General features: G+C 59.7%; 49 protein-coding genes, 2 tRNA genes and 1 pseudogene (1 of these 52 cut by a window edge). 35 read left to right on the forward strand and 17 right to left on the reverse strand.

Annotation, left to right across the window (positions count from 1 at the left end; genetic code table 11):
- Window positions 1-507, reverse strand: a 507-nt coding sequence (locus ACT3TP_RS14490; protein ID WP_444620874.1) for a VOC family protein, incomplete at its 3' end; no start/stop codon positions are given.
- A 220-nt stretch (window positions 508-727) separates the two neighbouring features.
- Here ACT3TP_RS14490 and ACT3TP_RS14495 point away from each other — a divergent pair.
- From ACT3TP_RS14495 to ACT3TP_RS14535, 9 genes are all read left to right on the forward strand, one after another.
- Window positions 728-802 (forward strand) — tRNA-Pro (locus tag ACT3TP_RS14495).
- 155 nt (window positions 803-957) lie between these two features.
- Window positions 958-1032: transfer RNA gene (locus ACT3TP_RS14500), tRNA-Pro, on the forward strand.
- Window positions 1033-1119: 87 nt separating this feature from the next.
- Window positions 1120-2454: a trigger factor gene (gene tig, locus ACT3TP_RS14505; protein ID WP_096285074.1), complete on the forward strand. Its 1335-nt coding sequence runs from the start codon at window positions 1120-1122 to the stop codon at window positions 2452-2454.
- A 246-nt stretch (window positions 2455-2700) separates the two neighbouring features.
- Window positions 2701-3300: an ATP-dependent Clp protease proteolytic subunit gene (locus ACT3TP_RS14510; protein WP_096285303.1), complete on the forward strand. Its 600-nt coding sequence runs from the start codon at window positions 2701-2703 to the stop codon at window positions 3298-3300.
- A 51-nt stretch (window positions 3301-3351) separates the two neighbouring features.
- Window positions 3352-4011, forward strand: coding sequence for an ATP-dependent Clp protease proteolytic subunit (locus ACT3TP_RS14515; RefSeq protein ID WP_096285072.1), 660 nt, complete (start codon window positions 3352-3354; stop codon window positions 4009-4011).
- 167 nt (window positions 4012-4178) lie between these two features.
- The gene (clpX, locus tag ACT3TP_RS14520) at window positions 4179-5471 is read left to right on the forward strand and encodes an ATP-dependent Clp protease ATP-binding subunit ClpX (protein ID WP_096285070.1); all 1293 of its coding nucleotides are present in this window, start codon (window positions 4179-4181) and stop codon (window positions 5469-5471) included.
- 41 nt (window positions 5472-5512) lie between these two features.
- Window positions 5513-6121, forward strand: coding sequence for a mycothiol-dependent nitroreductase Rv2466c family protein (locus ACT3TP_RS14525; RefSeq protein ID WP_096285068.1), 609 nt, complete (start codon window positions 5513-5515; stop codon window positions 6119-6121).
- 590 nt (window positions 6122-6711) lie between these two features.
- Complete coding sequence (locus tag ACT3TP_RS14530) at window positions 6712-7704, forward strand: trypsin-like serine peptidase (RefSeq protein ID WP_096285066.1); 993 nt, start codon at window positions 6712-6714, stop codon at window positions 7702-7704.
- A 64-nt stretch (window positions 7705-7768) separates the two neighbouring features.
- A complete protein-coding gene (locus tag ACT3TP_RS14535; protein WP_096285064.1) occupies window positions 7769-7951 on the forward strand; it encodes a hypothetical protein in 183 nt (60 codons plus the stop codon).
- A gap of 95 nt (window positions 7952-8046) precedes the next feature.
- On the opposite strand, the gene ACT3TP_RS14540 is transcribed toward ACT3TP_RS14535, so the two are convergent.
- Together ACT3TP_RS14540 and valS are read right to left on the reverse strand one after the other, a co-directional pair.
- Entirely contained in the window at window positions 8047-8535 is a 489-nt protein-coding gene (locus tag ACT3TP_RS14540) for a DUF4870 domain-containing protein (RefSeq protein WP_096285062.1), read from the reverse strand.
- 202 nt (window positions 8536-8737) lie between these two features.
- On the reverse strand, window positions 8738-11356 hold the full coding sequence (valS, locus tag ACT3TP_RS14545; RefSeq protein ID WP_096285060.1) for a valine--tRNA ligase: 2619 nt from the start codon (window positions 11354-11356) through the stop codon (window positions 8738-8740).
- Between the two features lie 249 nt (window positions 11357-11605).
- Between valS and ACT3TP_RS14550 the strand changes: the two genes are divergently transcribed.
- From ACT3TP_RS14550 to ACT3TP_RS14600, 11 genes are all read left to right on the forward strand, one after another.
- Window positions 11606-12370: an SDR family oxidoreductase gene (locus tag ACT3TP_RS14550; protein WP_096285058.1), complete on the forward strand. Its 765-nt coding sequence runs from the start codon at window positions 11606-11608 to the stop codon at window positions 12368-12370.
- Between the two features lie 10 nt (window positions 12371-12380).
- The gene (locus tag ACT3TP_RS14555) at window positions 12381-13106 is read left to right on the forward strand and encodes a sirohydrochlorin chelatase (RefSeq protein WP_444620875.1); all 726 of its coding nucleotides are present in this window, start codon (window positions 12381-12383) and stop codon (window positions 13104-13106) included.
- 67 nt (window positions 13107-13173) lie between these two features.
- Window positions 13174-14874 (forward strand): nitrite/sulfite reductase, encoded by a 1701-nt coding sequence (locus ACT3TP_RS14560; protein WP_444620876.1) that lies wholly within the window; start codon window positions 13174-13176, stop codon window positions 14872-14874.
- Window positions 14871-15581, forward strand: a complete 711-nt coding sequence (locus ACT3TP_RS14565; protein ID WP_444620877.1) for a phosphoadenylyl-sulfate reductase — start codon at window positions 14871-14873, stop codon at window positions 15579-15581. Before ACT3TP_RS14560 ends, ACT3TP_RS14565 begins: the two co-directional genes overlap by 4 nt.
- A gap of 16 nt (window positions 15582-15597) precedes the next feature.
- Window positions 15598-16521: a sulfate adenylyltransferase subunit CysD gene (gene cysD / locus ACT3TP_RS14570; protein WP_096285050.1), complete on the forward strand. Its 924-nt coding sequence runs from the start codon at window positions 15598-15600 to the stop codon at window positions 16519-16521.
- Between the two features lies 1 nt (window position 16522).
- The gene (locus ACT3TP_RS14575) at window positions 16523-17818 is read left to right on the forward strand and encodes a sulfate adenylyltransferase subunit 1 (protein ID WP_444620878.1); all 1296 of its coding nucleotides are present in this window, start codon (window positions 16523-16525) and stop codon (window positions 17816-17818) included.
- Window positions 17805-18884, forward strand: coding sequence for an ABC transporter substrate-binding protein (locus ACT3TP_RS14580; protein ID WP_444620879.1), 1080 nt, complete (start codon window positions 17805-17807; stop codon window positions 18882-18884). Before ACT3TP_RS14575 ends, ACT3TP_RS14580 begins: the two co-directional genes overlap by 14 nt.
- Entirely contained in the window at window positions 18884-19624 is a 741-nt protein-coding gene (locus ACT3TP_RS14585; RefSeq protein ID WP_444620880.1) for an ABC transporter ATP-binding protein, read from the forward strand. The genes ACT3TP_RS14580 and ACT3TP_RS14585 overlap by 1 nt, the downstream gene beginning before the upstream one ends.
- Window positions 19599-20456, forward strand: coding sequence for an ABC transporter permease (locus ACT3TP_RS14590; protein ID WP_444620881.1), 858 nt, complete (start codon window positions 19599-19601; stop codon window positions 20454-20456). Before ACT3TP_RS14585 ends, ACT3TP_RS14590 begins: the two co-directional genes overlap by 26 nt.
- Window positions 20449-21228 (forward strand): uroporphyrinogen-III C-methyltransferase, encoded by a 780-nt coding sequence (gene cobA / locus ACT3TP_RS14595; protein ID WP_444620882.1) that lies wholly within the window; start codon window positions 20449-20451, stop codon window positions 21226-21228. Before ACT3TP_RS14590 ends, cobA begins: the two co-directional genes overlap by 8 nt.
- A gap of 18 nt (window positions 21229-21246) precedes the next feature.
- A complete protein-coding gene (locus ACT3TP_RS14600) occupies window positions 21247-22701 on the forward strand; it encodes an FAD-dependent oxidoreductase (protein WP_096285038.1) in 1455 nt (484 codons plus the stop codon).
- A 134-nt stretch (window positions 22702-22835) separates the two neighbouring features.
- Here the strand turns inward: ACT3TP_RS14600 and ACT3TP_RS14605 are convergent, their stop codons facing one another.
- Window positions 22836-23195, reverse strand: coding sequence for a hypothetical protein (locus tag ACT3TP_RS14605; protein WP_176484129.1), 360 nt, complete (start codon window positions 23193-23195; stop codon window positions 22836-22838).
- Window positions 23108-24172: a PHP domain-containing protein gene (locus tag ACT3TP_RS14610; protein WP_176484128.1), complete on the reverse strand. Its 1065-nt coding sequence runs from the start codon at window positions 24170-24172 to the stop codon at window positions 23108-23110. The genes ACT3TP_RS14605 and ACT3TP_RS14610 overlap by 88 nt, the downstream gene beginning before the upstream one ends.
- Window positions 24173-24561: 389 nt before the next feature.
- On the opposite strand from ACT3TP_RS14610, the gene ACT3TP_RS14615 reads away from it, so the two are divergent.
- The 3 genes and pseudogenes from ACT3TP_RS14615 (at window position 24562) to ACT3TP_RS14625 (ending at window position 28354) form a co-directional block, all read left to right on the forward strand.
- Window positions 24562-24795 (forward strand): hypothetical protein, encoded by a 234-nt coding sequence (locus ACT3TP_RS14615; RefSeq protein ID WP_096285032.1) that lies wholly within the window; start codon window positions 24562-24564, stop codon window positions 24793-24795.
- Window positions 24796-25147: 352 nt separating this feature from the next.
- The gene (locus tag ACT3TP_RS14620) at window positions 25148-25822 is read left to right on the forward strand and encodes a hypothetical protein (RefSeq protein ID WP_146113308.1); all 675 of its coding nucleotides are present in this window, start codon (window positions 25148-25150) and stop codon (window positions 25820-25822) included.
- A 974-nt stretch (window positions 25823-26796) separates the two neighbouring features.
- A pseudogene (locus tag ACT3TP_RS14625) lies at window positions 26797-28354 on the forward strand (IS1634 family transposase).
- 70 nt (window positions 28355-28424) lie between these two features.
- On the opposite strand, the gene ACT3TP_RS14630 reads toward ACT3TP_RS14625, so the two are convergent.
- The 4 genes from ACT3TP_RS14630 to ACT3TP_RS14645 all read right to left on the reverse strand — a co-directional run bounded on the left by ACT3TP_RS14630 (window position 28425) and on the right by ACT3TP_RS14645 (window position 32960).
- Complete coding sequence (locus tag ACT3TP_RS14630; protein ID WP_096285022.1) at window positions 28425-28871, reverse strand: DUF2871 domain-containing protein; 447 nt, start codon at window positions 28869-28871, stop codon at window positions 28425-28427.
- Window positions 28864-30969 carry an MMPL family transporter gene (locus tag ACT3TP_RS14635; protein WP_096285020.1) on the reverse strand — a complete coding sequence of 702 codons (2106 nt, stop codon included), beginning with the start codon at window positions 30967-30969 and terminating at the stop codon, window positions 28864-28866. The genes ACT3TP_RS14630 and ACT3TP_RS14635 overlap by 8 nt, the downstream gene beginning before the upstream one ends.
- A 96-nt stretch (window positions 30970-31065) precedes the next feature.
- Window positions 31066-31683 (reverse strand): response regulator, encoded by a 618-nt coding sequence (locus tag ACT3TP_RS14640; RefSeq protein ID WP_255248390.1) that lies wholly within the window; start codon window positions 31681-31683, stop codon window positions 31066-31068.
- A complete protein-coding gene (locus ACT3TP_RS14645; RefSeq protein ID WP_096285016.1) occupies window positions 31680-32960 on the reverse strand; it encodes a sensor histidine kinase in 1281 nt (426 codons plus the stop codon). Before ACT3TP_RS14645 ends, ACT3TP_RS14640 begins: the two co-directional genes overlap by 4 nt.
- A 232-nt stretch (window positions 32961-33192) precedes the next feature.
- Between ACT3TP_RS14645 and ACT3TP_RS14650 the strand changes: the two genes are divergently transcribed.
- Window positions 33193-34395, forward strand: coding sequence for a glycerophosphodiester phosphodiesterase family protein (locus ACT3TP_RS14650; RefSeq protein ID WP_444620883.1), 1203 nt, complete (start codon window positions 33193-33195; stop codon window positions 34393-34395).
- A gap of 63 nt (window positions 34396-34458) precedes the next feature.
- On the opposite strand, the gene ACT3TP_RS14655 is transcribed toward ACT3TP_RS14650, so the two are convergent.
- A complete protein-coding gene (locus ACT3TP_RS14655) occupies window positions 34459-35703 on the reverse strand; it encodes an exonuclease domain-containing protein (protein ID WP_444620884.1) in 1245 nt (414 codons plus the stop codon).
- Between the two features lie 92 nt (window positions 35704-35795).
- On the reverse strand, window positions 35796-37961 hold the full coding sequence (helR, locus tag ACT3TP_RS14660; protein WP_444620885.1) for an RNA polymerase recycling motor ATPase HelR: 2166 nt from the start codon (window positions 37959-37961) through the stop codon (window positions 35796-35798).
- Window positions 37962-38292: 331 nt separating this feature from the next.
- On the opposite strand from helR, the gene ACT3TP_RS14665 reads away from it, so the two are divergent.
- The 5 genes from ACT3TP_RS14665 to ndk all read left to right on the forward strand — a co-directional run bounded on the left by ACT3TP_RS14665 (window position 38293) and on the right by ndk (window position 44429).
- A complete protein-coding gene (locus ACT3TP_RS14665) occupies window positions 38293-38679 on the forward strand; it encodes a hypothetical protein (protein WP_444620886.1) in 387 nt (128 codons plus the stop codon).
- 270 nt (window positions 38680-38949) lie between these two features.
- Window positions 38950-42189 carry an isoleucine--tRNA ligase gene (ileS, locus tag ACT3TP_RS14670; RefSeq protein WP_444620887.1) on the forward strand — a complete coding sequence of 1080 codons (3240 nt, stop codon included), beginning with the start codon at window positions 38950-38952 and terminating at the stop codon, window positions 42187-42189.
- Complete coding sequence (locus tag ACT3TP_RS14675; protein ID WP_096285006.1) at window positions 42186-43541, forward strand: bifunctional folylpolyglutamate synthase/dihydrofolate synthase; 1356 nt, start codon at window positions 42186-42188, stop codon at window positions 43539-43541. Before ileS ends, ACT3TP_RS14675 begins: the two co-directional genes overlap by 4 nt.
- Window positions 43541-43975: a DUF4233 domain-containing protein gene (locus tag ACT3TP_RS14680; protein WP_096285004.1), complete on the forward strand. Its 435-nt coding sequence runs from the start codon at window positions 43541-43543 to the stop codon at window positions 43973-43975. The genes ACT3TP_RS14675 and ACT3TP_RS14680 overlap by 1 nt, the downstream gene beginning before the upstream one ends.
- A 37-nt stretch (window positions 43976-44012) precedes the next feature.
- Window positions 44013-44429, forward strand: a complete 417-nt coding sequence (gene ndk / locus ACT3TP_RS14685; RefSeq protein ID WP_096285002.1) for a nucleoside-diphosphate kinase — start codon at window positions 44013-44015, stop codon at window positions 44427-44429.
- Between the two features lie 246 nt (window positions 44430-44675).
- Here the strand turns inward: ndk and ACT3TP_RS14690 are convergent, their stop codons facing one another.
- The 6 genes from ACT3TP_RS14690 to ACT3TP_RS14715 all read right to left on the reverse strand — a co-directional run bounded on the left by ACT3TP_RS14690 (window position 44676) and on the right by ACT3TP_RS14715 (window position 48980).
- Window positions 44676-44927 (reverse strand): type II toxin-antitoxin system Phd/YefM family antitoxin, encoded by a 252-nt coding sequence (locus ACT3TP_RS14690; RefSeq protein ID WP_096285000.1) that lies wholly within the window; start codon window positions 44925-44927, stop codon window positions 44676-44678.
- 223 nt (window positions 44928-45150) lie between these two features.
- A complete protein-coding gene (locus ACT3TP_RS14695) occupies window positions 45151-45681 on the reverse strand; it encodes a GNAT family N-acetyltransferase (protein WP_217990357.1) in 531 nt (176 codons plus the stop codon).
- A gap of 79 nt (window positions 45682-45760) precedes the next feature.
- Window positions 45761-47056, reverse strand: a complete 1296-nt coding sequence (locus ACT3TP_RS14700) for an AI-2E family transporter (protein WP_444620888.1) — start codon at window positions 47054-47056, stop codon at window positions 45761-45763.
- 186 nt (window positions 47057-47242) lie between these two features.
- Window positions 47243-47827 carry a GNAT family N-acetyltransferase gene (locus tag ACT3TP_RS14705; RefSeq protein WP_096284993.1) on the reverse strand — a complete coding sequence of 195 codons (585 nt, stop codon included), beginning with the start codon at window positions 47825-47827 and terminating at the stop codon, window positions 47243-47245.
- A 159-nt stretch (window positions 47828-47986) separates the two neighbouring features.
- A complete protein-coding gene (locus tag ACT3TP_RS14710) occupies window positions 47987-48367 on the reverse strand; it encodes a ribosomal maturation YjgA family protein (RefSeq protein ID WP_444620889.1) in 381 nt (126 codons plus the stop codon).
- Window positions 48360-48980 (reverse strand): vitamin K epoxide reductase family protein, encoded by a 621-nt coding sequence (locus ACT3TP_RS14715; protein ID WP_096284989.1) that lies wholly within the window; start codon window positions 48978-48980, stop codon window positions 48360-48362. The genes ACT3TP_RS14710 and ACT3TP_RS14715 overlap by 8 nt, the downstream gene beginning before the upstream one ends.
- A 495-nt stretch (window positions 48981-49475) precedes the next feature.
- Here ACT3TP_RS14715 and ACT3TP_RS14720 point away from each other — a divergent pair, with 495 nt between their 5' ends.
- The 6 genes from ACT3TP_RS14720 to ACT3TP_RS14745 all read left to right on the forward strand — a co-directional run.
- On the forward strand, window positions 49476-52517 hold the full coding sequence (locus tag ACT3TP_RS14720) for an Rne/Rng family ribonuclease (RefSeq protein ID WP_444620890.1): 3042 nt from the start codon (window positions 49476-49478) through the stop codon (window positions 52515-52517).
- A 230-nt stretch (window positions 52518-52747) separates the two neighbouring features.
- Window positions 52748-53056: a 50S ribosomal protein L21 gene (rplU, locus tag ACT3TP_RS14725; protein WP_096284983.1), complete on the forward strand. Its 309-nt coding sequence runs from the start codon at window positions 52748-52750 to the stop codon at window positions 53054-53056.
- 49 nt (window positions 53057-53105) lie between these two features.
- Window positions 53106-53360, forward strand: a complete 255-nt coding sequence (rpmA, locus tag ACT3TP_RS14730) for a 50S ribosomal protein L27 (RefSeq protein ID WP_096254657.1) — start codon at window positions 53106-53108, stop codon at window positions 53358-53360.
- A 126-nt stretch (window positions 53361-53486) separates the two neighbouring features.
- Window positions 53487-55070, forward strand: coding sequence for a GTPase ObgE (gene obgE, locus ACT3TP_RS14735; RefSeq protein WP_096284981.1), 1584 nt, complete (start codon window positions 53487-53489; stop codon window positions 55068-55070).
- A 2-nt stretch (window positions 55071-55072) separates the two neighbouring features.
- Complete coding sequence (proB, locus tag ACT3TP_RS14740) at window positions 55073-56218, forward strand: glutamate 5-kinase (protein WP_096284979.1); 1146 nt, start codon at window positions 55073-55075, stop codon at window positions 56216-56218.
- Between the two features lie 22 nt (window positions 56219-56240).
- On the forward strand, window positions 56241-57505 hold the 5' portion of the coding sequence (locus ACT3TP_RS14745) for a glutamate-5-semialdehyde dehydrogenase (RefSeq protein WP_255248389.1). It continues 31 nt past the right edge of the window; the window shows 1265 of its 1296 coding nt (coding positions 1-1265); it begins with the start codon at window positions 56241-56243; its stop codon lies off the right edge, out of view.

Raw genomic sequence — 57505 nt, forward strand, 5'->3', positions numbered from 1 at the left:
CAGTTCACTAGCTCCCAGGCTCAGAAGCAGCCCAACCTTCTCTTCGATCCGTTGCCGGCGCAAGTGCGCGGGTTGCTTCCGCCCTAGGCCAACTTTCAGATCTAGATGAATCCGGTTCTTTGCGGTTTTCCCCTCCGGGACCTTTAGCATCGAAATTTGCGGGCCTTCCCCGGTGGGATCGCAAATCACTGCCCCGTCGTCCCATTCGTCCTCTGGCACATCGCAAGCGATAAGCCAGTCGGTCCAAGAAGTGAAACCTGGTGGCGGGGGAGCGTCCGCATAATCAAGCGCCACTTTCCAGAATTTCGCTTGATCCGCCGGTGCATTGCAGTCAAAGGTCAGTGCCCAAGTAATTGCCATAGGGTGATCGTAGCCCCGATGGATTGACTGCGCGGAGTCCATGGAATGTCCCGTCTGGTGCGGTTCGGCGGCTACAGCCATCGTGGAACTTGCTGGATGAACTGAGTGCAAAAGCGATGAAAAACGTTCAAATTTCCTGTTACTCACCTCACCTTTTTCGCTGATTTGCGCTAAAAAGAGACGTCAAGGCGGTAAATTCCGCGTAAATTCGCTGAAGTTGTTGATAATTGCCAGCAGGATGCCGATTTTGCATTTCGCGCGAACCCGTGTAAATTTATTTCTTGTGATCACGCAGGGATAACAAAAACCCAGCAACGATTCGCAAGATGTTGACTCAGGTGAAAAGGGATTTTCACTAGGTGTTCAACGGGGTATAGCTCAGCTTGGCTAGAGCGCGCGCTTTGGGAGCGTGAGGTCGCAGGTTCGAATCCTGTTACCCCGACTCGTGAAATAAGAACTTCGGTTTATATCTCATGAAATCGAGAACTAAATATAATTTAGCTCTGGTGATCACCGGGAACTGTGAAAAGTTGCTGGTATGCATCACAAACGATTAGTGGATAAAGGATAACTCAGGTTAGACTAATCACTGCTAATCGGGGTGTAGCTCAGCTTGGCTAGAGCGCGCGCTTTGGGAGCGTGAGGTCGCAGGTTCGAATCCTGTCACCCCGACTCTGTCGAATAACCCCGCAACGCCACCATGTTGCGGGGTTTTTTGCAGATCAGACCTAATTCTTAGACACTCAGGAGTACAACGCTGTGAAGAGCGCCGTCGAAAACGTCAACCCGACTCGGGTGAAACTGAACGTTGAGGTTCCTTATGAGGAACTGAAGCCCCGCGTCGATGAGGCGTACAAGACCATCGCTCAGCAGATTCAGGTTCCAGGCTTCCGCAAGGGCAAGGTTCCAACTCGCATGATCGATCAGCGCGTTGGTCGCGGTTACGTCATTGAAACCGCTGTGAACGAGGGGCTGAACGACTTCTATCAGAAGGCCATGGTCGAGCACGAGCTGACCCCGCTGTCTCGCCCAGAGGTTGACATCACCGAGCTTCCTTCCATCGAGAAGGAAGGCGAAGGCCAGCTGGTCTTCACCTTCGAAGTTGATATCCGTCCGAAGGTTGAACTGCCTGACTACAAGGGCATCGAGGTCTCCGTCGAGGCGAAGGAAGTTGCCGACGAAGATATCGAGAAGGCCCTTGACGACCTGCGCGGTCGCTTCGGCACCCTGAAGGATGTTGAAGCACCAGCAGCTGCAGATTCCTTCGTCACTCTCGACCTGACCGCTTCGGTTGAGGGCGAAGAGGTTGACGCTGCACAGGGCCTGTCCTACCAGGTGGGTTCGGGCAACATGCTTGAGGGCATGGACGAGGCTGTTACCGGCCTGTCCGCTGGCGAAGACGCAACCTTCGAGACCACCCTTGCCGGTGGCGAGCACGCAGGCAAGACCGCAACCGTCAACGTTGTCGTCTCCGCCGTGAAGTCGCGCGAACTGCCAGAAGCGAATGACGACTTCGCTCAGCTTGCTTCCGAATACGACACCATCGCTGAATTGCGCGAGTCGCTGTCCAACGATGCTGCTGAGGGCAAGATTGTCGAGCAGGGTGTTGAGGCCCGCGAGCTCGTCTTGGACAAGTTGGTCGAACTGATCGAGGTCCCTGTGCCTGCATCGGTGATCGAAGAGCAGATCGAGCAGCACTTCAACGCACCAGACGCTGAAGCTGACCACGACACCGAGGAGCACCGCGAAGAGGTTCGCGGGAACACCGAGCGTGCATTCAAGAACGAAATCATCCTTGACGCCGTCGCAGACGCCGAGGAAGTTGGCGTTGAGCAGTCCGAGTTGATCGACTACATCGTGCAGACCGCAGGTCAGTACGGCATGGAACCGAACCAGTTCGCACAGATGCTGGACGGCGCCGGTCAGGTCCCAATGCTGATGGGCGAAGTTCGCCGTCGCAAGGCACTTGCCAAGGTGCTGGAATTCGCAACCGTCACCGACTCGAACGGTGCCGCAGTGGATCTGACTTCCTTCGTGAAGCCAGCTGGCGAAGAAGAAGCTGTAGCGGTCGAGGAGACCACCGAGGCCAAGTAGTCCCCGGAATATAGATGGCCGCCTGCCAGCTTGGAAACAAGCTGGCAGGCGGCCATTTTTTGTTCGCTCTCGGTGTACTCATGCGCCGTGAGCGAAAACGGGGCATGAAACGCCCCAAGGCCGGGTTGAAGTCAGTAATCTCAAAGTAACCAGTTGCAGCTTTGAGATTCGAAATAGAGTTTCAAAATCTGATCTACACGTTTGGAAGAGGTAGAGAACATGTCAAATGATTCGCGCACTCCCACCATGGCCACCGTTGACCCGGCCGGCCGTGAGGATTACATCTACAACCGCCTGCTCAAAGAGCGCATCATCTGGCTGGGCTCCGAGGTCCGCGACGACAATGCGAACGCTATTTGCTCGCAGTTGCTGTTGCTTTCGGCGGAAGATCCTGAAAAGGACATCTACCTTTACATCAACTCTCCAGGTGGCTCCATCACCGCGGGCATGGCTATCTACGACACCATGCAGTACATTCCCAACGATGTCGTCACCGTTGCAACCGGCCTGGCCGCTTCGATGGGCCAGTTCCTGTTGTCCTCGGGCACTCCGGGCAAACGCTACGCTACGCCGAACGCCCGCATCCTGATGCACCAGCCTTCCGGCGGCATCGGCGGTACCGCCTCTGATATTAAGATCCAGGCCGAGCTGATCATGCACATGAAGAAGGTCATGAGCGACCTGACTGCCGAGCAGACCGGTCAGAGCGTTGAGCAGATCCTTATCGATAACCAGCGCGATAAGTGGTTCACCGCTGAAGAGGGCCTGAAGTACGGCTTCTACGATCAGATCGCCATGCATGCCGGCACGGTCACCGGTGGCGGCGGCGTCGATACCGCCAAGTAGTCGGTCTTACTCATCCGCCTGAATCCCAAAGATTTGTCCTAGGAGAAAACCATGAACTTCAATCCGGAAGCCATCAGCGGTCAGACGCCGTCGGCCCGCTACATCCTGCCACAGTTCGAAGAGCGCACCCCATACGGGTTCAAGCGCCAGGATCCATACGCCAAGCTGTTCGAAGATCGCATTATCTTCCTCGGCGCCCAGGTCGACGACGCGTCGGCAGATGACGTGATGGCACAGCTACTGGTGCTCGAATCCATGGACCCGGAGCGCGATGTCACCTTGTACATCAACTCACCGGGCGGCTCGTTCACCGCAATGACCGCGATCTATGACACGATCCAGTTCATTCGCCCAGAGGTGCAGACCGTTTGCCTCGGCCAGGCAGCCTCAGCAGCAGCTGTATTGCTGGCCGCCGGCACCCCGGGCAAGCGTCTGGCGCTGCCAAACGCCCGCGTGCTGATCCACCAGCCATCGATGGGCGGGGGCGAACGCGGTACCGCAACGGACCTGCAGATCCAGGCCGAAGAGGTAATGCGCATGCGCGCGTGGCTGGAAGAGACCATTGCCGGGCACTCGGGCCAGTCCGTGGAGAAGGTTCGCGACGACGTGGAGCGCGACCTATTCATGACTGCCGCCGACGCCAAGGAATATGGCATCGTTGACGAAGTACTTACCCCACGCAAGGTAAACCGCGCTCAGCTCGGTAACTAGGCCCTACGCGGAATAATCATTGAGTATTGGCGGTTTACCTTGTTGGTGCGTTCTCCACAAGAGGAGGACACCACACAGGTAGACCGCCATATTCAGCTAATTTTGGGGTTATCTGACCTAGAATTGGGATAGTCCACGGCAACTCAAGCAAACAGGAGATCGGTGCGATGGGACGAATGGGCGAAGGCTCGGATCTGTTGAAGTGTTCTTTCTGCGGAAAGAGCCAAAAGCAGGTTAAGAAGCTAATTGCAGGCCACGGAGTCTACATCTGTACTGAATGCATCGAACTGTGCAATGAAATCATTGCAGAGGAGTTTGCTGAAGAACAGGTCTCCGAAGATTTCTCGCTGCCAAAACCGCTTGAGATCTTCAACTCCCTAGAGGAGTACGTGATCGGCCAGGAGAACGCGAAGCGCGCACTGTCCGTAGCCGTGTACAACCACTACAAACGAATTCATGGCACCCAGGAGCATGCTCCGGTCGCTGCTTTAAACAGTGACAACCCACTGGACGATGTTGAGGTCTCAAAATCCAACATCATGTTGATAGGTCCCACCGGTTGCGGTAAGACCTATTTGGCGCAGTCACTGGCCAAAAAACTCAACGTTCCGTTCGCCGTTGCAGATGCGACCAGCCTGACCGAGGCTGGCTACGTTGGCGAAGACGTTGAAAACATTCTGCTCAAGTTAATCCAAGCCGCAGACTTCGATGTGAAGAAGGCCGAGACAGGCATTATCTACATCGACGAAATCGACAAGATCTCGCGAAAGAGCGAGAATCCGTCGATTACTCGCGATGTCTCGGGTGAAGGCGTCCAGCAGGCATTGCTGAAAATCCTTGAAGGTACCGTTGCCGCAGTCCCGCCACAGGGGGGACGCAAGCATCCGCATCAAGACTTCTTGCAGTTGGACACGACAAACATTTTGTTCATCGTAGCTGGTGCTTTTGCAGGGCTCGAAGAGATCATTTCCTCGCGCGCGGGACGTAAGGGAATCGGCTTCGGTGCGCCCTTGACCGCGCTGAAATCTGAAACCCCGTCGTACTCCGATGTTCGTCCTGAGGATCTGCTGAAATTCGGTTTGATACCCGAGTTTGTCGGGCGACTGCCGGTGATCACCACGGTCGAACACCTTGACCGCGAATCCCTGGTTCGGGTCTTGACTGAGCCCAAGAACGCTTTGGTCAAGCAATACCAAAAAATGTTCCGCATGGACGGTGTGGAGCTGAGCTTCGAACCGCAGGCATTGGATGCGGTCGCTGAGCTGGCCATCGAACGTGAAACTGGTGCTCGCGGGCTTCGTGCCATTTTGGAAGAGAGCCTTGGCGGGATCATGTTTGAACTGCCAAGCCTTGAAGAAATTGCCGAAGTGGTTGTCACCCGTGGCACGGTGATGAACCGTGAAGCACCGCTACTTCTTTCACACGAGGTCGCTGCCAAGCGAAACAAGAAGTCCGCATAGTTTAAAATCCCGCTGAGTTATCGGTAGAAAGTTGAGGGTTCATGCCCAAGCGCACTCAAGTTGATTTCTGGTTTGACCCAATTTGCCCCTTTGCCTGGGCGACTAGCCGCTGGATCAAGGAAGTTGAAAAGGTCCGCGACATCGACGTGAGCTGGAATGTTATGAGCTTATCGGTGCTCAACGAAGGACGGGAACTTCCGGAAGACTACCGCGCTTCCATGGATAAGTCTTGGGGACCGGTCCGCGTCGTGATCAAGGCCGCCCAAGATCATGGCGATCAAGTGATCGACAAGCTCTATACCGCCATGGGTGAACTTTTCCATCACGAGAAGGTTTCAGATCGTGACGAGGTGATCGCCCGGGCACTTGCGAAGGTAGGTCTGCCTGCCGAACTCGCAGATGCGGCGAATACCGATGAAAATGACGTTGCACTTCGCGCAAGCCACGAGGTAGGCATCTCCAAGGTCGGCCAAGATGTAGGAACGCCAATCATCGCTGTGGATGGTGTCGCCTTCTTTGGGCCGGTTATCACCCGTATTCCAACCGGAGAAGACGCAGGCAAGATGTTTGACGCTGCAGCGCAGCTTGCTTCATTCCCATACTTTTTCGAGATGAAGCGTAGTCGGACCGAAAGCCCAATCTTCGAATAATCCGGGTTTGCTTCCAACACCAAAGGGTCCAGCCAAAAATTTCTTGGCTGGACCCTTTTGTCTTTGGCAGGGGCTAAGCGATAGGTCCGGCTTCCCATGGCTCTTGCGCGGTTAGTTCGCGACGGATTATAAGTAACCCTGCGCATCTTGGGGGAGCGCTTTCACTGACTAGTCGTGAGTTAATGTTTCATTTCTTGCTAATTGTCCTGAAAAAATATATGTGAATCTTCTATGTAAATAATGTGAAGTGCGTCGCGGAGCTTTCATAAATTATTGCCGCTCCTCCTCAGAGTAGCTGGTTCAGTCGATCGGCAGTTGGGATTGGCGGTTCCCGGAAATTACTGGTGAGTAGCGAATGCAACCCCAAGGCAAAAGGCGCGCCCTGGTTTTCGGGGCCGTGATTGTCTCCCGCAGAAGTTATTAGTAGGAAAAAATCCGTTTCATATTTTTTGACGGTAGCGACAATGGACTGTCAAATTTCTTGTTGGAAACCCCTAGGTAATGCCTGAAAGATGTGTTTGACTAACTCCCACAGGTGCTTCGGCACATGCTTTCGATGGCGGCCCCCATCCGCCAGATAGGGAGAAATCGTGCAAGATAGATACGAAGATCGTGGTCCAAAGAAGGGCAAAAACAAGGGCAGAGCTTTCGCCGCGCTTTTGCTGGCCGGCGGACTCATCGGTGGAAGTGCATCGATGGCTATGGCTGCCCCCACAGCCCCCACGGACAAGATCGAGTCGACAAGCATTACCTTGTCGCAGGCGGAAAATGCAATGAGTTACTGGACTTCTGAGCGCATGGAAAACGCCAAGTCCGCTGACAGCCTCGCCCACGGTAAAGCAGCCTCAAACGCGCCACTGAAGGCGGGCAAATCAAAGAAGATTGCCGGCCAGGAAGCGCTGAAGCGCAACGAGAACGCCAACAAGCCGAAAAAGGGATCTGCAGTCACTCCGGTGTCCCATATCGGCAAGGTGTTCTTCACCCTCGGCGGATCTGATTACGTTTGCTCGGGCAACTCGGTTGTCTCGGCCAATGAATCGACCGTGTCCACTGCCGGCCACTGCGCCAATGAAGGACCGGGCGCCTTCGCAACTCGATGGGTGTTCGTTCCAGCCTATGAAAACGGCAACGCACCCTATGGCTCCTTCGCGGCTACCGAACTGGTCACCCCAACCCAGTGGAGCAACGGCGGAGACATCAGCTACGACACCGCCTTCGCGGTGGTCACCGACAACAGCGGGGTAAGCCTCGCAGATCAGGTTGGAGCTTCGGGCGTAGCCTTCAACCAGGCGCGCGGATTGAGCTACACAGCTTTCGGATACCCCGCCGCGACCCCGTTCAACGGTGAAACTTTGCAGTCCTGTAGTGGATCTGCCACTGATGATCCCTACGGACAGTCGCAGTCCCAAGGCATTCCCTGCGACATGACGGGCGGATCCTCCGGCGGCCCATGGTTCCTCGGCGGTTCCGATGGATACCAGAACTCCGTCAACAGCTTCGGTTACAGTGGAGTGCGTAACACGATGTTCGGCCCCTACTGGGGATCGGTCGTTGAGCAGGCATATAACGCAGCTCAGAACTAGCAGGACGTGATTTGGGCGGAATGTCAGTGACGACATTCCGCCCAAATCCGTTGAGGAGCAGGGGATGCAAGCAGAGGATGAAGCCGCTGGGGAATGTGCCAGCGAAAAGCGCACTAGGCAAAAGTTGGATCAAACGGTCAGCGAACAGCTTGCATATTTTAACGACATGCGAAAGCAGGATGCCAAGCCGATGCAGGTAGTAATACCAAGCCCAACCGGGCAAAGCAAGGATGAGGACGGCAACTGACCCTGTCGCTGGACATTCTGGTTAACGCGTGCTGCTCTCGATCCGACAGGTTCGAGAGCAGCACGCTAGGTATCGCCCGCAACGCGGCTACTTGGCTAGCTCACGAACGTGAAATTGAAGGGATACCTGTAAGAACGACCTGCCTGATACTCGTTCGGAGCATTAACTGCGGCCACGATGGCCACCACGAAGCAGATGAGGCCACCGAGCAGACCGATGACCCAGCCGACCACGGGCAGGAGCGCCAACAAGCCGATGATCGCGCGGATGATGCTGAAATTCAGGGTATCTCGATGGAAGTCTCGCACTATCGGATTGGTGCGTTCCTTGTCGATGATAAAGAAGATCAGCGCCGGGATAATGCCGAAGAATGCAGATAGCCAGCCGTTGAGCTGAATCCGTTGGAGGTTCTCATCCGGGTTTTGCCCCTGGTAGCCCTGCTGCGGGTCATTCACCTGTCCCGGATATGGTCCAGCCGGTTCTGAACTGGAAGGGGGCGTCGTTGATTCGCCAGGCGAGGGGGTCGAGCGATGGCCCTCGCTGAGCGGATCGGAGTCATTTGGGTCTTCCGGCGTGGTAGTCATGCGAGCCTCCCTGGAGAGCAGCTTGAATACGTAGTATGAGCGTACCCCTTGACTCTAAGGCATGAATAAATAATATCAAGGCGTTGAGAACCAACAAGCGACTTCGGCATCGTCTTCGAAGGTCGATTCGTGGAACGGCTCAGGCATGAAGAAGGCCGTCGAGAGAATCTCGACGGCCTTCTTCACACGCTGTTTTCGAAGACTAGGCTTCTTCTGCGGGAGCCAATTCCACGTTCACTACGCTCAGCTCGCCTTTGGCCTCAACCAAAGTCAGTTCGCGTGCGTTGCCGGCCGACTTGAGGTCGGCGAAGCCGGCCCGCAGCTGTTCAACCTGAACCGCCGGTGCATGGATCTCACCGGAGAGGACCTCGGTGCGCTGCTTGACCTTAGCGTCCGACTTGGCCTTGCGGATGCCAGAAAGTGCCATGCCGACGGTTGGGAGAACCGTTGCGTCGGCGCCTTCGGTAGCGGCCGTCAGGTGCGCGGAACTCGGCCACTGCGACAGGTGCACCGAACCGGTGCGCCACCAGCCCCAAACCTCTTCGGTAGCGAACGGCAGGAACGGTGCGAACAAACGCAGCACCGAATCCAAGGTCGTAGCCAGAGTTGCCAGGACGCTAGCCTGCTCCTCTGCACCATGACCGCCGTAGGCGCGATCCTTGACCAGCTCGACGTAATCGTCGGTGAATGACCAGAAGAAGGACTCGGTGATGTCCAAGGCACGGGCGTAGTCGTAATTCTCAAAGGCACGCTGTGCGTCCCGGATGACCGTGGACAGACGCAGAAGCAGCGAGCGGTCCAGGCCGTTGGCCACCACCGATGCGTCATCGGTGAGCACATTGGCCTCGGTGGCGCCCAGGTTCAAGACGAACTTCGAGGCGTTGAGAATCTTGATCGCCAAGCGGCGACCGATTTTCATCTGGTTGATCTCGTAGGCGGTGTCCGCGCCCAGCTTGGCGCTGGCTGCCCAGTAGCGCACGGCGTCAGAACCGAACTTCTCCAGAACCTCGTTCGGAACCACAACGTTGCCCTTGGACTTGGACATCTTCTTGCGATCTGGATCCAGGATCCAACCGGAGATGGCCGCATGCTTCCATGGGACATCGTTGTGCAGCGCATCTGCGCGCACGGCGGTGGAGAACAGCCAGGTGCGGATGATGTCGTGGCCCTGCGGGCGCAGATCGAAGGGATAGACCTTGGAGAAGAACTGGTCGTCGCGTCCCCAGCGGCCCGCGATCTGTGGAGTCAGCGAGCTGGTAGCCCAGGTATCGAGCACATCTGCGTCACCGATGAAGCCGCCGGCCACGCCGCGCTGATCCTCGGTGAATCCTGCCGGAGCGTCGGCAGCCGGGTCAACCGGAAGCTGCGCTATCTCGGGCAAGATCGGAGCATCGTAATCCGGTTCGCCCTGTTCGTCGACCTTGTACCAAACAGGTACCGGCACGCCGAAGAAGCGCTGGCGGGAAACCAGCCAGTCGCCATTTAGTCCCGAGACCCAGTTCTCGTAGCGCGAGCGCATGAACGAAGGATGGAAATCGATCTGCTCGCCGCGCGCGATCATCTGGGTGCGGCGCTCTTCGTCGCGCCCGCCATTGCGGATGTACCACTGACGCGAGGTGACGATCTCCAGTGGCTTGTCGCCCTTTTCAAAGAAGTTCACCGGACGGGAGACCTTCTTCGGCTCGCCATCGAGCAGATCCGCCTCGGTGAGCATCTTGACGACGCTTTCCTTGGCGGAGAATACGGTCTTGGCCGCGATCTCTGCGTAGGCGGCCTGGCCGGCTTCGGTGCTGATCCACTCCGGGGTGTCGGCCAGGATTCGGCCGTCTCGGCCGATGATGGCACGGGTTGGAAGCTGCAGTTCGCGCCACCAGGTGACGTCGGTCAGGTCGCCGAAGGTGCAGACCATGGCGATACCCGAACCCTTGTCTGGCTGGGCCAGCGGGTGCGGGTAGACGGTCACCGGTACGCCGAAGATTGGCGAGGTGACGGTCTTGCCGAAGAGGTGCTTGTAACGCTCGTCTTCGGGGTGGGCCACAAGACCTGCGCAGGCCGCGAGCAGCTCCGGGCGGGTGGTCTCGATGAAAACCTGCTCGCCGCCTTCGGCATTGAATGCGTAGCGGTAGTAGGCACCGGGCATTTCGCGGTCTTCGAGTTCCGCCTGGGCCACCGCGGTGCGGAAAGTAACATCCCACAGGGTAGGCGCCTCTGCCATGTAGGCATCGCCCTCCGCCAGGTTTTCCAGGAAGGCGCGCTGCGATACGGCGCGGGAATTGTCATCGATGGTGCGGTAGGTCATGCGCCAGTCCACGGACAGGCCCAAGGTGCTGAACAGGTGCTCGAAGACCTTCTCGTCTTCGACCGCCAATTCTTCGCAGAGTTCAATGAAGTTCTTGCGGCTCACCACATCCCAGTCGCGCTGGTTCTTCGCCGGGGACTCCGGCGGGCGGTAGCCCTCGATGTACGGCTTGGTCGGATCGCAGCGAACGCCATAGTAGTTCTGCACGCGACGCTCGGTGGGCAGGCCGTTGTCATCCCAGCCCAACGGGTAGAACACGTTCTTGCCGCTCATGCGCTGGAAGCGAGCCAACACGTCGGTCTGCGTGTAGGAGAACATGTGTCCTACGTGCAGGGAACCCGAAGCGGTCGGTGGGGGAGTGTCGATGGAGTAAACGGCCTCGCGGGTCGTGTCCTCGTTGAAGTGATAGGTGCCCTCGGTGCGCCACCGGGACGAAAGACGTTCCTCCAAGCCTTCCAAAGCGGGCTTGTCAGGAACGGAAACCGTTGCGGGCGTGTCTGTGCCCAAGTTGTCTTCTGCCATGGTTCCATTCTTCCATGCTTTGCCGGGGAGCCGGGCATTGTGATCCATGGTCTCGGCCACTTGACCAGCAACGCTGTGCACGGAGAGCGTCAACGGTCCAGAGCCAATAGTGCACTCGTCCCAGAAGAGTTTGCCTAGGCTTGGCCCAAGCCAGACAGGGCCGCCGGAGAACTAGAAACGCAGAAAGTCTTCGCGTAAGACAAATTCATCGCCGCACGCCCCGAAGCCGCGAAGTTCTAAGGTTGGGGTATGACTACTTCGCAAAATACTGAAATCTCCCGTTCGGCCCTCGTCACCGGCGCGTCCAGCGGCATCGGACAGGCAACGGTGCGCGCACTTCGCGCACAAGGCTGGAAGGTCTTCGCCGTGGCCCGCCGTGCCGAGCGGCTCAACGCCCTGGCCGCGGAGAGCGGTGCGATTGCCTTGGCCGCCGACGTGAGCGTGCAGTCCGAGGTGGACGCACTGGTGCTCAGCGTCGCCGAACAAGGCGGTGCGGACACGCTGGTGAACTGCGCAGGCGGCGCACGCGGCAGCGACTACTGGGCCGAGGCCAAAGACGAAGATTGGGAGTTCATGTGGCAGTCGAACGTCATGGGCACCATGCGGCTGACCCGAGCGCTGCTGCCGTCGCTGCGCACCACCGGTGGCACAATCCTGAATGTCACCTCCACCGCGGCATTGGCCAGCTACGAAGGCGGCAGCGGATATAACGCTGCAAAGTCGGCGCAGCGCGCCATGAGCCAGGCGTTGCGCCTGGAGGAAGTCGAAAACGGGATTCGCGTCATCGAGATCCTTCCGGGTCTGGTGCAGACCGAAGAATTCGCATTACGCCGGCTGGGAAGCAAAGAAGCCGCGGAGAACGTCTACGCCGGGGTCGCCGAACCATTGACCGCCGAAGACGTGGCCGAGGTGATCCGCTACGCGGTCAGCGCGCCGGCCCATGTGAACCTCGACGAAATCGTGATCCGCCCGCAGGCTCAGGCCGCCAATCACAAGCTGATCCGCAAGGGCTAGGACACCTAATATGGGACGAATACACGTACTTGCCGCTTCGCACGGCACCGATAATGAACGCGGCCAGCAGCTGATCCACGAGCTGCGCGCACAGCTCGAAGAGCTGGCACGCGCCGCCGGGCTCACCGAGCTGGTGTGGCATGAAGCCTATGTAGATGTCCAGCAGCCGCGGCTTCCCGAAGTGCTCGGCTCACTGCCCGCAGATGAACCGGCAGTGGTCTTGCCGCTGCTGGTGGCAGACGGAGTGCATACGACCTATGACATCGCCGGCGCGGTAGCGGCCAGAGCCAACACCACCGCGGCCGCCCCGCTTGGCTCCTTGCCGGATCTTGCCAAAGTCTTGGCGCAACGCGCGCAAGCTCATCTTGCAGAGCACCCAAGCGTTGTTCTAGCCGCGGCCGGAACCCGACTAGAAAAAGGCCAGCTACAGGTCCGGAAGCTGGCAGAACGGCTCTCGGTCGAGCTTGGACGCGAAGTGCAGGTCGCTTACTGCGCCGGCGCCAAGCCGCTGATCCAGGATCTGCTCTCCACCGAAATCCAGACACCGGTGCTCGTGCTGAGCGCGCTGCTCGCCGATGGTTTATTCCAAACGCGCCTCGCTAGCACGGGTGCCTCGGTGATCACAAGCCCGCTGTTGCCGGACGTCATGATCGCTAAATGTTTCTTCGTAAGACTCCAAGAGGCGCTCAAAGCGGCCGGTTGGCTTTCCTTAGATGACGAAGTTCATCGTGATTGAGTAAAGCGCGTTCATGTGACTACTCGTGGTTGCCAGCCCCCCGGGGCTGGTTTCTACGCTGGCTTACATGACGCAATCAACCGCACCCGTTCGCCCCAAGCGGGCAGCTAAACCTCAAGGCCAATGGAAGATCGACGGCCACGAGCCGTTGAACCATAACGAGGAACTCAAAGCCGCCGACGACGGACTGAACGTCCGCGAACGTATCGAACAGATCTACGCGCTCAAAGGCTTCGACTCGATAGATCCAGATGACCTGCACGGTCGTTTCCGTTGGTGGGGCCTATACACTCAACGTGCCCAGGGCATTCCCGGCGGGAAGACCGCCACCCTTGAGCCGCACGAACTTGAAGACAAGTACTTCATGCTTCGAGTGCGCATCGACGGCGGGGCGCTGAGCACCGAGCAGCTGCGCGTCATCGCCGGGATCTCCACCGAATTCGCCCGCGACACGGCCGACTTCACCGACCGGCAGAATATTCAGCTGCACTGGGTCGATGTGGTTGATGTGCCCGAAATCTGGCGCCGCCTCGAAGCGGTGGGCCTGAACACCACCGAAGCCTGCGGAGACGTCCCGCGCGTCATCCTGGGCTCGCCGGTGGCCGGCATCGCCAAGAATGAGATCATCGACCCCACCCCGGTGATCCAAGAGATCGCCCGACGCTATGTGGGCAACCCGGAATTCTCTAATCTGCCACGCAAGTACAAGACCGCCATTACCGGTCATCCGAATCAGGATGTCGTCCATGAGATCAACGACTTCGCGCTGATCGGCGTCGTGCACCCGGAACTCGGTGCAGGATATGACCTCTGGGTGGGCGGCGGATTATCTGCCAACCCGCGACTTGGCGAACGCCTCGGCACCTTCGTCAGCGAAGCAAAGGCGGCCGAAGTATGGGAGGGCGTCACCTCCATATTCCGCGACTACGGTTTCCGCCGCCTGCGCAACCGGGCCCGCTTGAAGTTCCTGCTCGCCGATTGGGGAACCGAGAAGTTCCGCCAGGTCCTCCAGGACGAATACCTCGGCTATGAGCTTCCAGATGGCCCGCCGGCGGTCAAACCGGAAGAATCAGGGGACCACTCCGGAGTGCATGAGCAAAAGGACGGCCGGTTCTATATCGGGCTCACCCCACCGGTGGGCCGGGTCTCGGGAAGCATCCTGAACAAGCTCGCAGACCTCGTCGAAGCAGCCGGATCCACCAGGCTGCGCACCACCCCGCACCAAAAGGTGATCGCCCTGGATATTCCCGCAGACCAGGTCGATGCCTTCACCATTGCGGTGCAGGAACTGGGGCTGGACCCCTTTCCCGGGCTGATCAAGCGCTCGGCCATCGCCTGCACCGGCATCGAATTTTGCAAACTGGCCATCGTCGACACCAAAGACACCACCATCGACGCGGTCAAAAAAATCGAGTCAAGGCTAGCGGACCACGAGGGAAAGCTTCCCAAGGCCCTGTCCCTGCATGTCAACGGCTGCCCGAACTCCTGCGCCCGAATCCAGACCGCAGACATCGGGCTGAAAGGACAGCTGATTACCAACGCCGAAGGCGAACAGGTCTCCGGATTCCAGGTGCACCTCGGCGGAACGCTGGCCGGCTTTGAGAACGGCGAGGCAGGACTCGGCCGCACCGTGCGCGGGCTGAAGGTCGCCGCCGACGAGCTGCCCGAATACGTGGAACGCGTCGTCAAAAGCTATTCAACCCACGCCGAGGAGAACGAGTCATTCGCCGCCTGGGCACACCGCGCGGAGGAGGAGAAACTGGTATGAGCACCGTACAGCGCAGCGAAGCTGAGCTCCGGCGGATCGCCGCACTGGGGGCCGAAGAACTTGGCTGGGACGCAACCGCCGAACAGGTCATCAAATTCGCGGCCACGCACTTTGAACTACGCGAGATTGCGGTGGCTTGTTCCATGGCCGACGCGGTACTCCCGCACCTGGTCTCCGAAACGATTCCAGAGGTGGACGTGCTGTTCCTGGAAACCGGGTACCACTTCGCCGAAACCATTGCGACCCGCAACGAGGTCGCCCGGGCCCTGCCGGTACGCATCATCGACGTCCTGCCCGAGCTCACCGTGGCAGAGCAAGACGCCAAATTCGGCAAGGAGCTATTCGCCCGCGATGCAGCGTCCTGCTGCCAGATGCGAAAGATGGATCCCCTGAAGAACGCCCTGAACGGCTACGGGGCTTGGTTCACCGGGGTGCGCCGCGACGAGGCACCCACCAGAGTGAACACCCCGCTGGTGGCCTTCGACGAAGCCCACGGGCTGGTGAAGTTCAACCCGCTGGCCGCCTGGACCTTTGAGGAGCTCATCGGCTACGCCACGGAGCACTCGGTTCCGGTGAATATGCTGCTCGCCCACGGGTATCCATCCATTGGCTGCCAACCATGCACCCGGCCGGTGGCCGAAGGCGAAGACCCCCGCGCAGGTCGCTGGGCGGGGCTGGCGAAAACCGAATGCGGCATACACATCTAGTCGAGGAGAGAAGCAAATGACCATTACAGCCAACGCGCCCACCCAAGCGCGGCGCAGCGTCCTTGACGCCTTAGAAGCCGAATCAATTCACATCATCCGCGAGGTGCTCGCCGAATTCGAAAATCCCGGATTGCTGTTCTCCGGAGGAAAAGACTCGGTAGTCGTACTGCACCTGCTAGCCAAGGCCGTGTTCCCCGCCCGAGTGCCGATCCCGGTTGTGCATATCGACACCGGCCACAACTTCGGCGAGGTACTCAGATTCCGTGACCAGGTGGTGGCCCGCTACGGACTGAACCTGGTTGTCGGCTCGGTGCAGGAATATATTGACCGCGGCGAATTGACCGAGCTGGCCGATGGCACGCGCAACCGGTTGCAGACCCGGGTGCTGCTGGACACCATCGAGGCCAACCGCTTCGACGTCGTCTTCGGCGGGGCCCGCCGCGACGAAGACAAGGCCCGCGCCAAGGAACGCATCTTGTCCCTCCGCGATGAATTCGGGGTGTGGGATCCGCGCAACCAGCGCCCGGAAATCTGGAGCCTGTACAACGGACGGCACGCCCCCGGTGGACATGTGCGCGCCTTCCCGATCTCCAACTGGACCGAACGCGACATCTGGGCCTATATCGAGCAGGAACAGATCGAGCTGCCACCCATCTACTTCGCCCATAAGCGCCAGGTCTTCGAACGCGACGGCATGTGGCGGGCGGTCACCTCCGTCTCGCAGCCGGCCAAGGGAGAGATCGTGAGCATCCGGCAGGTGCGCTACCGCACCGTGGGAGACGCAAGCTGCACCGGCGCGGTGCTCTCCGCGGCGGATACGGTGCCCAAGGTACTGGATGAACTAGCCCTGGCAACCTTGACCGAACGCGGCGCCACCCGTGCAGATGACCGAATTTCCGCTGCGGGAATGGAAGACCGCAAGACCGAAGGGTACTTCTAAAATGACCACCACACTGCTCCGCATCGCCACCGCAGGCTCGGTAGACGACGGAAAATCAACGCTTGTGGGCCGGCTGCTGCATGACGCCAAAGCCATCCTCGCCGACTCGCTGGACGACATCGCCCGGACCAGCGCCGAACGCGGCTTCGGGGGAGAAACTCCGGCCCTGGACCTGGCGCTGGTCACCGACGGACTGCGTGCCGAACGGGAACAGGGCATCACCATCGACGTGGCCTACCGGTACTTCTCCACCCAGAACCGCTCCTTCATCCTGGCCGACTGCCCGGGCCACGTGCAGTACACGCGCAATACCGTCACCGGGGCATCCACCGCGGATGCGGCGATCGTGCTGGTCGACGCGCGGCACGGAGTGCTGGAGCAAACCCGCCGGCACCTCGGGGTGCTTGCCTTGCTGCGGGTGCCGCAGCTGGTGGTGGCCGTGAACAAGATGGATCTGGTCGGCTGGGACGAACAACGCTTCAGCGACATCGAAACCGACATTCTGCAGATCGCCGCCGGCCTTGGCATCACGCAGAGCGCGGTCATCCCGGTCTCGGCACTGAACGGCGATAACATCGTCGACGCTTCGGCGCTCAGCGACTGGTATGCCGGCCCTACCCTGCTCGGGCTCCTCGAAGGTCTCGAACCGGGCAGCGGCCAGGGCGCCGGCCGGCTCGATGTCCAGTACGTCATCCGCCCGCAGGGGGCGCTTGCCGCCGGACTGGACGCCGAAGAATACCGCGACTTCCGCGGTTACGCCGGCACCCTGGTCGACGGGGGACTGTCGGTCGGCGATTCGGTAGCCATCCTGTCCAACGGCCAGCCGGCCAGCAGCCGGATCAAGGCCATCCGAACCCCGGCCGGCATGGTGGACACCGCGCTCGCCGGAGACGCGGTCGTCGTGCAGCTGAGCGAAGAGATCGATATTGCCCGCGGCGACACGATCATCGCCGGGGAGCTCGATGCCGCGGTGCGCGAGATCGAAGCCAATATTTGCGTGCTGGCTCCGGCCAAGCTCACCGCCGGACAGCAGCTGCTCATCAAGCACGGCACGAAGGTAGCCAAGGCGAAGATCCAAAGCCTGGATCACGTGATCAACGTGGCCGACTTCTCGCGCAGCGCGGCCACCGAGCTGAATCTGAACGACCTGGCTCGCGTGACGGTGCGCAGTTCGGCGGCCTTGGCCGTCTCCGAGTACCAAGACTCACGCACCGCCGGTTCATTCCTGCTGATCGATCCGAGCAGCGGGCAGACCTTGGCAGCGGGAATTATCGAGGCCCAGAATGCAGCCGCCTGAGCACCAATCCTCCGAACGCCAACGCTTCACCTCGCTGGTTGAGCAGCCCAATCACCGGGCGCGTTTTGCCGGGGTTGTGCTCGTTGGAGTGCTGGCGGCATTGGCGCTGACCACGACCGTCGTTCCGCCGCCGAGCACGGAACGAAGTTCGGTGGCCGGCCCGAGTCCGGCAGCGGAGTTGCGCCTGGGGTACTTTGCCAATGTCACCCATGCCCCGGCGCTCATCGCCGACCGGCGCGGCATCTTGGAATCGGCGCTGGAGACGGATTCCACGGCGTTGGAGACGCAAATCTTCAATGCCGGTCCGGCGGCCATCGAAGCGCTTAATAGCGGGGCGCTGGACGCAGCCTATCTGGGGCCGGCTCCGGCGCTCAATAGCTATCTGTCCAGTGGTGGATCCTCGTTGCAGGTCGTCGCCGGGGCAACGAATGGGGGAGCGAGCCTGGTGGTTTCCGAAGATATTGCTTCGGTTCAACAGCTGGCCGGTACCGAGCTTGCCACGCCGCAGTTCGGCGGGACCCAGGATGTGGCCTTGCGGAACTACCTGCAAGAACGCGGGATCCAAGACTCGGTGACCGTGACACCAAGCTCGAATGGCACGGTTCCCCAGTTATTCGCTCGCGAGGCCATCGATGGAGCGTGGCTTCCGGAACCGCATGCTTCGCTGCTCGTCGAGCAATACGGCGCCCACCGGCTGGTGGACGAGGCGACGCTGTGGCCCGATGGCAAGTTCCCGACGACCGTATTAGTGGTCAACCAAGACTTCTTGGAAGAACACCCGCAAACGGTCAAGGAACTGGTTGCCGCCAACGCCGAAGCCATCGGCTGGTTGAACTCGGCCGAACCCGCCGAACGTCTGGCCGCGGTGCAGGAAGCCTTGACCGGGATCAACGGGAGCAGCCTGCCGGATACGGTTATCGGTGCGGCGCTTGGCGAGGTCGGATTCGATGAGAATCCGTTGGAAAGCACCTTCCCGACGCTGATGGAGCACCTCGAATCCGTAGGCTTGGGCGATTCTGGAGATCTTTCCAAGATCGTAAACGACCAATGGATCGGGACAGACTGATGGGTGTGGAACTCCACGAAGTTTCGCTGAGCTATGATGGCGCGGATCTGGTGATAGAGAATCTCAGCGCACAGATCGAAGACGGTGAATTCATTGCCATCCTCGGGGCCTCGGGCTGCGGTAAATCCTCGCTGCTGAACCTGATTGCCGGACTGCTCCAGCCCACCTCCGGGTGGCTCGAAGTCCCCAAAGACGGCGCCGCCTTCATGTTCCAAGATGCAAATCTGCTCCCGTGGCTCAGCGCAGCGGAGAACATTTCGCTGGCGTTGAAACTTGGGGGATACCCGGCCGAGCAACGTGAGGTGCGAGTTGCGGAACTGCTCCGACTGGTGCAGTTGGGGCAAGCCGGAAAGAAAAAGCCGCATGAACTCTCCGGCGGCATGCGGCAGCGTGTGGCGCTGGCACGGGCCCTCGCCCAGGACCGCCAGGTGCTGCTGATGGACGAACCGTTCGCCGCGTTGGATGCGATCACCCGAGACATGCTGCATGAAGAATTGCGGAATCTCTGGCAGCAGACGGGCAAGACAATCATCTTCGTCACCCACAATGTGCGCGAAGCGATTCGGCTGTCCGGCCGGATCTTGGTGCTTTCTTCCCATCCGGGGCGAATCCTGGAGACCCGGCGCATCTCCACCCAATTAAGAAACGACCCCGCCCAGTCGGCCGCCCTCGCCGATGAGCTCACAACGATCCTCAGGAAGGAGCAGCGAAAGCATGAGCACTTTGACTCAGCGAGCTAGCCGGCCAGCGGCCAAAGCCGCGCGCCAGGGCAGGGCGAAGAAATCATTGGATGCGGTCATCGCGCCAATCATCACGGTGGTTGTGCTCATTAGCCTGTGGCAGATTGCTTCGTGGGCTGTTCCTATCCGTGAAGACCTCTTCCCAGGCCCCGGAGCCGTTGCCGCGAAACTGCCTGAGATGCTGGCCAACGGATCGCTGGCTGCTGCCGTGGGTACCTCGCTGTTTCGAGCGTTGACGGGATTTCTGCTCGCGGTAGTCATCGCGACTCCGGTTGCCTTGCTGCTGGCCCATCAGCCACTGGCCCGCCAGGGCATTGGGCCGCTGATCTCGGCCATGCAGGTGCTTCCATCCATTGCCTGGGTTCCGGCGGCCATCATTCTGTTCGGGTTGAGCAATGCGACCATCTATACGGTTCTCTTGCTGGGCGCGGTTCCCTCGATTATTAACGGGTTGCTCTCCGGAATCGACCTGATCCCGCGGCAGTACCGGGCGCTGTCCACGGTGCTCGGCGCAAACAAACGCCAGCATATCTGGCATGTTGAACTGCCTGCCGCATTGCCAGGATATGTTGCCGGGCTCCGGCAAGGGTGGGCTTTCGCCTGGCGGTCATTGATGGCCGCGGAACTCATCGCAGTGGGCGGATCGCTGGCACTCGGGGTGGGCTCGTTGCTGCAACGAGGTCGCGACCTGGCAGACCTGCCCTTGGTGATGTTGGTCATATTGGTGATCTTGCTCGTCGGCGTACTCATCGAACTTTTATGCTTTGCCCCCTTGGAGCGCAAGCTCTTGCGCGACCGGGGAATGAATCGAACTGGAGGAAATAATGGCTAAGGGAAAAATAACCCTGATTGGTGGCGGCCCGGGGGATCCCGAGCTGATCACCGTGGCCGGATATAAGGCACTTTTGGCAGCGGATGTGGTGCTCGCCGATCGGCTTGGTCCCACCGCGCTGTTGGCGGACCTTGCCGAGGGCGTCAAAGTTATTGATGTCGGAAAAGCCCCCGGTTGCCACGTCAAAACACAGGATGAAATCAACGAACTACTAGTCAAGTACGCTTCCGAAGGGCTTGATGTGGTTCGCTTGAAGGGCGGCGACCCGTTCGTTCTGGGCCGCGGCGGTGAAGAAATGCTATTCGCCGCGGAGCATGGAATTTCGACTCGTGTCATTCCGGGAATCACCAGTTCCATTTCGGTGCCTGCCGCGGCGGGAATTCCGGTGACGCATCGGGGCGTGGCTGCCGGGTTCACGGTGATCAGCGGCCATGACGATCTCACCGACGTCCCGCTGCGCGCCGATCACACGCTGGTAGTGCTGATGGGGGTGTCTAATCTGCCACAAATCGTTGAGACTTTGCTTACCCGTGGCTTAGCGTCAAGTACGCCAATTGGGATAGTTGAGCGAGGTTACTCACAGACGCAGCGGACAACTATCGGTACGCTAGAAGAGATTGTAGTGCGCGCCCGCAAGGCCGCCGTGGCGAATCCGGCCGTCATCGTGATCGGTGACGTTGTTCGTCTGGCACCTGAAGCTTCAACCCAGTTGGTTGGACTTCAGCCGCTGGACACCGTCGACGCCGCAGCGTCGGCCTCATTCGCTGACTAAGAAAGTAGATGTTGTTTGATGAGTGAAATTCACGTACCTGGACATTTGACCTCCCGCGCCCTGCGCGTTGCCATTGTCGGTGCCGGTCCTGCAGGCATCTACGCAGCAGACCTGCTCAATAAGAGCCAGCCTGTTTCCTCCGGCGAGTTGTCCCTCAAGGTGGACCTCTTCGATGAGCTTCCCACCCCGTTCGGCTTGATTCGCTATGGCGTATCCCCGGACCACCCGCGCATTAAGGGCATCATCACCGCCCTGCACAAGGTGCTGAATAATGACTGGATCAACTTCTACGGAAATGTTGGTCTGGGTCGCGACATCAGCCTGGAAGAACTCCAGGAACGCTATGACGCGGTCATTATTTCAACCGGCGCCCAGAAGGACGCAGACCTGAACATCCCAGGTGTTGAACTTGCTGGATCCCATGGTGGCGCGGACTTCGTTTCCTGGTACGACGCACACCCGGATGCCGATAAGGACTGGGACCTGTCGGCCAAGGAAGTTGCCGTGATCGGCAACGGCAACGTCGCGTTGGACGTGGCCCGTATCCTCTCCAAGCATGCAGACCAGCTGCTGGAAACCGAAATCCCGGCACATATTTTCGAACAGCTCAATGACTCGGCAGTCACCGATGTGCACGTCTTCGGTCGCCGTGGCCCGGCACAGGTGAAGTTCACCCCGTTGGAACTGCGGGAACTGTCGCACTCCAAGGATGTGGATATTGTCCTGTACGAAGAAGACTTCGACTTTGACGAAGGTTCGGAGGAAGCAATCCGAACCAGCAACCAGACCAAGACCATGGTTGCGACCCTGACCAACTGGTTGATCGAACAGGAGGAACGCGAGGAAGCCAGCAGCGCTTCTCGCCGCCTGCACCTGCACTTCTTGCAGTCTCCGGTTGAAATCCTCGGCGAAGATGGCAAGGTCACCGGCCTGAAGCTTGAACGCAATGAACTCGACGGAACCGGTAACGTCAAGGGCACCGGCGAATTCGTCGAGTACCCGGTCCAGTCCGTTTACCGTGCGGTGGGCTACTTCGGCTCTGCCGTGGATGGCATCGAATACGATGGCAAGCGCGGCGTGCTGCCAAACGTCGAAGGCCGTGTGCTGGATGCTAGCGGCACCCACATCGACGGCTTGTACGCGACCGGATGGATCAAGCGCGGTCCAATTGGCTTGATCGGCCACACCAAGGGCGATGCCCTGGAGACCATCAACCACCTGCTTTCGGACCTGGGCAGCCTTCCGGTCCCAACCTCCGAGCAGAGTGCAGCCGAACTCCTGGAATCCCGTGGCGTGGACTACGCAGACTGGGAGGGCTGGATGAACCTGGACGAACAGGAAAAGGCTCTGGGCGCTGCCGCAGGCACCCTCGAAACTCGCTTCGGTGAAATCACCCGCGACCGCATCAAGCTCGTCGAACGCAACGACATGCTGGAGTTTGCTCGAGCAAAAAAATTAGCTAAGAGCCTGTAGTACGCAGACAGGTTCAGGAATAACTGGCACTCGATGATCTTTTGATCATCGAGTGCCATTTTCCTTTAACCAGCAAAAGCAAGAAAGCGATCCGGCGGATCTTGATCGTGCCCGAAGCAAGGCGTCTGCCGGGGCTACCCGGGCCCCAGGCTAAAACGGAAATGGGAGAGGCGGTTGCCCGTTATGTCGTTGACAGCTCCTAAACTCCGAGGAACATAGGAGCTGCCGGCCGAACCACGGCCTGGCCCGACAAGGATTGGTTCTTTGCGTTCGCGGCGTTCCTCATCGACATTCCCGCCAGCCTGCTTGGCAATCCAATCCGCAGACAGGTAATTAGATTCCGCCCACTTGATCATGTCCCAAGTGATCAAGAAGTAAGAGGCGAACCTCATCGAGTTGATGATGTTCAGCCCGATGCGCAGACGATCTCCGACCTCTTTAGCGACGCGCCCGTCACCGCGGTCTTTTGCTCCATTTTTAACCAGCTTATACAAGAATTCTTCCGCAGTGCCTTCACCCTCCGGGATCGGGAAATCGGGGAGGCGCTGCCGGTCGTCAGGAATGGTCCGATCAGCAACCTGATCAGCGACCAGCTGGGTGTTGGCACATGCCTCTCCCCATGCGGAAGCTGCGGCTTCATTTTGGGGTTGCCAAGTACGGCTAGCATCTCGTCCTCGGACTTGATGTAGTAGTCCGGGGTGCCGTTGGAACTGAACCGTTCGGGATCATCTAACGTTTTCTTCACGACGGCTAGGAATGCATCGTACGCGTGGGCGTCCTCTTGGTGTTCGTAGTGGCAGTCGTTGGTAGCGACCAGTGGGATGCCGGTTTCCTCAGACAATGCGCGGATCTCACGGAATGCATGCACCTCGGCGCCAATGCCGTGGTACATGACTTCAAGGAATACATGCTCGCGTCCCACCGCATCGATGAGGATATCGAGGTTCTTGCGAGCTTCAGTCCGAAATAGCTCTGCGGTTTGCGCATCGCCTCGCTTCTCAGTTGCCCCCGCGCGGGACAGCGGCCCGGCGACTGGCCCACCCAAGCAGCCGGTGAGGATGGTCAGTCCTTCCCGGTGCTTTTTGATCAGGTCAAAATCAATTCTCGGCTTATACCGAAAGTAATCTTCGGCTTTGTTGTGCAGGGCGAGCAGGTTCTTCCAGCCAGTTTCATTGCGCGCCACCACGGTAAGGTGCATGTACTTCTTGGATTTTTCTTTGCCGTCATCAGCATCAGTGGCGTTGTCGTCATCGTTGGCTACCGTCTCGGAGTTCTTCTCGGAACGCGAGCCGATCGCCAAATAGAACTCCACACCGATGATTGGCCTGATGCCCTCGTGCAGGCTTGCTTTACGGAACGCGTAGGCGCCAGTGAGATCTGCGTGATCGGTGATCGCCATAGCTTCCTGGCCTAGAGCCGTGGCACGCTTCGGACCGGCTTCATCACGACGCAGGCCATCTAGGGATCTCATCTCCGAGTGGACATGCGGATGGGTGAACGCCATTGTGGCTGCCTTTCGACGATTGGTATTTCGGGGAACGATCCCCGTAATCCTGTCTATGCAAGGGAGAGCTCCACAGGGCTTGGAACCCATTTGTGCGGGAGATTCCGGACAGCTCCCCGGACGCACAAAACCGCACCGAGGTAGCACGGTGCGGTTTTTACCGGCTTCACGCCGTTCTAGGTCACTGCTGCAGCGCTCCGGTGCTCTGAACCTCCCGGCTGAAGTCGGGAGCACGCCGCACTAAAGGTCGGAGTCAGCTGCTTCTCGCTGGCGGTATAAACCTTGCCGGTTTTCGAACGAGAATACGCTTCGAATCCTTCGCCGACTCAGGTAGACGCGGCACAATAGGTGTCTCCATGGGGGAGAAGCCCCGCTTCATCAAGGTGCTCGGAATCGCCGAATTAGTTATCTTCCGCGGTACCCTGGCCGGCTTCCTCCGGGGTGGCCTTGTCCTGGCTCCAGGGGATTGCGCCGAAAGTGGCAGCAAGCACGCCTGTGGTGAGGATGGCGGCAACAGCTACGCCGGTCATGATGCAGGGGAGGTCAAAGGAGCCGGATTGTCGGTGCAGCCGCGCGCGGCAGCACGCTGAAGTTCTTGGAGGTATATGCGTTGGAACATGCACAGAAAGGCGGCAGTCTAAGCTCAGATTGCCCTACTCCTCGATCGCAGGGTCTTCGGTGAACCAACTCGCGCAACGATGAGGTCTTGTTCTACGGTGCACCCCGCGAACAGAAAAGCACCCCGCTTCCGTGGTGGAAGCGGGGTGCTTCTAGGTTATTGTTTCAGCAATCTATCGGGTCGTACGCCAGCGTCAGTCCAATTGATTTTTTGTGCGTGTCGCAGCAGTTCGTCGCCGTAAATGATCAAACGATTGTGTAGATTTATTTTTGCCTCCCCATCTAATGGGTATCTACTAGTAAATCGAAAGTTAAGGTGAAGTAGTGACTAAACTCTTAAAGCGTATTGTGGCTTCAACTGGAGCAGCAGTTTTGGCCACGTCACTATTGGTGACTCCTTCATTCGGCGCACCCATTACTCCGGAGCTCCAGATAGATACAAGTGATCAAACGTTCGAAACTCTTCGGTCCAACATGCCACAGGGTGACCGTGTCAAGTTCGACCGCCTATCCGGGGCGCAACAGCAAGAACTTTTAATAGCAGCTCTCGACCCGGAATCCACGTTCAATGCTGGGACCGGGAAGTGGAAAAATGTAAAGGAAACAGATTCCAGCGGTGCGGTAGCAGCCGTAGCTCAGCCTGCTGATCTAAATTTTGGGCAGATGGCGGCTACTAAGCGTAAAACGGATTCGCACAAAAAATCGTGGAAAATGTTTGGAATCACCTACGCCTCAGTTGAAGCACGAATGACTTACCAGTACAACGGTAAGACTGTTACCAGCATCAACAGCTGCGGAGGTTTCTATACGAACCTGATTCCACTCAGAACCATTCAATCGATACCTTCGCAGTACTTCGAGAGCAAGAAGACAAAAGCAGTTTGCGAAATCACTTGGCATGTGACCAAGAGCGGCGGTATACAAGAAGGTAAAGCTGTTCAAGGATTGCGTGTAAGCGGGAAAGGAGTTCGCATTGGGTATTGGGACTACGATGCTTGAGATAAATCTATTTGAAGCCATATTCCTCTTCGTGTGGCTTGCTGTGATTGTGATGACTGCTTGGAATCTATGGATGGAAAGATCTTTCAAAAACCTTGTTGTCTTACTTGCATCAGCAATAATTCCCGTACTGGGCACAGTTGTTGGAATTGTCGTAGGTGGCCTCGAATGGGCCAGACGCGTAAAGGCTCACCGAGAAAGTAAGGCTTGATCACGCCCGCTCTCTCACTGTCTTGGAGAACAAAAGATCGGCCTCGAACCAAAGTAGGGTTCGAGGCCGATCTTTTGTTAGAAGATTCCTGAATATCGACGTCATTTGGATCGGTGGTGATGGGAGCACGCCGCACTAAAGGACGTGCGACATCCGGCTCGGAAACCGCCGGGACTGCGAGGCCTTCCAAACAATGCCGTTCAAGCAAGTCCTTCGGCTGACCGTATTGCTGGCATGACTCATAGTTCATCAAGCGAAATCGAAAGCCTTATCCGACAAGATGCCCTGGGGAAGCCCGGTCGGGTCTACGATCCCCATTTCCTTCGACTCATCAGCCCTCCGTTTGCAACCTCCGTAGAGAGCTAACCGAGGCGATATCTTTCGCCTAAGGCCAGCAGGGCTGCATGGCCCACTTCTTGCCGTGCATCAGGAGCCGCGGTGAAAACTTCATGAAACTCTTTGACGACATCTTTCCAGAGGGCGGATCTTCTGCCCCGACGAGGGCAGTCGATCATCTGGGTTGTCAGGCCAGTCAACCAGAGACAACCGGTACCGGCCAATGACATTGTGTCCACGTTCGCTGTCCAGAACAGAATCGATGCAAGGTACGCGCGCGGTAACCCCTTGGCGTCCGCATGCTTCGGACGTGTTTCGTGCCATGATTCGGGATCTGAAAATCGAAATAGGTTCTGACTTGAGGATTTAGCATCCAAGTGGTGCTGATGTGGTTACTAAAAATCCGTGTTTCGGTACGCTAAAGAGCATGGAATCACGATTCATTCGCAAAGTTCGCACCGCGTCCGGCGTGGTTGCAGTGCAAACCGTGGTGAAAAATGGCCGGACCATGACCGGCGTTGAACACCTGGGCTCTGCGAACACCGACCAAGACCTTGCGGCCCTACTGGCAACAGCGAAAGATCGGCTGCTTCCCGGCCCGGACACCCTCGATTTCAGCGTAGAGCAAGAGCCCGTGACCATAGGCGATATCCCGAACTGGACCGTGCAATAGCTTCCTGAAGAAACACGCTCCGTAGGCCGACCACGCAGCGCCCCAGCCACTGTCCTCTGGGAGATTTTTGAAGCAGCTTGCGACCGGCTCGGGTTCAGCATCCTAGACGCTCCGGCGTTCAAAGCCATGGTGCTGGCGCGGCTGATCGAGCCGACCTCGAAGGCACAGAGCATTCGTGTCCTCAAGCAGGTTGATGCACCCCATCTTTCCTTGCGCACGTTGTTCCGCAGCTTGGGCACCTGCATCGACAAGGACTACCGCGACCTGCTGGCCAAAGCCCTGGCGCCTGCCGACCGGCAACCGCCGGACTGGCTTCTTTAGTCATGTACGACGTAGCCACACTTCATTTTTGAAGCGAAAGCCGAAGAAAAACTGCGCAAAGGTCGGCATGAGCAAGGAACGCCGCGTCGACCCGCAAATCCAGGTCGGACTGCTCGTCGACCCGGCAGGGTTCCCGCTGGAACTGCTTATGTTCGAAGGGAACAAGGCCGAAACCACCGCGATCATCCTCGTGCTCGAAGCGTTCCAGGAACGCCACGGCATCACCGACCTGGTGGTCGTGGCCGACGCCGGGATGCTCTCGGCCAACAACCTGAACGTGATCGAGGATGCCGGGTTCACGTTCATTGTCGGCTCCCGGCTTACCAAGGCACCTTACGACTTTCAAGAATATTTTGATGCCAAAGGCAACAGGTTCACCAATGGGGAGGTACTCGAATCCACCCGCCTGATGGGTACCGGGAAAAATGCCTGGGAACTCAGGGTGGTGTACCAGCGGTCGGCCAAACGCTTGGCCAGGGACAACCGCAATATTAACCTCATGGAACGCAAGGCTCTAGCGGTGGCCGAGGGGAAGTCCCTGTTGAAGAAGATGCGGTTCCTGAAAGTGACTGGAGCCGAGAAAGAGCTGAACGAGAAGATCATCGAACGAGCCAGGATGCTGGCCGGACTCAAAGGCTACGTCACGAATCTGCCAATCGAAGCTGTGCCTGCCACCAAAGTGATTAGTGCTTATCACGACCTGTGGCAGGTTAAAGCGTCTTTTAGGATGACGAAATCAGACCTGCGTGCCAGGCCGATCTTCCACCGTGAAGTGGATTCCCTTGACGCGCATTTGACCGTGGTATTCGCTGCACTGGCTATCGGTCGGCATCTGCAGAAACTGACCGGATTGCCGTTAAAGCGGCTGATCACCGATCTGAAGGCTGTCCGATCAGCGAAGGTGCTGATCAATGGGCAAGTGGTGACCTTCGTTGCGCAGATTACGGAAGGGGTGGGAGAAGTACTTTCCAGACTTCGTGGTGGTTACTAAGGAATTTGGCACGACTCAGGGAAGGGAAAATTGCCCCTCCCATGAGCTCCAGTCCTTGCACAGACTACCTTTAGGCGGTGATCTTTTCGACCGGCTCAGCCCCGGCGCCTGCCGGAACGCTGCGGCGAAGCATGACGAACAGCAAGATCATTCCTGCGGTCAGGGCCATGTGTCCAAGCCCGGCGATGCCGGAGATCATCTTGGATGATTCAAGGCCCAGCACGGTGAGCATGCCGTGGGTGACCTGCATTCCTGCGGTCAGGATTACTCCGGCGTTGTAGATGCCAAGGAACCAGGCATACAGCTTGCGGTGGGCACTGAGGTTGAAGGCCTTCTCCAGCAGCAGGACCAGCAAGGTGACGATGAATCCAAGGACCAGCAAGTGGGTGTGAACCACCGACAGCTGCGTCCAGCCGCCTTCGGGGAATTCATTGATCTTGGTGAATTCGCGGTAGAAGAGTCCGGAAGCAACGCCTACGAGCATGTAGGCAAAGGCGATGTTGATGAGCTTACGCATGGGTTTCACTTTCAATGAGTTCGGCATTCGAAGAATTTTCGGGGGTAATGCTGGTGCCGCGGTATCCGAAGACCGGCGACTTGGCGCGGCCCAGCAAGATGAACAGCGCCGGCAGGAGCAAGGTTCGCACCACGAAGGTGTCCAACAGAACCCCGAGGCCAACGATGAGGCCAAGCTGGCCAAGAACCATCAGGGGCAGACTGGACAGGGCGGCGAAAACGCCGGCCAAGACCACGCCAGCACTGGTGATCACGGCGCCGGTCCGGCTCGTTGCGTTGACGATCGCTTCATCCAGTGGCAGCCGGGCCGCATCTTGCTTGACGCGTTGGGTCAAGAAGATCGTGTAGTCAACACCCAGCGCGACCAGGAAGACGAAGGCCAGCAGCGGCACCTGGACATCCAAGGCGGCCGTGTCGAAGACCATGGAACCGAGCAAGGAACCCAAGCCAACCGCGGCCGCAGCGCTGAGCAAGTTAGTCAGCGACAACACCAGCGCTGTGCGGAATTTGCCGGTAACTACCCAGAGCATCGCCAGGCACACAAGCACGATCAGCGGAGCGATGACCGCGAAGTCACGAAGGTGGCTTTGGTGCGCGTCATAGGCTTCGGCAATGGATCCGCCGACCAACGCCTCGGCGCCGGAAACCTGATTCAATTCGTTGCGCAGCGACTCGATCAGTTCAAAGCTCTGGGGAGAGCCGGATTCGCTGTTGCCGACAACCATCAAGCGTTCGAGCCCGGAATCCGGTAGCGCGGGCAGCAGGGTGGCGCGCTCCACGCCTGGCAAATTTCCGGCTACCGCGGTGACCGCTTCTCCGGTACCAGGTTCTGCCAGTACCGTGATCGGGGCGGTTTCACCGATCGGGAAGTGCTCGGCGAGCCGTTCGGTGGCGGAAGAGGATTCGGTGGCGCTCCGGAACTGCTCGGTCTGGCGCAATCCCACGTTGGTTGCCCCGAGCGCCGAAGCGAGGACCACCAAGATCAAGACCAGTGCCGACAGGTTCACTACCGGACGCTTGATGACCGCGGCGGCGGCCTTGCCCCATAGGGAGCGCTTTGCCGCAGCCTGATCCGGTCGAGGGATCAACGGCCAGAACACCTTCCGGCCACAGAGCGCCAGCAGCGGGGTGAGTACGAACAGGTTGAACGCGGCGGCCACCAGCAGCCCGGCGGCGCAGGCAATTCCCAATCCGCGCGTGTCATCCATAACCGCCAGTGCCAACGACGCCAGGGCGAAAACCACGGTCAGGTTCGAGGAGGCAATCGCTTCGAAGCTATTGCGCCAGGCGCTCGCAAGCGCCGCACGGTGATCGGCATGCTGATGCAGTTCATCGCGGTAGCGCGAAATCAGCAGCAGGGCATAGTTGGTGCCGGCGCCAAAGACCAAGACGCTCAGTACACCAGAGTCGAAGTGCAGATTCAATGGCTGGCTCAGTGCGTTGGCAATGAGACTCGCGCTGCGGTCGGCCATGGCCACCACGATCAGTGGAATCAGCCAGAGAACCGGGGAGCGGTAGGTCAGGATCAGCAGCACCGCAACGATGCCGATGGTCACCGCAAGTAGCGTGAAGTCGGCTCCGGCGAAGGTGGCCGACAGGTCGAGCCCGAATGCTGGAGCGCCGGAGACCTCGATCAAGAATCCCGAATGATTGTGTGCGCTGATCTGTTCGCGCAGCTCGGCAACGAGCTGCCGATCGGCGTCGGTTCCCGCGCTCTCCCAGGAAGCTGTGAGCAAGGAGAGCCGGCCGTCTTCGCTGGGCAGCGGCTGGGAGATCTCCACGGGAAGCGCGGTGGTCAGTTGGCCCGAGATTGTCTCGAGGCCCTTGAGGTCGTTGCTGCTGAGCTTGTGCTGATCGCCGTGGCCGGCGACGAGCAACGCGGATTCCTTTCCGGAGTCGGGAATCTCTTCCAGAAGCTTTTCTACCTGGGCCGAATCGGAGCCGGTGACCAGCGTGCTGGTGCTGCGTTCGGCTGCCGGCGCGGAGCTGAGCAAACCGAAAACTGCGAGGATGGCTGCGAGCGCTCCGAGCAACCACAGGCGCGCACCGCGCCGTGAGCTGAGCGAGTTCGCTAGCGAACTGAGGACTGGATGTTTCATACTTCTAGTCAATGCCAAATATGGGTCTGGCGAATCGTGGAAGCGTTCGAACTGCTTGTCAACCGTTCGGTTGATACCGCAGGAGGTTGCGGGTTGCTAAATTAGTCCGTGATTGCGTGCGGCCTGCACCGCCGCGGTGCGCGTAGGGGCCTGGAGCTTGTCGAAAATATGCACCAAATGGGTCTTCACCGTCGCTTCGGAAACGAAGAGCGTACGCGCAATTTCGCGGTTGCTCGAACCGGTGGCCAGATGCTTGAGCACTTCTGTTTCCCTGCTGGTCAAGGTAATTTTTGGTTTACGCAGACCGGCAACGACGCGTTGAGCCATCTCGGGAGCCAGTACCGTGTATCCGGCTGCCGCTTGGCGTACCGAGTCGATGATGGTTTGCGCGGCGACGTCCTTGAGCAGATACCCCGCGGCTCCGGCTTCGATGCACTGCAGGATCTCGGCATCTTTGTCGAAGGTGGTCAAGATGATCACCTGTGGCGGATTGGGCAGTGCACGCAAGGCAGCGGTGGTCGCGACGCCGTTCATTCCCTCACCCAGACGGAGGTCGCACAACACGACGTCCACCGGATTTTTGGTGGCCAAGCCGACCGCTTCTTCTCCACTGCCTGCCTCGCAACGTACGGTAATTTCGTCGTAGTTCGCGAATAGCGCGCGCAGCCCGGTGCGCACGATCGGATGGTCGTCAACCAGCATCAGATTAATCAATTGCCCGCCTCCGGGTTCTTCAATGGGACGTAGGCCGACAGTGCCGTGCCTTCGCCCAAGGTGCTTTCAATGTCCAGCCCGCCACCTAGTTCGCGTAGCCGTTGGCGCATGGCGGGCAGTCCGAATCCTCCGGATTCGAGGTTCTTGCCGAGGGTGGATTGCCAGTTGCTCAGGTTGAATCCAATGCCATCATCAACGATATCGAGTCTGATGGCGTCTCCCGTGTCGACTAGCGAAACGACGGTTTTAGCGGCTTTCGCATGCCGGCGTACGTTGGCGAGCGCGGACTGAGCGGTGCGCAGCAGCGCCACCTGTATGCCCGGATCCAGTACGGGGAGTTCGGCATCTACGCGCAGTTCGCTGGATACCGAGCTGTCCTTTTCGAAATCTACCAGCATGCGCCGCAAGGCCCCGGCCAGGGCATGCGCATCGAGTTCGCTGGGCGACATCGCGGTAATGATTCTACGCAGGTCGGTGAGCCCTTGCCCGGAGAGCGCCTCGATCCGGTCCAGGGCCTGGAAAGCCTGCGGGGCTTGTTGGGAATCCAGGGCGGCCTTCGCGTGGAGGCCGATGGAGGAGAGCTGCTGGGCTATGGTGTCGTGGATTTCGCGGGCTACGCGGGTGCGTTCGGCTAGGGCGCCGGCTTCATGCTGGGAGCGGGCCAGCTCTTCTTGGAGGTCCGCCATTTCCTGATGGGCGCGCAGCAGTGAGGAGACCAGTTCGTTGCGCTCGGCGATGTCGTTTTCCAGCTGCAGGTAACCGCGCGAGATGCCCCAGGCGAAGGTTCCGCCGACTAGCGGGCCGACAATTCCAGAAGCCGTGGTTTGCCCCTGATGGAGGAACGGGGCTACGACCGTCACCACGTAAACCGCAGCCGACCACAGCACAGAGAGCCCCAGGGCCAGCTGGTGCCCGATGAGCAGCCAGAGGCTGAACGCCAGCCACATGAATTCCGGTGAGGCCACCATGCCTAAAGCCCAGATGGCCAACAGGACCGCCAACCAGTATCCGGGGAGCCTCGTGCTTCCCTTGGACCGCAATACGACAAACCCGAAAAGATACCACAGGCCGAAGAGCGTGCTCGCTGCGATGGACAGCCAGGTGCCGGAGGTTGGACTGGAGATGGCTCGCAGCAGTGCGACGAGCAGGAGCACCGCGGTGATCAGGTGCTGGCCCCAACGCAGCGCGCGCACCGAGAGGACGCGTTGCTTGGAGATCCTTTCCGAAGATTTCCCCCTGCCCAATGCCGAAGTTGCGGTGCCTTCAGCGGTGTCCATAGTTGGCCCACCGTCTCGACAACATCTGCCTTGCACAAGAATTCATGTCTTTGACTCTATCTAAACGCAGGGCCACGCGGGCTTAAGGCGCGATGTTGATTCCGCGGACGCCAGCGCTCGATTCGGGCTCGATCAGTTCTTTAGTTCCGATTCATACCGCGTTTGGCAGCGCGTGGTTTCCATCAGGGATCGTGGCAGAAGTCCCGTTGAGAAAACTAAGGAGATATCTGAGATGAAACTACGTTCCCTCGCAGTAGGCGCGTTGGCCGCCTGCTTAGCCACAACTGCACTCAGCCCGGCCATGGCAGCGCCCAAGGGTGATCAGGACGAGACTATCTTGATCGGCCACCGTGGCGCCGCCGGGGTGGCCCCGGAAAACACCCTTGCAGCGATCGACGCCGGCAGCCGTTCAGGTGCCCAATTCGTTGAGATCGATATCCAGCTCTCCGCCGACGGGGTTCCGTTCATCTTCCACGACAATACCCCCGCCCGCACCACCAATGTGGCCGAGGTCTTCCCCGGCCGCGAAGCTGACCCAATCACCTCCTTCACCTGGGCTGAGCTGCAGCAGCTGGACGCGGGTTCATACTTCTCCGCGGAGTTCACCGGCGAAGGAATCCCGCACTTCGACGCGGTTGCAGATGCGCTGAACGGCGAAACCGGTGTGTTTATCGAGATCAAGTCGCCAGCTAATTCTCCCGGGGTCGAGCAAGTGGTCGCCGATTACCTGGCCACCGATCCGCAGTGGAGCGCATTGGAAGACGCCGGAAAGATCGAGGTGCTCAGCTTCGATGCGACGTCGAACAAGAAGTTCGCAGAAATCGCTCCGGAGGTTCCCTTGCAGCAGCTGGTCGGAACCGTTCCAAGCGAATCCGAATTGGCAGAAATTTCCGCTTTCGCCGATTCCTTCGGAACCAACTACCGCACCCTGGATGAAGCCGGCGCGCAGCGTGTGAAGGCTGCGGGTCTGGGCTTGGGCGTGTATACGGTGAACTCTGCCGAAGCCGCGCAGGCTTCGTTGGATCTGGGCGTGGAACGCCTGACCGGTGATTTCCCCCGGCAGATTCAGCGTCATTTGAAGGGGCAGAAGATTTTCCCATCGAATAACGGCGTGGTCATCGGCGATTCGGTCAACGACGTTCCGGGCAATGATCTCCAGGCCGAGACCGGCGAGCATGTGGTACTGAGCAACACCGGCAAGCGCACCATCGACGTCTCCGGCTACCTCGTTCGAGATGCTGGAAACAACCTGTTGCCGGTTGGTCAGGGATACTTGCTGGAACCAGGCGAGGAGCTGCGCGTGTACACCGGTCCGGGCACCAACGCTGAGGACGCCTACTATAACGGTGGCACCGCTAACGTGCTGAACAACGGTGGCGATTCGCTGGCCCTGTGGACCGCGGACGGCAAGCTGGCCGATACCTTCTCCAACTAATTCCGGGAGTGGCTGTTCCCCGGGCCGCGCAGGAGGCATGCTCCGCCCGGGGAACAGCGCCGTTTAGCAATTGAGCACGTGGTCCCAGAGATACTGTTCGCCGACTACCGGAAGTCCATAGTGGCGTGCCTTGCGCGCCTTGCCGGATAGCGAATCCGGGTCGGCTGCCACCAGCATGCCGACTTTCTTCGTCACCGCTGGGTGCAGCTTGTAACCAGCTTGGGTTAATAGGGATTCCATCTCCACGCGCGGACGGCTCATCTCGCCGGTCAACACAATGAGGCTCCCGGGTTCCAATCGCTTGTGAATCGCACCGGGACCTTGCACGGTGGCCACCGAATCACCGCGGGCCGGAGGGAGCAACGCCTGCTCTAGCGTGGCTTGGCCGATGCCCAGCAGTTTGGCTACCTGTTGCAGATCCGAGCGTTCGGCACCGGTGAGCACCCCGTCATGCCAGGCCGCAGTCGCCAATGAAGCGAAGTAATCCAGGTGTAGTTCCACCGCCCGAGCCCGATCGATTCCCAAGGAGCCTGCCAGCTCAATAAGTTGCGCCTGCTCATGGGCCGAGAGGTAGCGGTCGATCAGCGCTTGATCCAGCACGGCAAAATAGTCGTCGAATTGCTCCGCACCGGTCATTTCGGGCAGGCGCTGGACCAAGCGCTCTAAAAAGTGCTCCGCCGAAGCGCTATCGCCGACGCTTCGCTTCGCCGGGGCGAGCAGGACTTCCGGAGCCTGCGTCCGCCATCTTGCGCCGGCGGCTTGCTCCAAGCACTGGTCCCAGTCGGGCAGCGTTGGCTCTAGCTCCAGGTACCGTGAGAGCAATACCGCCGTTGCTTCGGCATCACCCGCGGCGCTGTGCGCCTGCTGCAAGGTAATGCCAAAGGAGTCGCAGCAGTCTTGCAGGGATCGTCCGGCGCCTTGCAGGAACTGGTGGGACATGCGCATGGTGCACAGTCCCCGGGGCAAGTAGAAGTCTGGAAGCGAGCGCCCTGCTCGGGCAAACTCTGCTTCGAGGAATCGCGCGTCGAAGGACAAATTGTGGGCGACCGCCACGGTGCCCGAAAGCCGCCACTCCAACTCGTCGGCAATCTGCTCAAAGCTGGGAGCCTGCAGCACGTCGCGGGCCTGAATTCCATGGATGCTTTGCTTGCCAAGGTCACGTCCGGGATTGACCAGTGTTTCCCAACGGTCAACGATCTGTCCTTGGCGATCCATTCTCAGCACCGCAATCTCGGCGATTCGGTCGTGCGCACCGGGAAAAAGCCCGGTGGTTTCCGTGTCTATAACCGCGAAAAGCCCGCGATCCATTTCCCGCCCCTAAATTTTGTGTCCTGCTTTCAAACTAGCCGGAGACATGGAGGGAATGCTAGTGCAGGCTGCCCCGGCCAACCACGGGCTCGCTAGCCCGGCTGGTCGGTGAGGATGACCAATTGAGCGGTGGCACGGGTCATCGCAATGTACCTGTGCACTGCTCCGGAAATTCCCGGGCCGAAATTTTCCGGACGGTTCAGGACCACCAGGTCGAATTCAAGTCCCTTCGCTTGTTCCGGGCTCAACGCGCGGATCCGGTCCGTGCCGTTGAAGCTCGGGTCGCCAATGACCACGCCGACCCCGAGCGGGTGTTCGTCTTGCCACTGGCGCACAAGGTCCTGTTGCCGTTCAGGCCTGGCGTAAATGACCGCCGCACCATCGGTCCGGATCGAGGAGGGCACGTTTGCATCTGGCAGCTGCTCACGAATCGCCGATTCGGCTGCGTCCATGATCTGTTCGGTGGTGCGGTAGTTCACGCTTAGCGAGGCAACACGGCAACGGGAAATGCCCGCGTGCGCCAGACGCTGTTCCCACGATTCGGTGAATCCGCCAGCGGCTTGGGCTCGGTCGCCGACGATCGTCAGGCTCCCGGAAGGGCAGCGCCGCAGCACCATGGCCCACTGCGCTTCGGTGAGATCCTGCGCCTCATCGATGATGATATGCGCGAAAGGCCCGGCCAAGGCGTCGGGGGACGGGTCGGCTTCGGTGCGCTGGCGAATCAAGGTGTCTTGAAGGTCCGCATGGCGCAACTGAGAGGACAGATCTTCCATATCGTCTGCGGCAGAAATCAGATCATCGATAACCTGGCTCATCAGGTCCCGTTCGGCGGCCAGCCGGGCCTCGCGTCGACGCGCCGCCGCCTCAAGCTCCGGATCGCCCACCAGAAAACGCGCGGCATCCAGCAGCGGCCCGTCTTCGACGGTGAATGCGCTCGGGTCCTTGCGGAACAAGAGTTCGGATTGCTCATTGGTGAGCCACGGTGCGCTGTAGCGCAGCAGCGCCGGGATGGAGTACAGCGCGCTCAGCAGTTTTGCCGGATCCAATAGCGGCCAGTGCGCTTCGAAGGCTTGTGCCAACTGGACGTTCTGGGCCAGTTCCCTGCGGACTTGCTCCTCGGCTGCGCAGCCTTCGGGAAGCTGTTCGAGCAGGATTTCTTCGAGCGCCTCTCGAATCTGCAGCCGGGACTCGTTGTGGTTGGTACCCGGCTCGACCGCCGCGAAGGCATGCTCCCAGTGCCGCACCGTCAACCGCAGATCGGCCCACCGGGTCTCGACGAGCAGGTCTTGGGCTGGCGGTTGCTCGAATACGCTCACCGCCCGGCGCAGGGCAGCCAGCATGGCTCCCGAGGTCTTCAGCGTCGCTACCTCGCTGGAGGCCTCGGGTTGCGCCGCGCGAATTTCGGGGACCATTGCCTGCAAGGTGGAAATGAGCACGTCTTCCTCGCCCAGGTTTGGCAGGATATCCGAGACATAGGCGGTGTAGGCATTGTGCGGGCCGAGCACCAGCACGCGACCGCCACGGCCTTGCAGCTGCGCGTCGGCATGCAATAGGTAGGCGGCGCGGTGCAGCGCAACGACGGTCTTGCCGGTTCCGGGTCCGCCGTCCACCACTAGTGCTCCCTTGGCAGAGGAACGGATGATGGCGTCCTGATCCGCCTGGATGGTTGAGAGCACATCCTGCATTTTTCCAATCCGGTTGGCACCGAGAGAGGCCAGGAATGCGGAATGTTCGTCCAAGGAGGGGCTCGCGGTGAGCTGCGCCAAGTCGAAGACCTCATCCCAGAAGTCGATTATGGCCCCTTGGCGCCAACGATAGCGCCGCCTGCTGGAGAGATTCATCGGATGAGCGTGCGTGGCAGCGAAGAATGGTTCCGCGGCCGGCGCACGCCAGTCCACCAGCAATTGCGCGGAGTTTTCATCGGAGAGTCCGACTCTTCCTACGTAAGTGCGCCGTCCGGTAGTTGCCTCAACCATGAACCCCAAGCATGCCTCTGGGCCTAAGCGTTCGAGCGTGTGCAGCCTGCGGGCTAGCTGGTGCAAGTCAACATCGCGTTCCAGGGACTGCTGCAGGTTTCCGGCGCTGTCTTGACCGCGCGAGGCGATGCGCTGAGCTGCTTCCTGACGCTGCGCATCCAGGCGCTGAGCGATGCGGCGAAGCTGATGCTGATCTTCAAAAATTTGCTCGATTATTTGCTGGTTCTCCATAGGCTCGGATAGGTGGAAATAGCCGTGAATCGGATCGGTGCGCATAGTCATTGCTCCGGTCTTTTGCTGCGAAAGCGGTGGGGGACAAGTACCTATTGTGAGCCTTGCAGGGGGTCTTGCGGCAAGGCCCCCTGCAGGCTATATTCTGAAAATGTAGGGACAATTGATGTTCCACTTTCACTGGGCATTGCGGCCCTGGCTCAACCTGCTTTCGATGCTCCGCCTCTTGTTTCTCCGAACGGCTAGCTCGCCTTGCTCGCAAATTTGGGGGAAACGCATATTTTCGTAATTGACCTATTGGTTGTTTCTCTAATCCTTGATGTTTATCGCAAAATTTGATTAGCTGGGAGTCCTATCCAGATGCCAAGGGCGGAAGCGGCCGATGACTCAAGAGCTGAACATTCGACGAAGCGCGGCGGGTACTGCCCTGATCATGTTCATTGCCGGGCAGGCCGGAACTCTGAGTTGGCCTTGGGCGTTTGGCCTGGCCGGCTCTTTGGCGGTCATTGGAGTTCTGCGTCTGGCGATCGAGCGCAAGGCAGGGCCGAACTTGCGGCGTATCACGATGAAACCGGGTCTGCTCCTTTGCCTGGTGCTCATGATGCTCGCTTCGGGATTGCTTTCCGAGCTGGACCCCGTGGTGCGATTGCTGCTTGGTGCCGGCGCGGCCGTATTGCTCTACCGCATCGCGCTGCGCGATGGCGAAAAGCAGATCCAGCGGTACGTTGAAGACGTTGAGAGTGATCCAGCTTTCATCGCGGTGAATTGAGTTTTCAGCGCCTGCCAGACGCGCTAGACTGGAAAGCATACGACGTTGATCCGGATATCGCCGGGGAGTCCTTGGAAGAACCCTCGGGATGACTCTGTTGCTTCCGAATTAGTAGAACCAAGCGGGACCAGCCCGTCACAGCTGATGAGAAGCGGTTCGCCACTATCGTGCGCAAGCATCACGGTGGCGGATAAGCGGGGTGGTACCGCGGCCAAGTGCCGTCCTCGTAGGCAAGATTTTCGACCCTACGCTTGAAGGATGGCCATTTCGATGAGCTTCTACCCAAAGGTCACCACCGACCCGACCGGTTCAACCCCGGCTTCACCGCGTTTCCCAGAAATTGAGAAGCGCGTCCTCGAATACTGGAAGAACGATGATACCTTCCAGGCCTCCATCGACCAGCGCGAGGGCGAAGAATTCGTCTTCTACGACGGTCCGCCCTTCGCCAATGGCCTGCCGCACTACGGACACCTGCTCACCGGCTACGTCAAGGACCTGGTAGCCCGCTACCAGACCCAGCGCGGCAAGCGCGTCGAACGCCGCTTCGGCTGGGATACCCACGGCCTGCCGGCCGAGCTGGAAGCCATGAAGCAGCTGGGCATGACCGACAAGCAGCAGATCGAATCCATGGGCATCGACAAGTTTAATGACGCCTGCCGCACCTCGGTGATGAAGTATGCCGACGAATGGCAGAACTACGTCACCCGCCAGGCACGCTGGGTCGACTTCGAAAACGACTACAAGACGCTGAACGTCGAGTACATGGAATCGGTCATCTGGGCCTTCAAGCAGCTCAGCGACAAGGGGCTGACCTACCAGGGCTTCCGCGTCCTGCCGTACTGCTGGAAGGACGAGACCCCGCTGTCCAACCATGAGCTGCGCATGGATGACGACGTCTATAAGAACCGCCAGGACCAGACCGTCACCGTGGGCTTTACCGTTCTTGCCGGTGAAACCGAGGCATCCCAGGCGCTGGCCGGTGTGCAGGCCCTGGCCTGGACGACTACCCCGTGGACCCTGCCAACCAACGCGGCGCTGGCGGTTCACCCAAGCATCGAGTACGTGGTGGTTCCGGCAGGCGAGGCCGGAGTGAAAGCCTCCGCGGCAGCCGGGCCGTTCCTGCTGGCCCGCGACCTGCTCGGCTCCTACGCCAAGGAGCTTGGCTACAAGGATGTGAAGGAAGCGGCCGCCGCCATCACCGCCAGCTACCAGGGCTCCGAGCTTGCAGGCGTGCGCTACGCGCCACTGTGGGACACCTTCGCCGACGTGGAGAAGTACGAAACGCAGAACGCCTGGCAGATCGTCACCGCGGACTACGTCACCGTCGCCGACGGTACCGGCATCGTGCACCAGGCCCCGGCCTACGGTGAAGATGACCAGAAGGTCTGCGAAGAGCACGGCATCCCGGTGATCCTCTCGGTGGATGAGGGAGCGAAGTTCCTGCCGCTGTTCGCCGGCGGACCGCTGAACGACATCGCGGGCGTGCAGGTCTTCGAGGCCAACAAGACCATCACCAATGTGCTCAAGGAAGACGGCAAGCTAGTCAAGCAGGCCTCCTACGAGCACTCCTACCCGCACTGCTGGCGTTGCCGCACCCCGCTGATCTACCGTGCCGTCTCCTCGTGGTACGTGGAAGTCACCAAGATCAAGGACCGCATGGTCGAGCTCAACGAGCAGATCAACTGGATCCCGGGCAATGTCAAGCACGGCCAGTTCGGCAAGTGGCTGGAAAACGCCCGCGACTGGTCCATCTCGCGCAACCGCTACTGGGGTTCGCCGATCCCGGTCTGGGAATGCTCGGGAGCCGAATGCACGCACCGCGAGGTCTTCGGTTCGCTGGAAGAAATCAAGAACTTCTTCGGCCGCCTGCCGCTGAACCACGAGGGCCAGCCGGATCTGCACCGCCCATTCATCGACGAGCTGACCCGCGCCCACGAAGGCTGCGCCGAGTCCGGCACCCTCACCCGCGTCGAAGACGTGCTGGATGTCTGGTTCGACTCCGGGTCGATGCCCTACGCCCAGGCGCACTACCCCTTCGAAAACAGCGAATGGTTTGATTCCGGGCACCACCCGGCGGACTTCATCGTGGAGTACATCGGGCAGACCCGCGGCTGGTTCTACACCATGCACGTGCTGTCCACCGCGCTCTTCGACCGCCCCGCCTACACGAACGTGATCTCCCACGGCATCGTGCTCGGCTCAGACGGGCAGAAGATGTCCAAGTCGCTGCAGAACTACCCGAACGTCACCGAGGTCCTGGACCGCGACGGCGCCGACGCCATGCGCTGGTTCCTGATGTCCTCCCCGATCCTGCGCGGCGGCAACCTGGTTGTCACCGAACAGGGAATCCGTGACGGCGTGCGCCAGGTGCTGCTGCCCTTGTGGAACGTGTGGCACTTCTTCAACCTGTACACCAACTCCGCGAACAACGGGGCCGGCTACGAGGCGAAGCGCTCGCACAGCTCCACCGATCCGCTGGACCAGTACATGCTGGCCGCCACCGGGGCACTGGTCCGCGAGGTCACCGAGGCGCTGGACGGCTACGAGGTCTCGGAAGCCACCGAAGCGGTGCGCCACTACATGGACACGCTGACCAACTGGTATGTGCGCCGGTCCCGCCAGCGCTTCTTCGAAGAAGACACCCAGGCCTTCGACACCCTGTACACGGCGCTCGAAACCCTGGTGAAGGTCGCCGCCTCGCTGCTGCCGCTGGCCAGCGAGGAGATCTACCGCGGGCTGACCGGGAAACGCTCGGTGCACCTGACCGATTGGCCAGAGGCCGCGGATTTCCCGGCAGATGCCCAATTGCTCGAAACCATGGAAACCACCCGCAGAATCTGCTCGGTGGGCTCCTCGCTGCGCAAGGCGAAGAACCTGCGCGTGCGCCTGCCGCTGGCGGAGTTGAAGGTGGTGCTCACCGACGCTGCCCGCCTGGAAGGCACCTACGCTTCGATCATCAAGGATGAGCTGAACCTGAAGAGCGTCACGCTGATCGACGCCGAAGGCGTGGACACCGCCAGCTACGGCATCAGCCAGCAGCTGGTGGTCAACGCCCGCGCCGCCGGCCCGCGCCTGGGCAAGTCCGTGCAGCAGGCCATCAAGGGGGCGAAGTCCGGTGACTGGTCGGTGACCGACGGTGTGGTTACCGCCGGCGGCCTGGAACTGGCCGAGGGCGAATACGCCTTGGACACCGTGGTGGATGAGGCAGCCGAAATCGCCGCCGCGGTCATCGACGGAGGCTTCCTGGTGCTCGATACCGAGGTCACCACCGAGCTGGCCGCCGAGGGCACCGCCCGCGATATGATCCGTGCGATCCAGTCCGCCCGCAAGGAAGCGGATCTGCAGGTCTCGGACCGTATCCGCACGGTCATCACCGCCTCCGCCGAGGTGGTGGCGGCGCTGGAATTGAACCGCGAACTGCTGAGCAGCGAAACCTTAACCGCCCAGCTGGACCTAGTTGCCAACGGGGCGCTAGCCGAAGCGAAGATCGAAGTGGAGCCCACCGTATGAGCGATCTAGAACGCGTTTACGCGCAACTGCTGGCGCGCGCGCCGGAAAATAAGATTGAACCGCGCATGGAACCGATGTTCCGTGCCATGGAGATCCTCGGCGAACCGCAGAAGTCCTCCCCGGTCATCCACATCACCGGGACCAACGGGAAGACCTCCACCGCGCGGATGATCGAGTCCCTGCTGCAGGCACACGATATCCGCACCGGCCGCTACTCCTCGCCGCACCTGGTGAAGGTCACCGAACGGATCAGCATCGATGGGGAACCCGTTGACGATGAGACTTTCGTCCGCGTTTGGGACGAGATTTCACCGTTCCTGGACCTGGTGGATGCCGAATTGACCGAGCAGGGCGAAAACCGGTTGACCTACTTCGAAGCGGTGACCATCCTGGCCTTCGCGATCTTCGCCGAGGTTCCGGTGGAGGTGGTGGTGCTGGAGGTAGGCCTCGGCGGAATCACGGACGCGACCAACGTGGCCGATGCCGAAGTTTCGGTGATCACCCCGATTTCCTTGGACCACACCGACCTGCTGGGGGATACCCCGGGACTGATTGCCGAAGAAAAGATCGGGATCCTCAAGCCCGGCGGTTACCTGGTCTCCGCGGTCCAGCCGGTGGACGCGGCGGATGTGCTGCTCGCCAAGGTGCGCGAGCTTGAAGTTCCCGTGGCTTTCGAATCGCTGGACTTCAAGCTCATCGAGCGCACCATGGGTGTTGGCGGCCAGGTATTGGCCATCGAGGGGCAGGCGGCTCGCTACGAGGAGATTTATCTTCCGCTCTACGGCGCGCACCAGGCACAGAACGCCGTCGTGGCGCTGGCAGCGGTCGAGGCCTTCCTCGGCGGCGGAGAACGTGAACTGAATATCGACCTGGTCCGCAACGGATTCGCCGCAACGACCAGCCCGGGCCGCCTGGAACTGGTGCGCAGCGCGCCCAGCGTCCTGGTCGATGCGGGGCACAACACGGACGGCCTCAAAGCCAGCGCCGAAGCCATCAAGGAATCCTTCGGGTTCTCCCGCCTGGTGCTCATGGTGGGGATCCTGCGCGAGAAGGACGCCGAAGCGATGCTCTACACCATGCGTGAAGAGTACGGCGATCTGGTTGATGACCTGTGCCTGACCCAGTCTTCCTCGCCGCGGGCCATTCCCGCGGGGGAGCTGGCCACCCTGGCAGTCGATGCCGGGTGGCCCGAAGAAGACCTGCATGTCACCGAGAATCTTGAAGACGCCGTGGAATGGTGCGTTGGCCGTGCAGAGGCCGGGGATGACCTGGCCGGCGGCGTCCTGGTGACCGGTTCGATTACACTGGTGGGCGAAATCTCACTACTGCTCAAGGGAGGGCAGAACTCCTAATGGCCAAGCTAACTAGGGCGCAACGCGAATGGCACCCGGGGATGAAGAAAAAGCAACGCTCCACCAAGGTGATGTTTGCTTCGACCGTATTGACCTGCGAGGCGTTCCTGGCAATCTTCGTCACCTTGGCCGCCTTCGGGCTCAAGCGTGCCGAACCAGCACTGGTGCTCAGCCTCGGCGCCGCAGTGGCGGTACTGTGCATCATCACCTGTGCGTTGCTCCGCAAACCGGCAGGATACCTGATCGGCTGGATCCTGCAGGTGGTCTTCTTCCTGTGCGGGTTCATCTTGGTGGACATGTTCTACCTGTCGGTCTTCTTCGGACTGTGCTGGTGGTACGCGCTGAAGAAGGGCGGGGAAATCGACGTGGAGAATAAGCGTCGCGCGGCCGCTCAGCAGGAGTGGGACCGCGCTCATCCGAACGTAGAATCTTAAACAGACCAAAAGTATCAAAGAACAAAGAGGTAGAAACATGACCGAACGTACTCTCATTCTCGTCAAGCCAGACGGTGTGAAGCGCGGCCTGACCGGCCAGATCCTTGCCCGCGTCGAAGCGAAGGGCTACAGCATCGCCGAGCTGAAGCAGCTGAACGCTTCGCGCGAGGTGCTCGCCGAACACTATGCCGAGCACGAAGGCAAGCCATTCTACGAGCCACTGGTTGAGTTCATGCTCTCGGGACCGATCGTCGCCATCGTTGCCGAAGGCCACGGCGTGATCCCAGGTTTCCGTTCGCTGGCGGGAACCACCGATCCAACCACCGCCGCACCGGGCACCATCCGCGGTGACTTCGGCCGCGATTGGGGCCTGAAGGTTCAGCAGAACCTGGTTCACGGTTCGGACTCCGTCGAGTCCGCGGAACGTGAGATCGGCATCTGGTTCGGTAAGTAGACCGCTCAAGTCCCTCTCGCACGAGAGAAGGAAATCCCCGTGGGGATCCACTAGTGACGTGGATCCCTACGGGGATTTTTCGGTTCCGGAAACGCTGGACAGCAAATCGGTGGAGCAGCCTGAGGGGGCTTGGCGGCGCGGAGCATGGCGGACGTGGAGTCTATCCGATGGATCCGGCGGGACACTATGTGTAGCTGATCAATAAGCCGCATCTCTGGGCAGCTGGCCCGAGTGCGTGGCAGGGCCCTAGAACCAGTCGTCGAGGGAGTTGTGCGCATGCGGCAGCAGGGCCGCACCGGTGGCCGGCGAAGAGCCCCATAAGGTTTCCGTTGAAGGACGCAGCGAAGACTGGCGGATCGAATCATAATCATCTTTGGAGATCATGACGACAGATTCTCTCGGGGACCTGGAAACGGAGACGACAGCATGCTCGGAGACTACGTTGTCGACAAGACTCGAGAAATTCTTTAGTGCTTCCTCATAGCTGAAATTCAGCATGAGTACCTCCCAAATATCGCGGTGAGCGCCTGACGGCACTTCGAGTTTGAGTAGAAGTGTGTCCCGAACTAGCGCTTCGTGCTCCCTGCTGATCGAGCGACGGGGCAGTGGCAAGAATTCTCAAGGAGTTGCTCTTGCCACTTCAATACACATCTTTCACTTGAGTCACATTAAACACATCCGTCTATGAAAGCGCAATGTTGCGCGTCATCATGTGGCGGCTTCAGTCGGTAGCAAGCCGTGCAAAGAGCAAGGAATCGCGGCGTCGATCGCGAACGAGTTTATGCTCGCGCAAATGCCCTTCGTAGGCGAACCCGGCCTTTTCCAGCACGCGTCGGGAGGCCAAATTCTCGGGGGCGCAAGTGGCTGTGATGCGGTGCAGATCCAGGGAAGAAAATCCAAGATCGAGCAGCATCTTCGTTGCCAGCGTGGCGTAGCCGCGACCCCAGAATTTGCGATTCAGGCTATAGCCCAGTTCACCGCGGCGGTGGTCCGCATCGGTGCTCCACACCGCCGCGCCTCCGATCACCTGTTCATCGACGAGGACCGCCAACGTCAGCGCTTGGCTGTTGGGCAGGCTGGCTTCTAAGAGATACTGCCGGGTCTGCTCTGCGGAATTCGGACCCCACTCGGCATATCGGTAGACCATGGGGTCCGTGGCGTACTCGTGGACCGCTGCGAAATCCGAAGCCCGGTATCGCCCCAACGACACCCCCTCGCGTGTGGCGATCACTTCTCGATCGGGTAAAGTCACCGAAATTCCTTTCTGGAGGGGAAGAAAAAGGTCTTGGCCTCATCCAAGGGATGAGGCCAAGACCGGAGGCAAGGAAACGCTAGCTATTGTCTGCGCTAGGCGCAGGCTCTGGGTTAGCGGTTTCTTTGGCTTTTTCTACGAGGCTTGGCTTCTCCTCGGGTTTGACCTTCTCTCGGATGTCTTTTTTCGCGTCATCCACCGCATCCGAATTATCGCGATCGGTCCACACCTTGATCACTGCCCACGCTGCGGCGGTCAGCGGCACGGACAGCACGGCGCCGATAATACCTGCAAGTACGGTACCAGCGGTCAAGGCCATCAAGACCACCAGCGCGTGCAAGTTCAGTGCGTTTGCCATCACCACCGGCTGCAGGAAGTTGCCCTCCAGCTGATTGACCAGGATGACTGCGGCCAGCACGATCAGGGCTACCACAGGACCGTTGGTGACCAAGGCGATCAGGGTAGCCAAAATGCCTGCCACGGTGGCACCAACCATCGGAATGAACGAACCGAGGAACACGATGACGCCCAGGGGAAGCGCTAGCGGAACCTGCAGGATCAGCAAGGTTGCGGTAATGCCCAAGGTGTCCACCGCGGCCACAGTAGCGGTTCCGCGGATATAGCCGCCGAAGGTGCGCAGCGCCCGGTCACCGGAAAGGATCCACTTATTGCGGTAGTGCTTGGGCGTCCAAGACACTGCAAAGGCCCAGATCCGGTCGCCATCTTTCAGGAAGAAGAACAAGATCACCAGGAGCAAGATCAAGCCCGTCACGAAGCTACCTGCGGCACTGAGCGTGTTCAGAGCGCCGGTGCCGAATTGGGAACTGGTCAGGAACGAGGTCACCGTGTCCACGACGCCGTCGATCTGGCTCTGATCGATGGACAATGGCATATTGCCGATGATTCCCTGCGCCATGTCGTTGAGCTGATTGAAGCCTTCGACCGCTTGGTCGACCAGCTTTGGCCATTCCTTGATGACCGAGAAGACCAACCCGGTGCCGATGCCGCCGAGCACCAACAGGGAGCTGAGGAAGACGATCCAGGCGGAGATCAAGGGAGAAAAGACCTTGCGAAGCTTCAGCACCAAGGGCCACAGCGCGCACGAGATAATCACTGCAAGCAACGTTGGAATGACGATCATCGTCAGACGTAAGAGTCCGATGATGAAGAAGGTGGCTAGGGTGCCAACGATCAAGACCTGGGCGCTGCGGATACCGAGGCGCCCGAGCATGTCCGTCCACAGGGAATGCACGGTGAAGTTTGGCTTGGTAACCTCTGACTCGCTGAGCAATTCACCTACCGGAGGTTCCGGGGTCGGTGCCGGAGCAGCCGGTGGCTTGCGCTTGGGTAGCTTTAGTTTGCGGAGAAAATCCATTGGTGCTCCTTGAGGCTGATACTAACTAGCTCCAACAATAGGCTAACGAGTTGATTAGGAATTGCCACAACGCCGAGGAAACGTCATTTCGGCGCTGGCTTTCGCTTTTACGCTCACAAAGCACATGAAAAAGGGGTGTTTCTCCACCTAAGGTTGAAGAAACACCCCCATTTCCAAATTCCCGGATTAGCGGCCGAAATACTCGTCAGCCAGCAGGCTCATCAGAATGCGGTCGTGGAACGCCCCATCGTGAAAACCAGCCTGGCGGTTTCGCCCTTCCTCGCGGAACCCGGCGCGGGAGAACGTGCGCAAAGCCCGCTCGTTATAGGCCCAGATCCCTAGCCCGACCCGGTTCAGCCCCATTTCGCGGAAGCCGAAGTCCACGATCATCTTGGTTGCGACCGTGCCGTATCCCTGCCCAACATTGGAACCGCCGATCATCAGCATGAGGTCCGCCGAACGGGCCGGGGCGTTGAAATTGTAGAGTGCGGTGTGGCCGATTAACGTGTCGTCGGGCAACGTAATTGAAAGGCCTACACCATCCTTGGTGCCTCGGTTCAGGCTCCAGCTCTTGAATAGGTTTGCGGCTTCGACGCCGGGATGCGGAAGTACGATATTTCCCTGCAGCGCCATGAATTCCGGGCTATTCCACCATTGGGCCAGGATCGAGAGATCTTCATCCTGTAGTTCGCGTAGCCGGATCGTGTCCGAAGTCAGTAGATTGATGCCGTAATCTTGGGCGTTTTCTGTATTCCATTTGTGGCTTCCCATGACCCTAATCTAGTCGCTTTAGCTTGGAGCCGGGTGACCTGCCTCATTTTAAAGTCTCGTGCCTAGGCGTGGGATGCGGCGTAAAGTCATCGATAAATTGCGTGTTCATCAGGTTTCTAGCGGTACAGCTCCGCCGCGGCCTTTCGCTGATAGCGGGAATTAGGTCCGGCGGCGTGCCGCTCGATCCGCCAGCGCAGCCGTCAGCGCCCCAACAATATAGGCCAGAAGATCCATCGCTGCGAAGCCAGTGCCCAGTATCAACCGCGAGGGAGGAAAGAGGGCCGCAGCCTCTCGCGGCAACGAGGTGAGCTGAAGCAGTTCTACCGCCACGCACCACCCTAGCGCCCAGGCCCCGACGGTGTGCCACGAGCGCGTTGGGACAATGAAGGCGACTACTACGTAGATCAGCGCCGCGTATAGGACCCCGCCGGCCAGGTCGGCGACGAGCCCCCAAGGCAGAAAACGCAGGAACAAGCCAAGGGGGACCAGCGCACAAGCGCTGATCCCCAAAATGATTCGGCGCCGGGTGAGGCTATCCAAAGAATGCATTCGGGAAGCGGAGGACGATGGATGCGATAACCAAAACCCAAAGGATCGCAACGACGATCCAGCTCCATTCCTTGGCGAACTTCTTCACGCCTTCGGATGCGGGGATGACTCCGTTGACGATATTGCGCGACGTGGTGAAGACGAAGAGCGGAATCATCATCGCCCACACGACCATGCAGTAGGGGCACAAGGCGTTGATCTCATACAAAGCCTGGGACCATAGCCAGGCGATGAACGCCATGGCCAGCGTCACTCCGGACTGCACTCCAATCCAGAACCAGCGGTGGAACTTTGCGCCGGCCAGCAGCGCCATTCCGATGGTAATCAGCACGCCAAAGAGGACGATGCCCAAGAGCGGGTTCGGGAAACCGAGCAATTGTGCTTGGTCGGATTTCATGACGGTGCCGCAGGAAACCCAGGGGTTGATATCGCACCCGGTGATGTAGTCGGGGTCTTTGTAAAGCTCGAGGCGTTCAAGGACTAGGATCCCCGAGGCGACCCAAGCAATCGTGCCGGTGAGCACGGCGAATATTCCGAAGCCGCGTTCTTTTGCCCACCAGGGCAACACGCCCGAGTTCTGAGGACTCTCAAGTGATGAAACCATGTCTTGACTATTCCATATGTTCAGACGAATGCGGGTCATTGCGCACCTTGCTTTTCACATACTATGAAGCTTTTCTGTGCAATATATATGAGCTGGTGAACTAGCGATGAACGAACTATGAGAGAATGGAAGAGGTTGTTCGCGGATCCACAGTCTGCTTTCAACCCGACGACAGACTTTTGAAACGACAGATCGTCAAGCGATGCATCGCTTCGGTTGAGTGCCCATTACGTGCGCCTCCCGTAGGAATACCGCGGATCGTAGGGCTGCAAAGGAAAGCAGCCGGTTTTCAATGGCCACGTTGAACCGCAGCTAGTTCTCTTGAATCGGAAAATTGATTCAGGACAGAACCCAGATGCGGAACACACAAGGACTTTTGTGTCTGGCCGACTCACGAAGACGGCCGAAAGACACGTGACGAATGTTGTTTCAGCCTAGGCACCGTCTGTGGAGGTCGCCGAAGCGGGAATTTAAACTAGGAGCACGCGAATTTAAATGAGCGCATCAAATCAGCGAAAAGGAGGGGCACAGGGAAGTAAGCGAGGCAATCGTTCAACACGAGCCCGCCGTACCACTGTAGCCACCACCCCATCACGTCCATTGCGGCGTGCGTTGACCCTGGCAGAGCTAAATGCCGCAGCCGGAGTCGAAGAAAGCCCATACCGTTGGCGCGCAACGCGTCGTACCCAGGTATCCACTCCTGACTCGGTCAAGCGCATGAGCCGCCAGGCCGAACGCCGTCAGCAGGTCGCCCGCGACACAGTCGAACAGGCAGCCGCGGCCTCCGAGGAAGTGGCTTCCACCGAGGCTCCGGTGACCACCGCAGCCCAGGCACCGGAAGAAACCGGCATCAAGCTGGCGCCCGCGGTGACCGAACCGGCAAAGGGTGCCGAGGTCTTCGAGTCTTCGGCCGAGGATCATACCGGTGCACTGCTAGCCGAACACGGCAGCTCCATGATCATGAACCCGTTTGCGATCCCGGAAGCAGCGCACACGGTGGTGCAGCATGTGGTGGCGAACACCGCCAAGCCGGATACTGCACCCGTCTCGCGCCAGAAGGACGAGGATCTGGAAGCAGACGATGTGTCCTCGCGCCGCCGCCGTCGGCGCCGTCGCGGCGATGTCGATCTGGAGGTCGATGGTGGTTCGCAGGACGATCCGCCAAACACCGTCACCCGTGTGCGCGCTCCGCGTGCCAGCGCCGATGCGCATATCCCCGCATCGGACCGGGTCACCTCGGTGCGCGGCTCCACCCGTTTGGAAGCCAAGCGCCAGCGCCGCCGCGAATCCCGCGAGACCGGCCGCCGCCGTCCGGTGATCACCGAGGCCGAGTTCTTGGCTCGCCGCGAATCGGTGGAACGCAAGATGATCGTGCGTCAGCGCGAGGACCGCATCCAGATCGGCGTATTGGAAGATGGCGTGCTCGCCGAGCACTTCGTCTCCAAAACCCAGCAGGATTCGCTGATCGGCAACGTGTACCTGGGCAAGGTGCAGAACGTGCTGCCATCCATGGAAGCCGCCTTCGTCGATATTGGGCGCGGCCGCAACGCTGTGCTGTACGCCGGCGAAGTCAACTGGGATGTCGCAGGGCTGGAAGGCCAGCCGCGTCGTATCGAAAACGCGTTGAAGGCCGGGGATTCGGTGCTCGTGCAGGTCACCAAGGATCCGGTGGGCCACAAGGGCGCACGGCTCACCAGCCAGGTCTCCCTGCCTGGTCGTTACCTGGTCTACGTGCCGGGCGGTTCGATGACCGGCATTTCCCGCAAGCTTCCAGACGTGGAACGCCAGCGCCTGAAGAAGATCTTGAAGGACCACTTGCCGGAGAACGCGGGCGTCATCGTCCGCACCGCCGCCGAAGGCGCCTCCGAAGAAGAGCTGACCAATGACATCAACCGGCTGCGCGCCCAGTGGGAAGGTATCGAGGCGCAATCTTCCTCGACCAAGACCCTGGCCCCGGAGCTGCTGTACTCGGAGCCGGATCTGACCATCAAGGTGGTGCGAGACGTCTTCAACGAAGACTTCACCAAGCTGATCGTCTCCGGCGAACAAGCTTGGGACACCATCGAGGCCTATGTCATGTACGTGGCCCCGGATTTGATGAGCCGCCTGGAGAAGTGGGAGCAGTCCGAAGATATCTTCAGCAACTTCCGCCTCGACGAGCAGATCAACAAGGCACTGGATCGCAAGGTTTTCCTGCCATCGGGTGGTTCGCTGGTTATCGACCGCACCGAAGCGATGACCGTGATCGATGTGAACACCGGAAAGTTCACCGGTTCCGGCGGCAACCTCGAAGAGACCGTGACCAAGAACAACTTGGAAGCGGCCGAGGAAGTTGTCCGCCAGCTGCGCCTGCGCGATATCGGCGGCATCATCGTCATCGACTTCATCGACATGGTCCTGGAAGCCAACCGCGACCTCGTGTTGCGCCGTCTGGTCGAGTGCCTGGGCCGGGATCGGACCAAGCACCAGGTCGCCGAGGTCACCAGCCTTGGTCTGGTGCAGATGACCCGCAAGCGCATGGGCACCGGCCTGCTTGAGGTCTTCGGCGAGTCTTGCGAGGCATGTGCCGGCAGCGGCTTCGTCACGCACGAAGAGCCGGTCGAGCACCGCAAGTCCTTCAACGCTTCGGGCGAAGTGCACGCTAAGAAGTTCGCGGAGAAGTCTGCGGCTCGTCGCTCCGAGCGTCGTCGCCGTCGCGGCAACGAACGTGAAGAGCCGAAAGCCAACGAGCATGGAACCGAGAACGCCGAGGCAGAGGGCGGGGAGCAGCACGAGGCGACCCGCAACGCGCTGGCAAATATTGCTGCCGCTTCGCACCTCGATCAGCCAGCCGAATCGGGATTGAAGTTCGATGGGGCTACCGTGCCGGTCGCCAAGGCCGCAGCAGCACCTTCGGATGCCGCTGCCGAGGATGCCTCGGTGACCCTGGAAGCTCTGGAAGCAGCTTTGCCCGGGGGAGAGGAAGCCGAAGGCGCCGAGCAGCACGAGGGCGGGCGCAAGTCACGCCGTCGTTCACGTTCGCGTTCCCGTGGCCGCGGCCAGGGCGAGCAGGCGCAAGCCAGCGAGCAGAGCGCGGATGAATCCTCCACGCCGGAGGTCGAGCCTTCACCGGCGCAGGCCCCGGTTGCGGAAGAGCAGCCTGCACCAAGCGCACGCAAGCGCGGCTCCCGTCGAGCCACACGTGCTCAGAGCGAGTCGGTTGCGCCGTCAAGCGGTTCGGACCAGCCAACGCTGACCGGACTGGCGATGCCCGCCTCGCAGGCCGAGGTTGCCGCTGCTGCGGCCATCACGGAGGGCAAGCCGGCCGCAGCAGCTGCTGCGGCCCCACAGAGTTCCACGCAGCCAAAGCGTCGCAGTCGTCGGGCCACCTCGGTCCAGGGCGATGCGCATGCAGAGGTTCGCGTGGCGGAGGTATCCGCTGCCACCGGTTCGGTGGTCCAGATGGATACCAACAGTGCACGAAACGAAAAGCCAGCCGAGGCTGCCGGGCAACCGGTAATGCTCGGAGTTGGGGTTCCGGTTCGTGAACTGAAATAGATGAACTTGATCACGCTTCACCCGCTGGGGCAGTTTGTATTTGCCCCAGTGGTGTGGACTAGCGTAATCTGGTTCATCGGTGCTAAACGCCAAGATCACGGATTTCTGATCCGCTCGGCGTCAAGGCACAAGCGCATGAGATCCCTGAATAAGGTGCCTGATTTATCAGGCGTCCGGGTTGATTTCTGCGCCGGTAAGACAATAAACGTCGAGTAGAAGCGAGTACCCACGTGGTGTACGCAATTGTCCGCGCAGGCGGCCACCAGGAGAAGGTTTCCGTTGGAGACCTCATCACCGTAGACCGTCTTCAGGCTGCCCTAGGTAGCTCTATTGACCTTCCAGCCTTGCTGTTGGTAGATGGCGAGAAGGTAACTTCCGCCGCTGCCGACCTGGCTAAGGTCAAGGTCACCGCTGAGGTTGTAGAAAACCTTCGCGGCCAGAAGATTGTTATCCAGAAGTACAAGAACAAGACCGGTTACAAGAAGCGCCAGGGCTTCCGTGCCGCTCTGACCAAGGTCAAGGTCACCTCGATCGCCTAATTTGGGCTGATCGTACCAACCATTTTTGTAGCGAAAGAGGCTAAAAGGCATGGCACATAAGAAAGGTGCGAGTTCCACTCGCAACGGTCGCGATTCCAACGCACAGTACCTAGGCGTAAAGCGCTTTGGCGGTCAGGATGTCAAGGCAGGCGAAATCATCGTTCGCCAGCGCGGCACCCACTTCCACCCAGGCGCCGGCGTAGGCCGTGGCAAGGATGACACTCTGTTCGCTTTGGCTGCTGGCGCAGTCGAGTTCGGCACCCGTCGTGGTCGCCGCGTGGTGAACATTGTAACTGCTGCCTAATTTAGGCGACAGACAATTTTTTGAGTGCACAAGGGGTGGGCCGATTTCGGTCCGCCCCTTGTGTGCGTATAGATAGACTTTAAGCGAGTAGTAACTCGCACCCCCGTTATAGGAGAAGATGGCCCCGTGGCTGCATTCGTTGATCGCGTAACTCTAAATGTCACCGCAGGTAATGGTGGCCACGGTTGTGTGTCCATCAAGCGCGAGAAGTTCAAGCCCCTAGGCGGACCGGACGGGGCAAAGGGCGGAGACGGCGGAAATGTCATCTTGCGCGTTGACCCGCAGGTCACCACGCTGCTTGAATTCCACCACCTGCCACACCGCAAGGCCAACAACGGCGAGCCCGGCCAGGGCGGACTGCGCCCCGGCAAGCAGGGCGAAGACCTGGTCCTCGGCGTGCCTGCGGGCACCGTGGTCAAATCCAAGGATGGCGACATCCTTGCGGACCTGGTCAAGACCGGCGATGAGTTCCTCGCCGCACAAGGCGGCATGGGCGGACTGGGCAACGCGGCCATCGCTTCCGATAAGCGCAAGGCCCCAGGGTTCGCCCTGCTCGGTACCCCGGGCACCGGCCAGGAAGTAGTCCTGGAACTTAAGTCCGTCGCAGATATCGCGCTGGTGGGTTACCCCTCGGCCGGTAAATCCTCGCTGATCGGCTCGATCTCCGCGGCACGTCCAAAGATTGCCGACTACCCATTCACCACGCTGGTACCCAACCTGGGCGTCGTGCAGGCCGGCGAAGTGCGCTTCACCGTCGCCGACGTGCCCGGGCTTATCCCAGGTGCCTCCGAAGGCAAGGGGTTGGGCCATGAGTTCCTGCGCCACGTCGAGCGTTGTGCCGCGATCGTGCACGTGCTGGACTGCGGCTCGCTGGAGACGGACCGCGACCCGATCCACGATTTGGAAACCATCGAAGCGGAACTGGCGGCCTATGAAGCCGACTCCAGCTTCGCTGGAACCGACGGCACTAGCGTTGCTTTGACCGAGCGCCCGAAGCTTATCGCGCTCAATAAAGTAGATATGCCCGACGGCTCCGACATGGCTGAATTCGTGCGCCCAGAGCTCGAAAAGCGCGGCTACCGCGTCTTTGAAATCTCCGCACTGGCACGTAACGGATTACGCGAATTGACCTTCGCCATGGCTGAATTGGTAGAGCAGGCACGCTCCGAGCGTGTCGAAGAAGCCCCGATCGTGGAAGTTCCGATGCTGCGTCAGCGCACCGGCAAGAAGACGGAATTCACCATCCGCCGCGAAGAGGTGAACTTCGAACCACTCTGGCGAGTGATCGGTGAAAAGCCTGAGCGCTGGATCGTGCAGACCGACTTCCGTAACGACGAGGCAGTCGGCTACCTGGCAGACCGCCTGGCCAAGCTGGGTGTTGAAAACCAGTTGTTCAAGGCCGGCGCCAAGCCAGGCGACGCGGTTGTTATCGGTGCCGAAGATAACTCGGTAGTCTTCGACTGGGAGCCAACCATGGCCGCCGGGGCCGAATTGCTCGGCTCGCGCCGTGGCGAGGACATCCGCCTGGAAGACCGAAACCGAAAGACGCGTGAAGAGAAGCGCGCCGAGCATGATGAGCGTCGCGCGGCGAAAGCCGCCGCACGCGAAGAGCTTGAAGCCGAGCGTCGGGCGGGCATTTGGACCGAATCGGTACATGCGAAGAACGCTGAACGCGCTGCTCAGAATCGGGCAGCAGATAAGGAAGACTAAGTATGAATGTGCGAGCAACTAAGACATTATCTTCAATTTCCTCACTTCGAGATCTACCCCAAGCAAGACGAGTCGTCGTAAAGGTGGGATCCAGCTCGTTGACAACTGTCAGCGGCGGGATCTCCCACGAGCGGTTGAAGTTCTTGGCAGATACGCTCGCACACACGCTGCATGATGATACCGAAGTTATTTTGGTTTCCTCTGGCGCTATCGCCGCCGGACTGTCTCCGCTAGGGCTGGAAAAGCGTCCAAAAGACCTTGCCACCCAGCAGGCGGCAGCGGCCGTAGGCCAGGGATTGCTGCTGGCGCAGTACACCCAAGAATTCGCAAGACACGACATCAATGTCGGTCAGGTGCTGCTGACGGCAGATGATCTGATGCACCGCAACACGTACACCAATGCGCTGCGCTCGCTCACGCGCTTGCTGAACCTGGGCGTGCTGCCAATCGTGAATGAAAATGATGCGGTAGCTACCCGCGAGATTCGTTTTGGCGACAATGACCGACTCGCCTCGCTGGTCGCCCACCTGATCAAGGCCGATGCGCTGTTGCTCTTCTCCGATGTTGACTCGGTTTATGACGCGCACCCGGAGGACGGTGGAAGCCGCATCTCGCATGTGGGCCATCCCGACGAGCTCGACGCTGTTGACTTGGGCACTCCGGGAGCGGCCGGCGTCGGCACCGGTGGCATGATCACCAAGGTCGACGCGGCCACCATGAGCGCCTCGGCGGGTATTCCGACGCTGGTGACCAGCACCGACAATGCCGCCAGGGCGCTGGCGGGCGAAGACGTGGGAACCTGGTTCGCCGCGCGCAACACGCGCCGCTCGGCCCGTGACGTATGGTTGGCGCACCTAGCCTCCTCCGAAGGCCGCCTGGTCCTGGACGCCGGTGCGGTGCGTGCCGTGGCGGACGGAACAAATTCCTTGCTTGCCGCGGGCATCACGTCGATTCGCGGAGAGTTCGAAGCCGGGGACGCAGTGGAAATCTGCGATTCAGAGGGCAACATCATTGCTCGTGGGCTAGTGAACTACTCGGCCGAAGAACTTCCGGAAATGCTTGGACGCACTACCGTCGAACTGGCCGAGTTGCTCGGCGAGGGTTACGACAAAGCCGTAGTACATGTCGATGATCTGGCCTTGATCTAAGGAGGCCAATAGAATGGGAGATATGAGTCTAGATTCAGCCGAAACAAAGACCGAATCCACCACCGACGTATTCGCGTCGGTCAACCAGCTGGCAGATCGTGCCCGCCGGGCCTCGCGCACTCTGTCGCGGGCAAACCGTGATTGGAAAGACAAGGCTTTGCGTGCCATCGCAGAGACCATCGATAGCCATCGCCGGGAAATTAAGGCGGCCAACGCCAAAGACCTTGAAAATGGCCGGGAACGCGGCACCAGCGCCGCGCTGCTTGACCGCTTGAAACTTGATGACCAGCGTATCGACGGTTTGATCTCAGCCCTTGAAGAGCTCATCGGACTGCCCGATCCAGTCGGCCGCGTGGTACGCGGCGAAACGCTTCCCAACGGCTTGCGGATGCGGCAGATCAACGTCCCGATGGGCGTGATCGGCACCATCTACGAAGCCCGCCCCAACGTAACAGTCGATATCGCCGGTCTCTCGTTGAAAAGTGGCAACGCAGTATTGCTGCGCGGCGGCTCGGCGGCGCTGAACTCGAATGTCGCTCTGGTGGGATACATCCGCAATGCCCTCGAATCCGTTTCCTTGCCTCGTGACCTGGTAATCTCCGTGGACGAATACGGACGCGAAGGCGCAGACGCGATGATGGCAGCACGTGGACGCATCGACGTGCTGATTCCACGAGGTGGCCGCGAGTTGATCCAGCGGGTGGTCACCACCGCGAAGGTTCCGGTCATCGAGACCGGAGAAGGCAACGTCCACATCTTCATGGGCGCCAGCGCCGATGAGAAAATGGCAACCGATATCCTGCTCAACGCCAAGACCCACCGTCCAAGCGTATGCAATACGGTAGAGACGCTGCTTGTCTCCAAGGATGCTCCGGCCGCACAGGGTGTGCTCAAGGCCTTGGCCAAGGCCGGGGTTACGCTGCACACCGACGCCCGCGCGGCGGCACTGGTCCCAGAGCTGGAAACGATAGCCGCCGGTGAAGATGACTGGCGCAACGAGTATCTGGACCTGGACATCGCGGTGAAGCTGGTGGACACGATGGACGAAGCGCTGGAGCATATCCGCGAATACTCCACCGGACACACCGAAGCAATCATTACCTCGTCTTTGGCCGAGTCCGAACGGTTCATCGCGGAAATCGAGTCTGCGGCAGTGATTGTCAATGCTTCGACCCGCTTTACCGATGGTGGCGAGCTGGGGCTGGGTGCCGAGGTAGGCATCTCTACGCAGAAGATGCATGCGCGTGGACCGATGGGCTTGTCGGAACTGACGACCACCAAATGGAT

Source organism: Glutamicibacter sp. AOP38-B1-38 (genome assembly GCF_052377485.1).
Lineage (GTDB): Bacteria > Actinomycetota > Actinomycetes > Actinomycetales > Micrococcaceae > Glutamicibacter.

Excerpts from the sequence above, each read along its gene's own strand:
- ACT3TP_RS14510 (WP_096285303.1), top strand. The coding sequence starts at position 2,701 with ATGGCCACCGTTGACCCGGCCGGCCGTGAGGATTACATCTACAACCGC.
- ACT3TP_RS14515 (WP_096285072.1), top strand. The coding sequence starts at position 3,352 with ATGAACTTCAATCCGGAAGCCATCAGCGGTCAGACGCCGTCGGCCCGC.
- clpX (WP_096285070.1), top strand. The coding sequence starts at position 4,179 with ATGGGACGAATGGGCGAAGGCTCGGATCTGTTGAAGTGTTCTTTCTGC.
- ACT3TP_RS14525 (WP_096285068.1), top strand. The coding sequence starts at position 5,513 with ATGCCCAAGCGCACTCAAGTTGATTTCTGGTTTGACCCAATTTGCCCC.
- ACT3TP_RS14535 (WP_096285064.1), top strand. The coding sequence starts at position 7,769 with ATGCAAGCAGAGGATGAAGCCGCTGGGGAATGTGCCAGCGAAAAGCGC.
- ACT3TP_RS14540 (WP_096285062.1), bottom strand. The coding sequence starts at position 8,535 with ATGACTACCACGCCGGAAGACCCAAATGACTCCGATCCGCTCAGCGAG.
- valS (WP_096285060.1), bottom strand. The coding sequence starts at position 11,356 with ATGGCAGAAGACAACTTGGGCACAGACACGCCCGCAACGGTTTCCGTT.
- ACT3TP_RS14550 (WP_096285058.1), top strand. The coding sequence starts at position 11,606 with ATGACTACTTCGCAAAATACTGAAATCTCCCGTTCGGCCCTCGTCACC.
- ACT3TP_RS14555 (WP_444620875.1), top strand. The coding sequence starts at position 12,381 with ATGGGACGAATACACGTACTTGCCGCTTCGCACGGCACCGATAATGAA.
- ACT3TP_RS14560 (WP_444620876.1), top strand. The coding sequence starts at position 13,174 with ATGACGCAATCAACCGCACCCGTTCGCCCCAAGCGGGCAGCTAAACCT.
- ACT3TP_RS14565 (WP_444620877.1), top strand. The coding sequence starts at position 14,871 with ATGAGCACCGTACAGCGCAGCGAAGCTGAGCTCCGGCGGATCGCCGCA.
- cysD (WP_096285050.1), top strand. The coding sequence starts at position 15,598 with ATGACCATTACAGCCAACGCGCCCACCCAAGCGCGGCGCAGCGTCCTT.
- ACT3TP_RS14575 (WP_444620878.1), top strand. The coding sequence starts at position 16,523 with ATGACCACCACACTGCTCCGCATCGCCACCGCAGGCTCGGTAGACGAC.
- ACT3TP_RS14580 (WP_444620879.1), top strand. The coding sequence starts at position 17,805 with ATGCAGCCGCCTGAGCACCAATCCTCCGAACGCCAACGCTTCACCTCG.
- ACT3TP_RS14585 (WP_444620880.1), top strand. The coding sequence starts at position 18,884 with ATGGGTGTGGAACTCCACGAAGTTTCGCTGAGCTATGATGGCGCGGAT.
- ACT3TP_RS14590 (WP_444620881.1), top strand. The coding sequence starts at position 19,599 with ATGAGCACTTTGACTCAGCGAGCTAGCCGGCCAGCGGCCAAAGCCGCG.
- cobA (WP_444620882.1), top strand. The coding sequence starts at position 20,449 with ATGGCTAAGGGAAAAATAACCCTGATTGGTGGCGGCCCGGGGGATCCC.
- ACT3TP_RS14600 (WP_096285038.1), top strand. The coding sequence starts at position 21,247 with ATGAGTGAAATTCACGTACCTGGACATTTGACCTCCCGCGCCCTGCGC.
- ACT3TP_RS14610 (WP_176484128.1), bottom strand. The coding sequence starts at position 24,172 with ATGAGATCCCTAGATGGCCTGCGTCGTGATGAAGCCGGTCCGAAGCGT.
- ACT3TP_RS14615 (WP_096285032.1), top strand. The coding sequence starts at position 24,562 with ATGGGGGAGAAGCCCCGCTTCATCAAGGTGCTCGGAATCGCCGAATTA.
- ACT3TP_RS14630 (WP_096285022.1), bottom strand. The coding sequence starts at position 28,871 with ATGCGTAAGCTCATCAACATCGCCTTTGCCTACATGCTCGTAGGCGTT.
- ACT3TP_RS14635 (WP_096285020.1), bottom strand. The coding sequence starts at position 30,969 with ATGAAACATCCAGTCCTCAGTTCGCTAGCGAACTCGCTCAGCTCACGG.
- ACT3TP_RS14645 (WP_096285016.1), bottom strand. The coding sequence starts at position 32,960 with ATGGACACCGCTGAAGGCACCGCAACTTCGGCATTGGGCAGGGGGAAA.
- ACT3TP_RS14650 (WP_444620883.1), top strand. The coding sequence starts at position 33,193 with ATGAAACTACGTTCCCTCGCAGTAGGCGCGTTGGCCGCCTGCTTAGCC.
- ACT3TP_RS14655 (WP_444620884.1), bottom strand. The coding sequence starts at position 35,703 with ATGGATCGCGGGCTTTTCGCGGTTATAGACACGGAAACCACCGGGCTT.
- helR (WP_444620885.1), bottom strand. The coding sequence starts at position 37,961 with ATGACTATGCGCACCGATCCGATTCACGGCTATTTCCACCTATCCGAG.
- ACT3TP_RS14665 (WP_444620886.1), top strand. The coding sequence starts at position 38,293 with ATGACTCAAGAGCTGAACATTCGACGAAGCGCGGCGGGTACTGCCCTG.
- ileS (WP_444620887.1), top strand. The coding sequence starts at position 38,950 with ATGAGCTTCTACCCAAAGGTCACCACCGACCCGACCGGTTCAACCCCG.
- ACT3TP_RS14675 (WP_096285006.1), top strand. The coding sequence starts at position 42,186 with ATGAGCGATCTAGAACGCGTTTACGCGCAACTGCTGGCGCGCGCGCCG.
- ACT3TP_RS14680 (WP_096285004.1), top strand. The coding sequence starts at position 43,541 with ATGGCCAAGCTAACTAGGGCGCAACGCGAATGGCACCCGGGGATGAAG.
- ndk (WP_096285002.1), top strand. The coding sequence starts at position 44,013 with ATGACCGAACGTACTCTCATTCTCGTCAAGCCAGACGGTGTGAAGCGC.
- ACT3TP_RS14690 (WP_096285000.1), bottom strand. The coding sequence starts at position 44,927 with ATGCTGAATTTCAGCTATGAGGAAGCACTAAAGAATTTCTCGAGTCTT.
- ACT3TP_RS14700 (WP_444620888.1), bottom strand. The coding sequence starts at position 47,056 with ATGGATTTTCTCCGCAAACTAAAGCTACCCAAGCGCAAGCCACCGGCT.
- ACT3TP_RS14705 (WP_096284993.1), bottom strand. The coding sequence starts at position 47,827 with ATGGGAAGCCACAAATGGAATACAGAAAACGCCCAAGATTACGGCATC.
- ACT3TP_RS14715 (WP_096284989.1), bottom strand. The coding sequence starts at position 48,980 with ATGGTTTCATCACTTGAGAGTCCTCAGAACTCGGGCGTGTTGCCCTGG.
- ACT3TP_RS14720 (WP_444620890.1), top strand. The coding sequence starts at position 49,476 with ATGAGCGCATCAAATCAGCGAAAAGGAGGGGCACAGGGAAGTAAGCGA.
- rpmA (WP_096254657.1), top strand. The coding sequence starts at position 53,106 with ATGGCACATAAGAAAGGTGCGAGTTCCACTCGCAACGGTCGCGATTCC.
- proB (WP_096284979.1), top strand. The coding sequence starts at position 55,073 with ATGAATGTGCGAGCAACTAAGACATTATCTTCAATTTCCTCACTTCGA.